This window comes from Myxococcus sp. CA023, assembly GCF_010998615.1.
GTDB lineage: Bacteria > Myxococcota > Myxococcia > Myxococcales > Myxococcaceae > Myxococcus.
The window spans coordinates 1-43,198 of record NZ_JAAEAH010000078.1; the positions used below are offsets into that span (position 1 = coordinate 1).

A 43,198-nucleotide genomic window follows, 5' to 3' on the forward strand; every position below is an offset into this window, starting at 1 on the left:
ATCCACCAGCATCCATTACCCGCGCTGCACCCGCCCTCACCGGGATGTGCACTGCTTCACGGCATGGCAACCCGGTGGCGGGATATCGCCACGCCAGGCCACATCTCCTCCGGGACAGGGCATGCGTGCGATACGCTGCGGGGTCCACCGTCTTCAGGGAGGCGCAGGCGCTTCGTGGCCGAGCAGGCGGGCCAGTGCGCCTACTGCATCCCCGGCATGGTGGTGACGGCAGCGGCGCTCCAGACACGCTGAGGCGGCACCAAGGGGGCAAGCCCATGGCCCGCGCGCACGTCGACAACACTCGACGGAGGCCGCGCGCCATGTGAATCTGGGTTCGAAGTGGAAGGGTGCGGCGATGAACGCCGCAGGAACTCGGATGGTCGGGCCGCCATCCCAGCCGGCAACGCAGCCGGCGGGACCAGCGTATGTCGACGACCACGCCACAGGGGCAGCCGCCCCTTCCGCCCGAGGCCTGGGCCCCACTGCTTCGACTCTCCAGGCTCGCAGGCCGGCCGCTGGAGCGCTTCCTCCATGTCGAAGCGGCCAGTGGCATCCTGCTCCTCGTGGCGGCGGCCATCGCGCTTCTGTGGGCGAACTCGCCCTGGGCGGAGAGCTACGCGCACTTCTGGCACACGCCACTCGGCATCCGCGTCGGTGACTTCACCTTCGAGCGCAGCCTCGAATGGGTCGTCAACGACGGCTTGATGGCCATCTTCTTCTTCGTCGTGGGCATGGAGATTCGCCGCGAGGTCTATCAAGGCGAGCTGTCAGAGTTGCGGCGCGCCGCGCTCCCCGCAGCGGCGGCGCTGGGGGGCATGCTCGTTCCGGCGGGCTTGTACCTCCTCCTGGCGGATACCCCGGACACCCGCTCGGGGTGGGGCGTGCCCATGGCCACGGACATCGCGTTCGCGGTGGGAATCCTCACGCTCCTCGGAAGCCGGGTGCCCCCCGCCCTGCGCGTGCTCCTGCTCGCGCTCGCGGTCATCGACGACCTGGGCGCCATCATCGTCATCGCGGTGTTCTACTCATCGGGCGTGGCCGTCACCGGGCTGCTCGTCGCGGCGCTGGGAATCGTGGGTGTCTTCGCGATGCAACGGTTTGCCGTGCGCTCGAAGTGGGCCTACGTCGTTCCAGCGTTCGTCGCCTGGGCGGGCGTCTACTCCGCGGGGATTCATCCGACGATCGCGGGCGTCATCATCGGGCTCATCACGCCGGTGCGCACCTGGCTCGGTCCGGAAGGATTCGTCACCGGCGCTCGGACCGAACTCGAACACATCGCCCAGGCGCAGCCGGGCGAGCTGTCCTCCCATCACCTCTCGGAGACCTTGCGCCGGGTCGATGCCGCGCGCCGTGAGGCCATGTCGCCTTCGGAGAGCCTGATTGCCACGCTGCATCCGTGGGTGGCATTCGGCATCATGCCGGTGTTCGCGCTCGCGAACGCGGGGGTGTCGATTTCCAGTGAGCCGCTTGATGCGGCGTCGTGGACCGTGGCCCTCGCGACAGCCACCGGGCTCCTGGTGGGCAAGCCCCTGGGCGTGATTGGCGCCTGCTGGCTCGCACTGCGCCTGCGGCTCGCGACGTTGCCGAAGGGCCTGGGCATGAGGGAGCTGCTGGTGCTGGGAAGCACCGCGGGCATCGGCTTCACCATGGCCCTGTTCATCGCACAGCTGGCCTTCACGGAGACGAAGCTGCTCGCCGCAGGGAAGCTGGGGGTGCTGGCCGCGAGCGGGGCCGCCGCCGTCATCGCACTCGTCCTGGGACGGTGGTTGCTCACCACTTCGGCGCGGCCCGGCGCCGCGAGGTCCGTGGACGAGGCGGAGCGTTCGACGGCGCTGTAACGCCGCCCAGCCCCAGGTGTCCGCCACGCGCCACGACGCCACGTCCATGACGCCAACGACGTCACGGGGACGCAGGTGGGCTTCCGGTTCCCCACCGATGTCGCTGGAGTCATCATCGAGGTGAGCTGGCCCGAGTTCGCTCACTTGGGCGCCTCCTGGCGACGCATCCAGGGCTCGGGCACTATCCCGGTCACGAGCCTCGATGGCTCGTCGAACACTGCGGGAGCAAGTGATGCGAACATCGATGAAATGCATGGGGCTGTTGTTGCTCGTCCTGGGAGGCGCGTGCGCGAGCACCCGGCCCGCCTTGACCGAGCCCGTGCCTCCCCACCAGACGTTCACCATCGAGTCCGCGAAGCTGAAGGAGCCCCGCCACATCACCGTCTACTTGCCGCCGGGCTACACCACGTCGGCGGAGAGCCGCTTCCCAGTGCTCTACATGCCCGATGGCGGCCTCAAGGAGGACTTCCCGCACCTGGCCACCACCGTCGACACGGCCATCCGCGCGGGCGAACTGCGGCCCCTCATCATCGTGGGAATCGAAAACACCGTGCGGCGGCGGGACATGACGGGCCCGACCACGGTGGCGTCGGACCTGGAGGTCGCCCCCGTCACGGGAGGCTCGGCGACGTTCCGAGCCTTCATCCACGAAGAGTTGATGCCAGAGGTGGAGCGCCGCTACCGGGTGACGCAGGAGCGGGCCATCATCGGCGAGTCACTCGCGGGCTACTTCATCGTGGAGACGTTCTTCCTCCAGCCGGACCTGTTCGACACCTACCTCGCGCTGAGCCCCAGCCTGTGGTGGAACGCGGAGTCGTTGGTGAAGGGGGCGGGTGAATGGTTCGCGGCGCGGCCGGACCTGCGCGCGGAACTTTATGTGTCCTCCGCCAATGAAACGGACGACATCGTCCCCGCCGTGGCGAGGCTCCAGGACGTCCTCCGAACCAGCGCGCCCGCGGGCCTGAAGTGGGAAGTCGAACCCCGGCCCGACTTGCGCCACGACAACATCTACCGGGAGAGCTCGCCTGGCGTGCTGCGCAAGTGGCTGCCTCCCGTGGTGGCCGCCGAACGCGCGCCCTGACACAGCGCCCACGCGCCGCGCGGAAGCCCTGGGCATCCACGCGGCTGGTGGCGGACAGCGCATAGGTGCCGGCGGTGCTCTGCATCGCATCGTGCAGGGGTTTCTTGATGAAGTCCTTGAAGCGGGCATGCGTGAGGAGCATCACGAACGCGTCCTCGCCCACCACCACGCAGGTGGCGTGCTCGTCGGTGAAGTCCTTGTTGAACTCGAAGCCCAGCTTCGTGAAGAAGTCCACCGACCGCTTCAGGTCGGCCACGGGCAGGTTGAGGAAAAGCTTACGGGGACGGCTGACCGGTCCTTTTTCAGAAAGATTCTCCGCCCCCGCCTACCGAGGGAGCTCCCCGGGAAGGCCGAACCGCGGGAACAACGCCTCCGTATCGAGGAAATGGGTCATCGCCGCGATGCGTCCACCGGACAGCTCCAGGACGATGAGCGACCACGGCTTGAAGGGCCCGCCGTCACTGCTCGCGTGGTACTGGCCATAGGCCGGTGAGCCACAGGCCTCGGTCCTCACCAGCCGGGAGTCCCTGCAGACCGCCCCTCGCCCGAGAAACCAGCCAAGAATGGACTCGTGCCCCTGGAGCCACAGCGTGTAGGGGGGCATGGAGAGGGTGACTTCCTCGTGGAGAATCGCGGTGAAGGCGTCCATGTCGTAGCGCTCGAACGCATCCACGTAACGATTCAACAACGCCACCTGCGCGTCGGACTGAGGCACCCGGAACTCGGAGTCTTCCAGCCGCAGGTCCGACACAGTCGCCCGGGCACGCTGGAGCGCGCTATTGACCGAGGCGACCGACGTCTCCAGCGTCTCGGCGATCTCCGTGGCTGGCCAGCCCAGGACCTCGGCCAGCAGCAGCACCGCGCGCTGCTTGGGGGGCAGGTGTTGAAGCGCCGCGAGGAACGCGAGCCGGATGCTCTGACGCAGCGACGCCTGCTCGGAGGGGTCCACGTCCGACGGCACCGCCAGCGCGTCCGGAATGGGCTCAATCCAGCTCTTCGCCGGCAGCGGCGTCAGCGGCCCGTCGATGGAGTACGCGGGCCCCAGCTCCATCGGCCGCGCGCGGCGCCCGCTCGCCGACAAGGCGTCCAGGCACACGCGGGTGGCGATGGAGTACAGCCAGGTCCGTGGAGACGCACGGCCCTCGAACCGGTCCATCGCGCGCCAGGCGCGCACCATCGTCTCCTGGACGGCGTCATCCGCCTCCGAGACAGAACCCAGCATGCGATAGCAATGGCCCATGAGCGCCGAGCGGTGCGCCTCGAAGCCGAATACCTGCTTCCCAGAATCCGGAAGGTCCTTCATCAACGGGCGGTCTATCAGGCCCAGGACCTGGGTCCTACCCCCACCCCACCAGGACATCCTCGGCCATGTGGTGTCTCATTCGCGTTCCAACTCTCTCAGGACGGCCTCCGCGGCGCGGCGGCCCGACACCAGCGCGCCGTCGATGGAGGCATTGTCACGGTGGTCTCCACACACGAAGAGTCCCGGTGACAGCCGCACCGGCCGGCGAGGCGGCTCCAACACCTCCGGAGGCTGCGCGGGCAGCGCGAGCGGAATCGCATAGGTGCGCAGGTGCCGCCATGCGGACACGGCCGGGCCGAACCAGTTCGTCAGCTCCGCGAGCACCTCGGCTTGCAGCGTGGCCAGGTCCGGCGTGACGCCGACAACGGACACGGACACGAGCGCCTGCCCCCGCGGCGCATACGCCGGTGACACCTCGCTCATCACCGCCACGTTGTTCACCCGGCCCCGGCCCTCGCCATTGAGCAGCAGCCAGGGTCCTTCCACGGGCGGCTCCGGCGCGGCGAAGTAGAGGCACGTCACCCGGTTCATCACCGGTGGCACCATGCCCGGCAACAGCCCCACCGCGCTCGCGGGGTCCGTGGCCACCACCACCGCCTTGGCGCCAATCATCTCTCCATCCGCCAGGCGCACGCGGTGTCCCCACACGTCCGCCACCGGCGCGCGCATCCGCAGCAGTCCCGACGGAAGGCGTGCCGACAGTTGCTCTGGAATGGCGCCCATCCCCGACTCCGGAACCGCCGCGTATCCGGATGAGAACATGCGGAAGACGAACTCCAGGAAGCGGCTGGACGTGGTCAGCTCCCGCTCTAGGAAGATGCCGGCGAAGAAGGGACGCAGGAACGACTCACGCAAAGCCTCCGTGAAGCCCAGCTCGTCCAGGTAGCGCCGCGACGTGCGTGACGGCCGCTGCCACACGTCCTCCACTTCACCGGAGAGCGCCAGCTGCCTCAGTTCCAGGATGCGCAGCTTGTCCCCAAACGTCCCCACGGGAGCAAACAGGTGCCCGAGCGCCTCCATGGGGCGGCGCAGCGGGTCCGCAACCGTGTGCAACTTGCCACCCCGCCACACCTTCGCGCCAGGGACGAACCTGCGCAACGTCAGCGCCTCCAGGTCCAACGTGCGCCGGCCCTCCGGATATGCGGACAGGTACACCTGGAAGCCTCTGTCTAGCAGGAAGCCCTCATGGACGTCCGTGCGAACCCTGCCCCCCGGTGCGTCACTTCCCTCTAGCAACAACACCTTCACCCGTGACGCGACGAGCGCCCGCGCGCACGCCAACCCTGCGAGCCCCGCCCCGACGACGATGACCTCCGGATTCGGCACGCACGCTCCTCCACACTTCCTGCTCAAGAAAAGCGCCCACGCTCGCTTGATAAGCGTGGGAGGCGCAAGGGAGACTCGGAAGCGGTTGCGGGCAACAGACACTTGATGCAGAAACACCGGCTATTGCCCGTCCCACCTGTGCAACCAAGCGCCGGAATGCTCCCGGCCCACAACACCCCTCGGAGCGAGAGAAAGCAGGCAGCCCCATGTTGATCGTGATGCGACCCGACGCGACGGCCCAGGACATCGAGCGTGTGAACGACGAGATCCGCCGCCGTGGTTGGCAACCGCACGCGATTCCAGGGGGCACTCGCACGGCCGTTGGCATCACCGGAAACCCGGGCGCGGTGGAACCGGAGCCCTTCCGCGTGCTCCCTGGCGTCGCTGACGCCGTGGCCATCTCCCAGCCGTTCAAGCTCGTCAGCCGCGAGGTGAAGCCGGACGACACGCAGCTGCGCATCGGCGACCTGACGATTGGCGGCTCCGCCTTCCACGTCATCGCCGGCCCGTGCTCGGTGGAGTCGCGCGAGCAGATTCTCTCCACCGCCCACGCGGTGAAGAAGGCGGGTGCCACCATGCTGCGTGGCGGTGCGTTCAAGCCGCGCACCAGCCCCTATGAGTTCCAGGGCCTCAAGGGTGACGGCCTGGCGCTGCTGGCCGAGGCGCGCCAGGAGACGGGCCTGCTCGTCACCACCGAGGTGAAGGACACCGCGACGCTCCAGGCCGTCGCCGACGCCACGGACATCCTCCAGATTGGCGCGCGCAACATGCAGAACTTCAGCCTGCTGGAGGCCGTGGGGGACCTGCGCAAGCCGGTGATGCTCAAGCGCGGCATGAGCGCCACCATCAAGGAACTGCTGATGGCGGCCGAGTACATCGTCGCCCGCGGCAACACGCAGGTCATCCTCTGCGAGCGCGGCATCCGCACCTTCGAGACGATGACGCGCAACACGCTGGACCTCAACGCGGTGCCCATGCTGAAGGCGCTCTCGCACCTGCCCGTCTTCGTGGACCCGTCGCACGGCATCGGCGTGCGCAAGGCGGTGCCGGCGATGATGCGCGCGGCGACGGCGGTGGGGGCGGACGGCATCATCGTCGAGGTGCACCCTGACCCGCCGCGCGCGAAGTCGGACGGTGCCCAGTCGCTGGACTTCTCCGAGTTCGAGAAGTCCATGAACGAGGTCCGCGCCATCGCCCAGGCGATGGGCCGCGAAGTGGTCAGGCTGGGATAGGCCATGACACTCAAGGAAGCGCTGGGCAAGGTGGTGGGCCGGCGCGACCTCACCCGCGAGGAGATGACCCGCGTCATGGGTCTGATGCTCGCCGGGGAGGCTTCGCCTGCCCAGGTTGGCGCGCTGGCGACAGCGCTGAAGATGAAGGGTGAGACGGAGGATGAAATCCTCGGCGCGGCGGAGGCCATGCGGGCCTGCGCGGCGAAGCTGTCCCCGCGTGCCGACGTGGTGCTCGACACCTGCGGCACCGGTGGCGACGGCGCGCACACCTTCAACATCTCCACCGCGGTGGCCTTCGTGGCCGCCGGGGCCGGAGTGACGGTGGCCAAGCACGGCAACCGCGCGGTCTCCAGCCGCTGTGGCAGCGCGGACGTGCTGGCGGCGCTGGGCGTCTCCATGGAGCGTCCGCACGAGCGCGTGGCGCGGGACATCGACGAACATGGCGTGGGCTTCCTCTTCGCGCCCTCGCACCACGGGGCCCTGCGGCACGTGGCGCAGGCGCGGCGGGACATGGGGTTCCACAGCGTGTTCAACCTGCTGGGGCCGCTGACGAACCCGGCGGGCGCGCGCTACCAGCTCCTGGGGACGTTCGACGGCAAGCGCGTGGAGCAGACGGCGCGCGTGCTGGGCCGGCTCGGCAGCCGCCGCGCGTGGGTGGTGCACGGCCATGACGGGCTGGATGAAATCTCCCCGTGCAGCGCCACGCAGGTCGCGGAGCTGCGCGAGGACGGCACGGTCCACACCTTCACGGTGTCGCCCCAGGACGCGGGGCTGGACGTGGTGCCTCGCGAGGCCATCGCGGGTGGCGACGCGGAGGAGAACGCCCAGCGGCTGCGCGCGCTGCTGGACGGTGAGCGCTCGGGGCTGCGCACGGCGGTGCTGCTCAACGCGGCGGCGGCGCTCGTCGTCGTGGGACTGGCGGCGGACCTGCGTGACGGCGTGCGGAAGGCGGAGCAGGCCATCGACTCGGGCGCGGCCCGCAACAAGCTGTCGGCCCTCATCGAGGGGGCCACGTCATGAGCACGACAGGAACGTTGGACCGCATCATGGCGCGCAAACGCCAGGAACTTGCAGCGCGTCCGCCCATGGCACCTCGCACCCGGCCCACGCCCCGCGACTTCGCCCAGGGGCTGGTGACCCACCGCTCCGGGCGGCGACTGAGCGTCATCGCGGAAGTGAAGCGCAAGAGCCCTTCGGGCGGGGACTTTCCCCACACCGACATGGTGGCGGTGGCCCGGGCCTATGAAGCCGCGGGCGCCAGCGCCATCAGCGTGCTGACGGATGGGCCGGACTTCGGCGGCGGTTTGGAGGACCTCGTGGCCGTGCGGGCGGCGGTGTCGCTGCCCGTGCTGCGCAAGGACTTCCTCGTGGCGGCGCGCGAGGTGGAGGAGAGCGCGATGTGGGGCGCGGACGCGGTGCTGCTCATCGCCGACGCGCTGGAGGATGGCGAACTGCGGGAGATGGTCGCCACGGCGAAAGCGGTGGGCGTGGCCGCGCTCGTGGAAGCCCACACGGAGGCGCACGCCGAGCGAGCGCTGGCAGCGGGCGCGAAGCTGGTGGGCATCAACAACCGCAACCTCGCCACGCTGAAGACGGACACGGGCACGGCCCTGCGGGTGATGCCGAAGCTGCGCTCCCGGGCCCGGGTGCTGGTGGCGGAGAGTGGCCTCAAGTCCCTGGCGGACCTGGTGGCGGCGCAGGAAGCGGGAGCGGACGCCGTCCTGGTGGGCGAGTCCCTGCTTCGAGAGCCCGACCCCGGACACGCGCTGCGGAGGCTGCTCGGGGTGAAGGACGCGGCGCCATGAGTGTCCGCGTGAAGGTGTGCGGCGTTACGCGCCTGTCCGACGCGGTGGCCGCGTGGGAGGCGGGCGTGGATGCGCTGGGCCTCAACTTCTACCCGAAGTCCCCCCGCTACCTGGACCTCCCCACGGCGGCGGCCCTGGCCCGTACGCGGCCGCCCCTGGGCACGGTGCTGGGCGTGTTCGTCAACGCGGCGCCGGACACCATCCGGGAGACGGTGCGCGCTTGTGGCCTCACGGCCGTGCAGCTCCATGGGGACGAGCCCCCGGAGGCCTGTTCGGGGTACGGGGTGCCTGTCATCAAGGCCCTGCGAGTCACCGGTCCGGAAGACGTGGCCCGGGCCCGGACGTATGTGGGCGTAGGGGACGTCGCGGGGCTGCTGCTGGACGGCGCAGCCCCGGGGTATGGCGGCGGCGGCGTGGGCTTCGACTGGTCGCTCGTCGCGGGGCTGGCGGGAAGTGGCGTGCCCGTGCTGGTGGCGGGAGGCCTGCGGCCCTCCAACGTGGCCGAGGCGGTGCGCGCGACGCGGCCGTACGGCGTGGATGTGGCCAGCGGCGTGGAATCCGCCCCTGGCATCAAGGACGTGGAAGCGGTGCGCGCCTTCGTGCGCGCCGCGAAGTCCATCAACCTCTGGGAGTGACAGACATGACGACGGAGACTGCCGCCGGCCGCTTCGGGCGCTACGGCGGACGCTACGTTCCGGAGACACTGGTTCCCGCGCTGCAGGAACTGGAAGAGGCCTATGCCGCGGCGAGCGCGGACCCGGCCTTCGGCGAGGAGATCGCCCGCGTGCTGCGCGAGTACGTGGGCCGCCCCACCACACTGACGCCCGCCCGGCGCCTCACGGAAGCCTGGGGCGGCGCGAATGTGTGGCTCAAGCGCGAGGACCTGGCGCACACCGGCGCGCACAAAATCAACAACACCGTGGGTCAGGTGCTGCTCGCCAAGCGGATGGGCAAGAAGCGCATCATCGCGGAGACGGGCGCGGGCCAGCACGGCGTCGCCACCGCCACCGCGTGCGCGCTCTTCGGCCTGCCCTGCGAGGTGTACATGGGCGCGCTGGACGTGGAGCGGCAGGCGCTCAACGTCTTCCGCATGCGCGCGCTGGGCGCGGTGGTACGGCCGGTGGAGTCCGGCTCGCGCACGCTGAAGGACGCGATGAACGAGGCCATGCGCACCTGGGTGTCGCAGGTGTCGGACACGCACTACGTCATCGGCAGCGCGGCGGGGCCGCATCCGTATCCGACGGTGGTGCGCGACTTCCAGGCCGTCATCGGCCGCGAGCTGCGGACGCAGGCCCAGGCTGCCTTTGGCGGCCTGCCGGATGCCATCATCGCGTGCGTGGGGGGCGGCTCGAATGCCATTGGCGTGCTGCACCCGTTCATTGGTGACGCCAGTGTGCGACTGGTGGGCGTGGAGGCGGGAGGCCACGGCCTGCATACGAAGCAGCACGGCGCTTCGCTGACGCTGGGGACGGAGGGCGTGCTGCACGGCTCGCGCTCGCTGGTGCTCCAGGACGAGGACGGCCAGATTCAGGAGGCGCACAGCATCTCCGCGGGGCTGGACTATCCCGGCGTGGGCCCGGAGCTGGCGCACCTGGCGAAGACGGGCCGCATGGAGGTCCGCATCGCCACGGATGACGAGGCGCTGTCGGCCTTCTACGAGGTGGCGCGCCTGGAGGGCATCCTCCCCGCGCTGGAGACGTCCCACGCCTTCGCGCGCGGCCGGGAGCTGGCGCGCGAGCTGGGGGCGGGCAAGCACCTGGTCATCAATTGCTCGGGCCGCGGAGACAAGGACGTAGCCACGATTTCCGCGCGGGGCGTGCCTCCGCCGGTGGGGGTGAAGGCATGAGCGGCGAGATTGCACAGACTTTCGCCCGGGCGAAGGCACGGGGCGAAGGCGTACTGGTGACCTATGCCATGGCGGGCGACCCGGACCTGCCCCGCTCGGTGGACGTGTTCGCCGCGCTGGTCGAGGGCGGCGCGGACGTGCTGGAGATTGGCGTGGCGTTCAGCGACCCCATCGCCGACGGCCCCGTCATCCAGGGCGCGGCGGAGCGAGCGCTCAAGGCCGGCTCCACGCTCAAGCGCGTGCTGGACGAGGTGGTTCCGGCGGTACGCAAGCGATGTCCCCAGACGCCGCTGGTCATCATGACGTACGTCAACGTCATCATGGCCATGGGCGAGGCGCGTTACGCGAAGCTCGCACGCGAGCGCGGCGTGTCTGGAACCATCCTCCCCGACCTGCCGCCCGAGGAGAGCGCGAGCCTGCGCGCCACGTTCGACGCGGAGGGCCTCGACCTGATTCCCCTGTGCGCACCCACCACGCCCCCGGCGCGGGCGCAGGCCATCGCGAAGGAAGGCCGTGGCTTTGTCTATTGTGTGTCCGTGTCGGGCGTGACGGGCGTGCGCACGGAGCTGCCGCCAGACCTTTCACAGCGATTGGACTTGGTGCGCAAGGCCGCGCCCGTCCCCGTGGTGGCAGGCTTTGGCATCTCCACGGCGGAACAGGCACGCGTGCTGTCTGCCCATGCGGATGGCGTCGTGGTGGGCAGCGCGCTGGTGCGTGCCGCGCACGCAGAAGGCCCCGAGGCGGCGAAGGCCATTTGCGCCGACATCAAGCGCGGGCTGCGGCGCTGAGGCACGGCTGCAAATGCTCTCTTCACGCTGAAAATTCAGGGATAATCCCACACCCCGTATAAGCACTCCGGCTCTCCGCATGTGCCCGCATCAGGCGGGCATTTGCGCGAGGACATTCCTCCGGAGGCAATATGCAGCAACGGCGAAGGCCGTCTTGGAGCAGGACGTTCCTGCTGACAGCAGGTTTGTTGGCAGGAACGGGATGTGGGGGCAACGCGGCTCCCACCGAGCCCGAGCAGCTCAGGAATCAGTCGCAAGGCCGGGGCTTTGGCCCCGACCTCGTGATTCGAGAGCTACGAGGCCCCAGCAGTATTCGGTTCGGTGAGCCCTTCACGACCATCGTGAAGGTCTGCAACGAAGGCACAGCGCCCGCGCAGAGCCCCATAGGTCCCATCCAGATGGACTTGTACCTGTCCACGGATGGCACGCTCTCCTGGCCCGACCCGAACTTGCCACCCCCGACGGACCAGGTGCTCCTCGCCACGCTGGAGGTCAGCGCGCTGGCGGCCGGCCACTGCGAGACGCGAGCCTTCACCGGCTCCGCTACGCCGCCGGGTCCCCAAACGGATGGCATCTACTACCTGGGAGCCATCACCGACGTGCACCAGACCCTCGTCGAACTGGACGAGGCCAACAACACCGCGGTGACCGCGCTGGGCATCGGGAACCGGCCGGACCTCGTCGTCACGGAGCTTCGTGGCCCCACGAGCGTCACGAACAGCGGGACGGTCGCGTCGACGCTCAAGGTGTGCAACCAAGGCACCAACGTGTCGGACGACACCATCGTGGAGCTGTACCTCTCCACGAACGGCACGCTGTCACTTCCAACGACGGGCGGACCTCCACCCACGAATCAGGCCTCACAGGGAACGGTGGAGGTGCCCGAACTGCCCCCGGGTCACTGTGCCATCCGCCACGCCTCTTTCCCGGTGATATCGCCGCCCGACGCGATACCCGGTCAGCCGCTCTACCTGGGCGCCATCGCCGATACGCCCGAGTTCTCCACGGAACTGAACGAGGACAACAACGTCTTCGTGGGTGACCTCGTCGCCATGGGAGCGGGACCGGACCTCGTCGTCACCTCGGTGCACGCCCCCACCAGCATCCGGAGCGGTGACCTGCTTGGCGCCTCCGTGAGGGTCTGCAACCACGGCACGCTGCCCGCGAATCCCAGCTCGCTCGAGCTGTACCTCTCCGTGGATGGCAACGTCACCATGCCTGGCAGCGGCAGCCCACCGCCGCCTGGACAGGCAATGGTAGGCCAAACGGATGTGCCCCTCCTGAACCCTGGCATTTGCATCACTCGTAATGTCCAGGGCGCCGCGACGTTCCCAGCCGGCGCGCCCCAGGATGGCACCCTCTTCCTGGCCGCCATCATCGATTCTACGCAAGACATCCCTGAACTGCGTGAGAACAATAACGCCTTCACCCAGGGGCTCATCGGTGCAGGGGCGCGCCCGGACCTCGTGGTGACCGCGGTTCGTGCTCCGGCCAGCGTGTCCCCTTCGGCATCTTGGGCCCCTGTCAGCATCACCGTATGCAACGAGGGGACCGTCTCTGCCTCGGCGGTCGCGGTGGATATCTACCTGTCCATGGTGCCGACGCTGGACTCGCCTGCCATGGAGGGACCGCTGCACGGGACCCAGCTCAAGGTCGGCGGATTCGGCATCTCCGCCGTCGAAGCAGGGCGTTGCGTCACACGCGAGGAGCCCATCACCCTGGCCCGTCCCCCTGGTGCGCCACCCCAACTCCAAGCATTCTACGTGGGCGCCATTGTCGACCCCGGGTCGAACATCGTGGAGCTTCGCGAGGACAACAATGTCTTTGTCGGTGAGCAAATGGGTCTCGGCAACAGGCCGGACCTGGCCATCACCTCCGTGAAGGGCCCCGCCAGCAGCATGCCTGGCGACGTGCCTGTCACCGCCCGCATCTGCAACCAGGGCACCGTGGCCTCACAGAACACCCAGGTGGAGTTCTACCTGGCTGCGCATGCCTTCCTGAATGCCCCGATTCAGGGGGGCTCACCTTACAACGCCGACCCGCATACGGCGTTCTCCATTGGGATGCAGCAGGTGCCATCGCTGGATGTGGGCGAGTGCAGGACGATCTCCACCCTTGCTACCGCGATGAGCTTCCCCGCGGAGTACATCGACAAGGCGTTCAATCTTGGAGCCATCATCGACCCACACGCGCAGGACGAGGAACTCCGCGAAGACAACAACACCTTCGTCGGAGACTTCATGGGCCTGGGCAACCGTCCTGACCTGGTGGTCACTGCCATCGATGGTCCCGCCAGCGTGCGCAACAGCACCCTCTTCACGACTACCCTGACCGTCTGCAACCAGGGCACCTATTCTTCCGGGCCCACGATGGCGCAGGTGTATCTGTCCACCGAACCCCACCTGGTGCTTCCAGATTGGAGCGGGCAAGGAACTCCGTTCCCATGGAGTCAAACGCCCGTGGGCGACGTGAGCATCCCCACCCTGCACGTCGGGCACTGCTTCACAGGGCAAGTGACTGGCGCGGCCTACATCCCGCCCGGCTCGCACCGCGAGGCCATCTACCTGGGCGCCATCATCGATGCGAACGACTCCATCGAGGAGCTTCGCGAGGAGAACAACGCCTTCGTGCGCGGCCGCATCGGCGTAGGAAACAAGGCGGACCTCGTCGTCACCGCCATCAACGCTCCGACAAGCGCGCGAATCCACAGTGCCTTCACCGCAACCGTGACGGTCTGCAACCAGGGCACCGAATACGCGAGCTCCTCCGACCTGGAACTGCACTTTTCGACCCTGCCCACGTTGGAAATGCCACGGTGGTCCGGTTCGGGCTCCCCCCTGCCCGTCACCCAGACCCCCATCGGCAACATCCCAGTGCCACACCTGGACGCGGGCCACTGCATTTCCCAATCCATCCAGGCCTCTACACAGTTGCCACCCGACGCACTGTTTGCCCAGCCCTTGTACCTGGGCGCCATCATCGACGGATGGGGCAACAGCGAGGAACTGCGCGAGGACAACAACACCTTCGTGAGCGGAATCATCGGCGTCGGTGATGGCCCTGACCTTGTCATCACGGCGGTGCAGGCGCCCCCGAATGTAGGGCCGTTCGCGACGTTCCACCCGACCGTCACGGTTTGCAATCAGGGGACAGAGCACTCGGACAGCACCCTCGTGGAGTTCCACCTCTCCACGGAAGAGACGCTCGTCATGCCGCGCTGGAGTGGCCCCGGCAATCCACTGCCACCGACACAGCACTCCATTGGCGAGCTGAGTGTCCCCTTCCTGAATCCAGGGAGGTGCTTCACGGGAAGCGCTGTCGCAACACTGACGCCGCCGCCCGCGACAGCCCCTGACCAGAAACTCTACCTGGGTGCCCTGGTCGATGGGATGCAATCCCAGGAGGAGCTGCGTGAAGACAACAACATCTTCATGAGCGGTCGCATGGGCGTGGGCTATGCGTCCGACCTGGTCATCACGTCACTCACGGGCCCCGCGAGCGTCGAAGCCACCGCCGCGTTCACCGCCACGGTCACCGTCTGCAATCAAGGCACGTCTGAATCCTATCCCACGGAACTGGAGGTCCACCTCTCCACCGAAGCAAGCATGGCCATGCCCGAACGGTACGGCCCGGGAATCCCGATACCCGCCAGCCAGGCGTACGCCGGCGAGTTCGGAGTCCCCGCCTTGGGTATCGACGATTGCATCACGCTGCAGGTGCCCTCCTGGTCGAACCTTCCTGTCCTGGCCCAGCCCGAACAGCCCTTGTATCTCGGCGCGGCCATCAATCCGGACCTGCTCGCTGGTGAGCTGCGCGAGGACAACAACACCTTCGTCGGTGACATCATGGGTGTTGGCGCCGGTCCCGACCTGATTGTCACCGCGGTGCAAGCGCCCGTCAGCGTGGAACGCACTGGCAACTTCACTGCCTCGGTGACGGTCTGCAATCAGGGCACCCGGGCATCGGGCAGCGTGCAGTTGGACCTGTACTTCTCCACCCGGGCCCAGGTCGAGATGCCTCAGTGGAATGCACCAGGTTTCCCCTACCCGCGCACGCAAGCGCTCATCGGCGCCTGGAACGTGCAGCCCCTGAATCCGGGACAATGCACCACAGAGCCCGTCCTCGCGTGGGTGGAACTGCCCGAGGAGGCCGAGCTCCATCACCCGCTGTATCTGGGCGCGGTCATTGACTCGAACCAGGCGCAGGCCGAGCTGCGCGAAGACAACAACATCTTCGTCAGCGGACTCATGGGAGTGGGCAACCAGCCAGACCTGGTCGTCACCTCCGTCTCCGGCCCCACCTCCGTAAGAACGGGAACAACCTTCACCGCCACCGTGCAGGTCTGCAACCATGGCACCGCGCCCACCCACGCCTCCATGGATGTGGCGCTGTACCTGTCGAGCAACAACACGCTCGAATTCCCCTATCAAAGCTGGCCGGGCGTCCCCCCCGACAGTCAGAGCCAGATTGGAGCGATGACCGTGCAATCTCTGTACGCCGGGCAGTGCGTCACGCGCAACACGCAGGTGACGGTCAACACGCCTCCGGATTCTGGCCCCACTGGGTTCTTCTACCTGGGCGCCCTCGTCGACCCATGGCAGAACCTCGAGGAACTGCGCGAGGACAACAACGTCCTCGCGGACCGGTTCATCGCGGTGATGCCGTAGTCGTCGTGGTCTGAGAACGGGCCCGGCCGAGCGCATCGACGTTCGGCCGGGCCTTGTTTCGAGGTCGCATGCATTCCAGAAAAAATGCCAGCCACCTGCCTGCAATTCTTACACACCCGCGTTGCCGCGTTCCGTCCTCGGCGTCAGTGACTCCTGCCGTCACGTGCCCATCCGGCTGGGAGTTCCAGACAAGAACAAGCCCCCCGGGCCATCCTCCCGCCGCTCCCAAGACATTCCCTGACACGCCATTCGACATCCGGGCGCCCTTGGGGGCACATGTATCAACCCCCAAGAATAACAATAAACAAGAGAACAACTGGCACATCGACTGCAGCCGTCCCTTGTCCCTCCAGCAATGACGGACGAGGAGACCCCCATGATGGGTAGGAAGTGGCTCGGGCTCCTGTTCATCGGCGCCGTCTGGGCCTCGAACGCCTGGGCCAGCGACTTCCGAGCCGAGAAGCTCGTGAACGGGCTCAAGCAATACACGGTCGACACCTATCCGGAGACGCTGCGCTTCACGTTCACCGTCACCAACATCGACCCGACGCTCCCCTCCGAGTTGCTCTCCGCGACCGCGCCCCTGCTGAAGTCCTGCACGCTCTCGCCCACGTCACCCCTCGTGGTTCCAGCGGGAGGCCACGTCACGTATCAGTGCGAAATCGAGCTGGAGAGCCACGACGCGTGTCTCACATTGGGGATACACGATGCGAACCCCGTGACGCCCAACCACGAGGTCTCCTTCACCAGCACCTTCAGCATCGGCTGGGACGCAGGTGCCAGCCAGGCGGGGGCCAACGTGCTCTGCCTCCCTCAGCCCAACCTGCTCTGCGACGACACCGTCTACCTCTCCACGGCCTCTCGCTCTCCGGAAGGACGGCCCGCGGCCCCCTCGCGGCTCTACATCTTCGACCCCGCCACCGGCGCGGTGACGCTGCAGGGTGAAGCCGCGCTTCCCTACAACGCGCTGGCGTTCAACCACTTCGACAACACCCTGTACGCCATCGCCTCCGACGGCGTCAGCGCTGCCAGCTTCATCCGCGTCGACGCCACCGGCTCTTCGAGCATCATCGCCCCTCTGGACACCGCTGCACCTCGCTCGGCCATCTGGACTGCGGGAGCCGTTCTCAAGGATGGCTCTTACGTCGGCTTCGAGCACAGCACCCATCGCCTCATCCGCATCAACCCCAGCACCGGAGGAACCCTCTCCGAGCAAGTGGTGACCGTCCCGGGAGACTTCCAGATGGCGGACTTCGCGATGAATCCCCGGGACGGCCAGCTCTACGCCTTCAACAACGCCACCCAGCGGCTGACCCGCATCGACCCGCTCACGGGCGTGGCCACGGACCATGCCGAGCTCGCGCAGATTGACGGCAGGTCCGCGGAGAACCCCGTCATGAGCGCCGCCGTCTTCACACGCGACGGCGAGTTCTTCCTCTACGGAACCAGCGGCCCCGACACCCGCAGGGTCAGCGGCTTCCATGCCGTGGACGTGACGACGGGAAACCTGACCCGCCTCCTCACGCGGCCGGTGCCCCAGCTCGCGAACGGCGCGATGTGTGGCGTCTACTCCTGGGGCTCGCCTCGTCCGCAGCCGACGACCCGGGACCGCGGATTCTTCGGCGCCAGCGAGAGCGCCCTCTTGGAGTGCCTGGCATACGGCCCCATCTCCCTCGGCGCTCTCGGCGAAGTCTCCACCCTCCCAGGCGCCCTGGGCATCCTCTGGGCCAACCCCGCCATCGCCTCGAACAACGCGCGCCGCACGGCACTGGAGTCCTTGAAGGTCCGGACAGCGCGCGAAGCGCTGACGGCGGTCTGCAACGAGCGCGTCTTCAACACGCGCGCGCCGACCCTGTCCGCGCTGGAGAATCCGGCCTCGCTCGACCCCGGCCGGGTGGAAGAGCTGCGTCAACGGCTGGAGCGGCACAACCACTCTGGCAAGCGGACCGCCATCCCGCTGCGAAAACGAATCTTCGCGGTGGACCCGCTACGAGCCATGGAGCGCGCCGAGGAACCTCGGTTCTGAGGAGGGAGCGTGGTCATGAAGATTCCATCCCTATCCAGGTGGGTTCCGGGCCTGCTCGTGGCACTGGGGACAGGTGCCTGCGATAGCAGCGAAGACGATTTGATGCGGGCGTTGGGGGACCCCGTGCTGGACGCCTTCGAAATCCGCCTGCGAGGCCAGGATGCGGCACAGTACGAGAAGGTCCTGCTGGGCATGGGACAGGTCGAGGTCACGTCCTTCGGCGAGCCCGTCCGCTTCGAGCCCTCGCCCAACGCACGCGCCATGGATTTGTCGGACACGGACCACGCCCACCTCCTGGGGCGCTTCTTCCTGCCCAGGTACGTGAAGCAGGTGGACATCACCGTGCGCTTGGACGACGTGGGAGCGTTCAAGGAAGACAGCCTGGCAGGTCTCATCAACGCCCAAGCCGGAACCATCCAGTTCTCGACGACGCGCAGCGCCCTGGAGCAGCGCTCACGCGTCGTCATCCACCTGTACCTGAAGGACAGCCTCTTCGACGGCATGGGCGGAAAGACGCTCCTGCCGGCGACTTACATCGCCCACTGAAAGTCCTGGCGCCCTGAGGGGCCTCTGGCTTCCACCAGCGCGCGAGCCCGAGCCCTGCCAGAATGCGCGCCATGAAGACCCCCGGGAAACAGGTGGTACTCGTCCGGCACGGAGAGACGGAGTGGAGCCGCGACGGCCGGCACACAGGGCGGACGGACATTCCGCTCCTGGGCTCCGGAAGGGAGATGGGCCGCCTTCTCGGCGCGCCGCTGAAGGCCTGGCGCTTCGACGCCGTCTACACCAGCCCGCTGAGCCGCGCGGCGGACACCTGCGCCCTGGCCGGCTATGGGGACTACGCCCAACTGCGCGAGGACCTCATGGAGTGGGACTACGGCGACTACGAGGGGCGCACCGGCGCGGAGATTCGCGCGGAGCAGCCCGACTGGACCATCTGGAAGAACGGCGTCCCCAACGGAGAGACCGCAGCACAGGTGGCCAGTCGCGTGGACAGCGTCATCTCCGACGCACTCCGGACGGACGGGGACGTGCTCATCTTCGCCCACGGGCACCTGCTTCGCGTGCTCGCGGCGCGGTGGCTGGGCCTGCCCCCGTGGGAAGGCCGCCTCTTCCTGCTGAGCACCGCGTCCATCAGCGTGCTCGGCCATGACGGCGACAGGCGCCGCCCGGCCATCGTGTCCTGGAACGACACCACGCACCTGCGCGCGTAGCTACAGCCGTCCCTCCAGGAAGTTGCGCACCAGCGCGGGGCCCTCGGGTGTGAGCACGCTCTCCGGATGGAACTGCACGCCCACCACGGGCCGCTCGCGATGGCGCAGCGCCATGATGAGGCCATCCTGGCTCCACGCGGTGGCTTCCAGCTCGGCGGGCAGTGACGGCGCCTCCACGATGAGCGAGTGGTAGCGCGCCGCCGCGAAGCCCTCGCTGAGCCCGGCGAAGAGCCCCGTGCCGCCATGCCGGATGCGCGCCGCCTTGCCATGCACCGGCTCTGGCGCGCGCACCACCTTGCCGCCGAAGGCCGCGCCAATGGACTGGTGCCCCAGGCACACGCCCAGCACCGGCACACGCGACTGGGCAATGGCCGCCACGCTGACGCCCGCCTCATGCGGCGTGCAGGGCCCCGGCGAAATCACCAGGTGGGACGCGCCCGAGGCCGCCACACCTTCGGCATCCAGGTCGTCGTTGCGCACCACCTTCACCTCGGCCCCCAGCGTGTACAGGAGTTGCACGAGGTTGAAGGTGAAGGAGTCGTAGTTGTCGATGACCAGAATCACCGGCCACCTCCCTCGCGCGCCAGCCGCAGCGCGGCGGCCATGGCGCCCGCCTTGGCTTCCGTCTCGTCCGCTTCCTTCGACGGCACCGAGTCCGCGACCACTCCCGCGCCCGAGGTCCACATCGTCCGGTCTCCGTCCACGAAGAAGGTGCGCAGCGCAATCGCCACGTCCAGCGTGCCGCAGAAGGACAGGTAGCCCACCGCGCCCGAGTAGGGCCCGCGCCGCTGGACCTCCAATTCGTCGATGATTTGCATCGCGCGAATCTTGGGCGCGCCCGACACCGTTCCCGCGGGGAAGGTGCTGGCCAGCGCGTCCAGCGCGTCGTACTTCGCGTCGAGCTTGCCGCGCACCTGCGACACGATGTGCATCACGTGGCTGTAGCGCTCGATGAGCATCATGTCCTCGACGCGCACCGAGCCAGGCGCCGCCACGCGGCCCACGTCGTTGCGCCCCAGGTCCACCAGCATGATGTGCTCGGCGCGCTCCTTCTCGTCCGCGAGCAACTCCTTCTCCAGAGCCAGGTCCTCGGCCTCGGACGCGCCACGGCGCCGGGTGCCGGCGATGGGCCGCACCACCACGTCCCCGTCGCGCACCTGCACCAGCAACTCCGGCGACGCGCCCACCAGCGCGCGGGCCTCGCCCAGCTCCACGAGGAAGAGGTACGGCGATGGATTCACCCGCCGCAGCGCGCGGTAGAGCGACAGCGGCGGCGGCGCGCCCCGGGATTCGAAGCGGCGCGCGAGCACGACCTGGAAGATGTCTCCTGCGCGGATGTACTCCTGCGCCTGAGCCACCGCCGACTCATACCCCGCGCGGTCCCAGCACGCGGTAGGCGCCACGTCCCCACGCATGCGCGGCGCAGGCGCATAGGCCTCCGGAGGCAGCGGCTTCAGCAACCGGTCCGCCATGGCCTGCGCGCGCGCCTCCGCGTCCTTCAGCGCGGCGGCCACGCTGCCGTGCAGTGAGGGCCGGGCAATGGCGGTGGCCTTGAGCGTCCCGGTGCGGGTGTCGTGCGTGACGAAGTCCTCGCACACCAGCCATTCCGAGTCCGGGAAGGAGATGTCGCTGGGGTGCCGGTCCGGCACCGTGGGCTCCAGCCACGAGAAGCAGTTGTAGCCCATGTACCCCACGAGCCCGCCGAGGAAGGGGGCCTCTCCAGGGAGCCGGGCCACGGCCAGTTCGCGCCAGAGCTGGCGCAGCACGTCCAGGGGCTTGCCGTCCCGGCGCTCCTCCCTCGAGCCGCGCCACAAGGTGGCACCGTTCCGGTCCAGCCGCACGCGGCCCGCGGGCTCCGCGCCGATGTGGCTGTAGCGGCCGAACCGCTCGCCGCCGTAGCACGACTCGAGGATGAAGCCGCGCGAACCACCGCCCAGCTTCAGATAGGCCGACAGCGGCGTGTCGAGGTCCGCCGGCAACTCCACCGACACCGGCACCGCCTCACCCTGCTCCGCGCGCTGCCGATAGGCTGACTTCCGCTCCTGTGCATCCATCGTCTTTGACTCACTTCCCACCGCGCATCACGGCAGGGGGAATGGGGTGGCCCGTCTCGGCTCCGATGAAGCGCTTCACTGGCGGCGTTGTGGATTCGCGGACAGCAGCAGGACGGGCGCCATCCCTGGGTTATCCCCCGTCCGGGGGAGTCCTCCAAGCGGTCCGATATTCCCCTCCCCACGTCGCGCAAGCCCCCAGGCCAGCGGGGGCCCGGAGAGCAGCCCGGGGAGCTCCCGCCGGTGAGGCGGCGTCCTACCCCGGGTGGTCCGGCTCCAAGCCCCTCGCTCTCTGAATGGGACTTTGAGTGCCGCGCCTTCCGCTCCATTGATGACGGTGACGCCGCAGGGGCTCTCCTGCGTTCCCGGCGGATTCCACGTCGACCCCTGGCGCCCAGTGGACCGGGCGCTCATCACCCACGCGCATGGGAACCACGCACGCAGTGGCAGCCACCGCTATCTGGGCGCCCGGGCGGGCGAGGGACTGCTCCACCAGAGATTGGGCGCGGACGCCACCATCGACACGCTCGACTACGGCGAACGGCTGCGCATCAACGGAGTCACCGTCAGCTTCCATCCCGCGGGCCACGTGCTGGGCAGCGAGCAGCTGCGCGTGGAGCACGGCGGTGAGAGATGGGTCGTGTCCGGTGACTACAAGCGCGCGCCGGCCCCCACGTGCGCGCCCTTCGAGGTCGTCCCCTGCCACACCTTCATCACCGAGGCGACGTTCGGCTTGCCCATCTTCCGATGGGACGCGACAGAGCAGGTGGCCGAGGACATCCTGCGTGGGTGGGACGCAAACCGCGCGCTGGGCCGCGCGGCGGTGCTGTTCTGCTACGCGCTGGGCAAGGCGCAGCGGCTGCTCGCGGAGCTGGCGAAGCTGACCGACCGCACCGTGTTCGTCCACGGCGCCTTGCACTCCCTGGTGGACGTATACCGGGACGCGGGCGTCCGCATGCTGCCCACGCAACGGGTGTCCGAGGTGGAGAAGGGCACCTCGTTCGCGAGAGCGCTGGTGCTGGCGCCGCCGAGCACGAGCTGCACCACGTGGATGCGCCGCTTCGGTGCGCACGAAACCGGCTTCGCGTCCGGCTGGATGCGCGTTCGAGGCAACCGTCGCCGCTGGCCCACTACCTGCGCGAGCAGGGCGTGGACGCCGTCCCCCTGGCCACGCCCTTCGAAGGCGAAGCGGTGGACTGACGCGTGCGGCGACTGGCGGACCTCTACGAAACGCTGGACCAGACCACGTCCACCTGACTACGGCCTGGAGCTGCTCACGCCCACGCCCACGCCCTTCCCCTTCGAGGAGGCGCTGCACCCCGTGCTCTTCACCCGCGACCGTCTGGAGGCGGACGTCCTGGTGAGCGACAACGTCGGCGAGCTGTCAAAGCGCCAGTTCCGCGACATCGCCCGCATCGCCGGGATGGTGCTGCCGGGCCTGCCCGGCGCGCGCAAGTCCTCGCGGCAGGTCCAGGCCAGCGCGTCGCTGCTGCACGACGTCTTCATCTCCCGCCAGGGCCTCACCCCCGCCCTGACGGACCGGCTGGCCCTGTGACGGGAGTCCCACGCGTCCGTGGAGTGCGTCCTGGTGCGGGGCAACCATGATCGGCACGTGGAGACGCTGCCCGGGCGCTGGCGCCTGGACGTCCGCGAGTCCCACGCCGACGAAGGCCCCTTCCGCTTCGCCCATCCCCCGCGGTCCATGTCAGGCCGCTACGTGTGGGCAGGTCACCTCCACCCCATGGTGCGACTGGGCGGCAAGAGCGACACACTGCGTCTCCCCTGTTTCCATGTGGGACGCGACATGGGCGTGCTCCCGGCCTTCAGCGCCTTCACCGGTGGCCTCAACGTCTCCCGCCGCACCGGCGATCGCATCTTCACCCTCGCCGGCCCCGCAATCGTCGAGGTGTAGGGTGAGTCAGGCCAAGCGTCGGAAGATACTGGGTATCATCGAAACGGATAATACCTTCGAGCGCGCCAACCACCGGGGCCGCGAGGCGTGGCTCGGCAAGTGCTTGCACTGTAACGCGCACTTATGGGTCGGCCTGGATGGCGAGCCGATCAGCCGCGCCACCATCGAGCACATCCTGCCAAAGACGGCCGGGGGTACCGAGGCGCTGACCAACCTGGGTCTGGCCTGCGCCCGGTGCAATCAGGGCAAGGGCACCCGGCACGACGCCCGTTATCACCGGGACGCACGCGCCCGGGAGCTGGTGGAAAGGCTTCTGGCCCGGCGCCTCGCGCGCTGGCGGAAGCCGGAGACCGACGAAGAGCCGTGAAACACCCGGTGTGATCCACTCCAGCGGGTGCTTTGTTCAATCGTCCCTACCTCCCTCCAGAAGAGAGATTCATCACCGCGCGACCGCTACTTTCCGCCCTCGCACGAGGAAGTGGTATCCCCGTGCCGCCAATTCAGAATGGTTGACACTGCCGTGTCGATGCCCGATGGTCCCGCGCCGCATTAGGGCAGGGAGAGGAGGAGGGCCCCGCCCACGGCATTACTAATAGAGGTTTCGTTGGACGTGTCCGCTTCGCCTTCAGTGCGCCAGGAGCTACCGCCCACCCGCCCCAGTGGGGCCGGGAACGCCCCTCCGCTCCCTGTGCCCGGTAACGCCCACGCCTCGCCTTTCGTTCCCTTCACGAGTGCTGTTGTCGAAGCCCCCTTGCCCATGGTCCAGGTATGAGCGGCCCTCTCTTCCCACGTTGGACGAACACGGTGTCGCGGCTGTCCGCCGCGGCGCTCCTTGCCGTGCCCGCCATCGGTATCGGCGGTCTCATGGCCTACGTGCGCTCGCCGTACGTCACTGGCCAGCAGCGGCCCGTTGAACAGCCGATCGAGTTCGATCACCGCCACCACGCGGGTGATGAGCAGATTGACTGTCGGTACTGTCACTGGTCGGTCGAGGAGTCGCCCTCCGCGGGCATCCCCTCCACCACGGTGTGCATGTCCTGCCACGCACAGGTCTGGAACAAGAGCCCGTACCTCAACGAGGTCCGCAAGGCGTACTTCTCCGACCAGCCCATCCCCTGGGTCCGCGTGCACAACCTGCCGGACTTCGTCTACTTCAACCACTCCATCCACGTGGCCAAGGGCGTTGGCTGCGCCACCTGCCACGGCCGCGTCGACCAGATGGCCGCCGTGGAGCAGGCCGCGCCGCTCACCATGGCCTGGTGCCTGGATTGCCACCGCAATCCGGAGCCCCATCTGCGTCCGGCGGAGTTCATCACGTCCATGACGTGGACCCCGCCCGAAGACAAGGCCAAGGCCGCTGAGCTTGGCCGCCAGTTGGCAGAAGCGTACGACGTCCACTCGCGCGAGAGCTGCTCCACATGCCACCGATGAACACGAAGCGCGACGGCGCCCCGTCGCAGGATACCCCCTCCTCCTTCGCGCTCCCGGTCGTCACGGACCGGCCTGCCGCCAAGTCCGACGTTGTCGGCGAGGCGCTCGAGCACGCGGCCGCCAACGCCTCCCCCTCCGAGCCCGGCTATGGCCAGACGTACTGGCGCAGCCTGGAGGAGAAGCTCGGCACGCCCGACTACCTGGAAGAGACGCGGCCGGAGTTCCCCGTCGGCGCGGACCTGGCGCCCACGGGCTTCGCCCGTCGCGAGTTCATGCACCTGCTGGGTGCCTCGCTGGCGCTGGCCGGCGCCACGGCGTGCAGCACCCGTCCGGTGGATGAGCGCATCCTGCCGTACACCAAGACGCCTCCCGAGCTCGTCCCGGGCAACCCGCTCCACTACGCGTCCGGCATGACGCTGGCCGGTCACACCTCCGGTCTGCTCATCACCGCCCGCGAGGGTCGCCCCGTGAAGATCGAGGGCAACCCGGACCACCCGGTCAACCAGGGCGCCGCTGGCCCCTGGGAGCAGGCGTTCCTCCTGTCCCTGTATGACCCGAGCCGCGCCCGCGTGCTCCGTCAGGGCAAGAGCCCCCGCGCCCTCCGCGTCCTGCGCGAGGAGCTGGTCAACGCCGCCAACAAGGCCGCCGCCAGTGACGGTGGCAGCCGCGTGCGCTTCCTGTCCGAGCCCGGCAACTCGCCGCTGACCGGCGACCTGCGCAACCGCATCCTGAAGAAGCTGCCGAACGCGCGCTTCCACAGCTACACCGCGCAGACGCACGACACGCAGGACGAGGCGACCCGCGCGCTCTTCGGCGGACAGGCCGTTTCGGCCGTCTACGACTTCGCCCAGGCGGACATCGTCCTGTCGCTGGACGCGGACTTCCTGGAGAGCCGCCCGGAGAACCTGGGCTACGCGCGCCAGTTCGCCAACCGCCGTGACCCGAACAACGGTCCGCTCAACCGGCTCTACGTGGCCGAGGCCCGCTTCTCCATCACCGGCGGCATGGCCGACCACCGCCTGCGCGTGAAGTCGCAGGACGTGCTCGCGGTCGCCGCCGCCGTGGCCCAGGCCGTGGGTGGCCCCGCCGCCTCGCTGGCTGGCGCCGCCGCCAACAAGGCGTCGCTGAAGGCGGACCACAACGCATGGGTGCAGGCCGTCGTCGCGGACCTGCGCGCCGCGCGTCCGGGCCACACCCTGGTGGTCGCGGGTGAGCGTCAGCCGGCGGCGGTCCACGCGCTGGTCCACGCCATCAACGCCGCGCTGGGCAACACCGGCACCACGGTGAAGTACGTGCAGTCGTCCATCGCGGAGCAGGAGGGCCTGAGCCAGGTCCGCGCGCTGGTGGAGGACATCACGGCGGGCCGCGTGGACACGCTGGTCATCACCAGCTGGAACCCGGTGTTCTCGGTTCCGGCGGACACGGGTCTGAAGGAGCTGCTGGACCCGGCGACCAACCCCAACCGCGGCAAACTCACCGTTCTCTACACGGGCCTCTACGAGGACGAGACCAGCCAGTACGCCGACTGGTTCGTCCCCGCGGCGCACCCGCTGGAGACGTGGAGCGACGGCCGTTCGTTCGACGGCACCGTGGCCATTGCCCAGCCGCTCATCCAGCCGCTCTACAACGGCGTGCCGGAGTCCGAGCTGCTGGCGATGTTCCTCGACGAGCCCTACCGCCCCGCGTACCAGATGCTGCGCGACTACTGGCAGGGTCAGTCCGAGGGCCAGGGTGACTTCGAGGCCCACTGGGAGAGCTGGGTGTCGGACGGTGCCATCCCCGGCACGCAGGCCGCTCCGGCGCAGGGCGCTCCGGACTTCGGCGCCGCCTCCGCGTTGGTGACGGGCTACACGGCCCCCGCCACGGGCGAGCTCGAGATCAACTTCGTCTACGACTACAAGATCTTCGACGGCCGCTTCGGCAACAACTCCTGGCTGCAGGAGCTCCCGGACCCCATCACCAAGATGACCTGGGACAACGCCGCGCTGCTGAGCCCGGAGACCGCCAAGAGGCTGAGCCTCGAGCCCGGTGACCTGGCGGAGCTGACCTACGGCGGCCGCAAGATGACCGTGCCGGTCTGGATTACCCCCGGCCACGCGGACGACACCGTGACGATGTCGCTGGGCTACGGCCGTGACGGCCTGCACGAACAGGTGGCCAAGGCGGTGGGCTTCAACGCCAACGCGGTGCGCACCGTGAAGGCCCCCTGGTTCGACGGCGGCGCCACGCTCACCAAGGTGCGCGGCAGCTACAAGTTCAGCCTGACCCAGACGCACTGGCGGATGGAGAACCGCCCGCTGGCGCTGGACATGCCGCTGTCCGAGCTGAAGAACCCGTCCATCGCGACGCAGCACACGCTCCACCGCGTCAAGAGCGAGCTGAAGTTCGGCGTCCAGGACAACCTGCCGGCCTTCGACTACAACAAGGGCCCCAGCAACCCCCAGGGCTACAAGTGGGGCATGGCCATCGACCTGTCCCGCTGCACCGGTTGCAGCGCGTGCGTGATTGCCTGCCAGGCGGAGAACAACATCCCCGTCGTGGGCAAGCAGCAGGTCTCCGTCAGCCGTGAGATGCAGTGGCTGCGCATCGACCGCTACTTCGAGGGCAGCGAGAGCGACCCCCGGATGGTCATGCAGCCGGTGATGTGCGTGCACTGCGAGAAGGCCCCCTGCGAGTACGTCTGCCCGGTGAACGCCACCGTGCACTCGGACGAGGGCCTCAACGACATGGTGTACAACCGCTGCGTCGGCACCCGGTACTGCTCGAACAACTGCCCGTACAAGGTGCGCCGGTTCAACTACCTGCACTACACGGCGGACAAGACGGCCACCGAGAAGATGCTGATGAACCCGGACGTCACCGTCCGCAACCGCGGCGTGATGGAGAAGTGCACGTACTGCGTCCAGCGCATCGAGCGAGTGCGCATCGACGCCCGCGTCGAGAAGCGCGTCATCAATGAGAAGGAGCTGCAGACGGCCTGCCAGCAGACCTGCCCCACGCAGGCCATCACCTTCGGCTCCCTCAACGACCCGCAGCAGCGCGTCACGCAGCTCCATGAGGACGAGCGCGCGTACAAGCTGCTCCACGAGCTGGGCACCCGCCCGCGCACCGCGCATCTCATTCGCGTCCGCAATCCCAACCCCGCCCTCGAGCCCGCCGCGCCCGCCGCTGCGAACCAAGGGAGCCACTAAGCCATGGCTGAAACTGCTTCCAACACGTATCAAGACCCGCTCGAGCCGCGGCACCTCGTCGCGCCGCACCATGACGACGCGTCCCTGAACGAGACGCTGCTGGACCATGTCTGGCGCAAGCCGGGCAAGGGCTGGTTCATGCTCTTCGGCCTGTCGCTCAGCGCCCTGGGCCTGCTCGTCATCGGTGTCACCTACACGCTGGCCCGCGGTATCGGCGTGTGGGGTAACAACCAGCCTGTCGGCTGGGCGTTCGACATCATCAACTTCGTCTGGTGGGTCGGTATCGGCCACGCCGGTACGCTCATCTCCGCCATCCTCCTGCTCTTCCAGCAGAAGTGGCGCACGAGCATCAACCGGTTCGCGGAAGCCATGACGCTGTTCGCCGTCATGTGCGCCGGTCTGTTCCCACTGCTGCACACCGGCCGTCCCTGGTTCGCCTTCTGGCTGTTCCCCTACCCCAGCACCCTGGGCGCGTGGCCGCAGTTCCGCTCGCCGCTGGTGTGGGACGTGTTCGCCATCTCGACCTACCTCACGGTGTCCGCGCTCTTCTGGTTCGTGGGCCTCATCCCGGACCTGGCGGCGCTGCGTGATTCGTCCAAGACGAAGCTCCAGCGGACCATCTACGGCCTGTTCGCGCTCGGTTGGCGCGGCTCCGGTCGGCACTGGCACAACTACAAGATTGCGTACCTGCTGCTGGCCGGCCTCTCCACGCCGCTCGTGGTGTCCGTGCACACCATCGTTTCGTTCGACTTCGCCGTCTCCCTGCTGCCCGGCTGGCACGCCACCATCTTCCCGCCCTACTTCGTGGCCGGCGCCGTGTTCAGCGGCTTCGCGATGGTGATCACGCTCATCATCCCGGCGCGCAAGTACCTGGGTCTGCGGGACGTCATCACGGACCGCCACCTGGAGAACATGAACAAGGTCATCCTGGCGACGGGCCTGCTCGTCTCCTACGGGTACCTGATGGAGCACTTCGTCGCCTGGTACTCGCAGAACCAGTACGAGCTCTGGACCTTCTACGTGAACCGCGCCACGGGCCCCTACGCCGGCGTGTACTGGCTGATGATCGCCTGCAACGTCATCACCCCGAACATCTTCTGGTTCAAGAAGTGCCGCACCAACATCGCCATCATGTGGGTGGCGTCCATCGCGGTGAACATCGGCATGTGGTGCGAGCGGTTCATCATCATCGTCACCTCGCTGAGCCAGGACTTCCTGCCGTCCTCCTGGGGCATCTACACCCCGACGTGGGTGGACTGGTCCATCTACATCGGCACGCTGGGCCTGTTCGGCACCCTGTTCCTCCTGTTCCTCAAGTTCGTGCCCGCGGTCGCCATCAGCGAGGTGAAGGAGCTCCAGCTCGAGCTCAAGCACGCCGCTCATCAGCACGGCTCGGATGATGCGCTTGCCGGCGCCGGCACCCTCACCCACGGAGCTCACTAAGCGCCATGGAAGCCACCGTTCTCGATTCTTGGGTCCTGGCCGAGTTCTCGACGCCGGACGCCCTCGTGACCGCCACCCGCCAGATGCGGGAGAAGGGCTTCGAGGGAATGGACACCTACTCTCCGTACCCGCTGCACGGCGGGTCGGAGGCCCTGGGTCTGCCGCCCTCGCGCGTCCCCTTCATCGCCCTGTGCGGCGGTCTGACGGGCGTGGCCACGGCGCTGGCCATGCAGACGTGGATGAACACCATCGACTACCCGCTCAACATCGGTGGTCGCCCGCTGCTGTCGCTGCCGGCGTGGGTGCCCATCACGTTCGAGCTGGGGGTGCTGTTCGCCGCCTTCGGCATCTTCTTCGGTCTGCTGGGGCTCAGCCGCCTGCCCCAGCCGTACCACCCCGTCTTCGAGTCCGAGGAGTTCCGCACCGCCTCCACGCACGGCTACTGGCTGAGCGTGCCCCAGGCGACGGGCACGGACGCGGCGCCGGTCATGGATCAGCTCAAGGCCCTGGGCGCGACCCAGGTGACCCTCGTCACGGGAGAGAAGGAATGAGGTGGCTCATCCCCGCCGCCGGACTCGCCACGCTCACGGGCTGCAACGTCAGCTCGGAGTTCCTCCAGCGCATGGAGCACCAGGCGAAGTACGAGTACTACGAGGCGTCCGACTTCTGGGCGGACGGTCGCGCCATGCGCACGCCTCCCGTGGGCACGGTTCCGCGTGAGCGCTTCGAAAAGCTCCCCGAGCTCAAGGACCCCACCCAGCGCCAGGTGGCCCTCACCGGCCGCAGCGCCGGCCAGCCGGTGGCCCACCTGCCCATCACGGTGGACCAGAACCTGCTGACCCTGGGTCAGAAGAAGTACAACATCGTCTGCTCGCAGTGTCACGGCGTGCTCGGCGATGGAAACAGCATCGTCGCGGAGAACATGGCCCTGCGCCTGCCTCCCTCGCTGCTGGACCTGGAGAGCAAGTCGGACGGCCACTTCTACGTGGCCATCAACGAGGGCTACGGCGTGATGCCGTCCTTCTCCGGTGAGCTCGACCTGCGCGAGCGCTGGGCCGTGGTCGCCTACGTCCGCGCACTCCAGACGGCCCGCAATACCCGCACGGACGGCCAGCAGCCCGTTCCGCAGGAGAACCGATGAGTCCCCCCGTCACCAACTCGCACACCAGCTTCGGGCCGTACACCGGCACGCCGAAGCTCATGGTGCCCGCGTTCGCCGTGGGCATTCTCTGCCTCCTGGCCACGCTGGGTGGCTTCTTCGCCACCGACGCCAAGGGTGAGACGGCGCACGCCTATCTGATTGGCTTCACCTACTGGGTGGGCATCAGCGTCGCCTTCCTCATCATGCAGGCCATCTTCCACACGGCGAAGGCCAAGTGGCTCATCGTGCTGCGCCGGACGATGGAGACGGCCTCCGCGGTGATTCCGGTGTTCTTCGTGCTGGCCCTGCCGCTGCTGGCCATGGCCGCCTACCTCTACCCCTGGTGGGAAGGCTCCGAGCTGACCAAGGGCTACTCCAGCCTGGAGCTGGAGCACCTGAGCCACAAGCAGCACGGGTACCTGAACAACCACTTCTCCTTCCCTCCGGGCGTGGGCCTTCGCCACATCATCTACTTCGGCGTGTGGTCCTTTGCGGCCTGGCGGCTGCGGTCGTGGAGCCTGAAGCAGGACACCGAGGGTGGACTCGACTTCACGGTGAAGCAGCGCAAGTTCTCTCCGGGTGTGCTGCCTTTCCTTGCCCTCACCATCACGTTCGCTTCTTTCGACTGGCTGATGAGCCTCACGCCGCTCTGGCAGTCGACCATCTTCGGCGTCTATTACTTCGCCGGAAGCTTCCTGGCGGCCTTCTGCATCCTGACCATCGTCACGGTGAACGCCCAGGGCAAGGACCTCTACGGCAGCGTCGTGAAGCTGGACCACTTCCACAACCTCGGCAAGCTGATGCTCGCCTTCACCGCGTTCTGGGCCTACATCGCCTTCTCCCAGTTCATGCTGGTGTGGATCGCGAACATCCCGGAAGAGGCGCCCTGGTACGGCCTGCGCATGTTCGGCCCGTGGCGGTCGATGTCCATCGCCCTGTTCTTCCTCCACTTCCTGCTGCCCTTCGGCATCCTGCTGTCGCGCAAGCTGAAGCTGCAGCCTCGGAAGCTGGCCGTGGTGGCCGTGTACCTGCTCATCATCCACGCGGTGGACCTGTACTGGCTGGTGTGGCCGGCACTGACCGGTGACGCGGGCCCGACCTTCCACTGGTCGCTGCTCACGGCCTTCTTCGGAGTGGGCGGTATCGCGGTGGGCTTCGCCCTCTTCCTGGCGCGTGGCCACTACACGCTCACGGTGAAGGACCCCTACATCGCCGAGTCCTTGAGGTACGTGCAGCCATGAAGAAGACCCAGGTTGAGCTCGAGTCGCGCGTCATCGTCGGCGCGCACGGCGTGGCGGCGGAAGAAGACCACCTGGTCATGGGCAAGGTGGTGGGCATCGGCGTGGGTGCGCTCGTCATCTTCGCGGTGGGCATCGTCTGGGCCTACACCATCCAGGTCCGGACCATGGCCGAGATCCAGCCGGAGGGTCCGCCGCCGCGTCCTGCGGCGATGGGCCAGTACGAGGTGGGCATCGTCAACCAGCGCCTGTTCGAGCAGGACTGGCACGCCGTGGACAAGATCAGCGGCCAGGACCAGGCGCTGCGCGCCGGCTGGGGTGACCAGCCGGGGGTGAAGCAGCACCCCGGCATCGACGCCGCGATGAAGACGGTCATCGAGCAGAAGCGCAACCCGCCCCCTGCTCCGACCCCCACGCCCGCCCCGGAGACCACTCCCGGGCAGACGCCTCCGGCACCGCAGCAGTAGCCTTCACCGCTCCCCTGTCGTAAGAGCCGTCCTGCAATGATGTCCACCCGCTCCTACATCCTTCCGCGCGCCTGCCGCGCGGGCTTCCTCGCCGCGGCGGCGCTGGTGCTGGCCGTCGCGGTGCCGGCCTCCGCCATGCCAGGTGCCGGGAAGACGCCCCGGGCCATCCTGGAGGCACAGCAGGACCTGCCGCCCCCCATCCAGGGTGTGGACGTGCAGGAGCATCTGGGGGAGCTGGTGCCCATGGACACCCGCTTCCTCGACGCCTCCGGGCGCGAGGTGCGCCTGGGCGACGTGGTGCCGAAGGCGCGGCCCACCCTGCTGACGCTCGTCTATTACAACTGTCCCATGCTCTGTAACCTGGTGCTCAACGCCCAGGTGCAGTCCATGAAGGAGCTCGGGCTCGAGCTGGGCAAGGACTACGAAGCCGTCACCGTCAGCATCGACCCTGACGACACGCCCGCCCAGAGCCTGGAGCGGCGGCGGCGGCACCTGCAGTCCATGGGCAAGCCGGAGACGGCCCCCTGGCACTTCCTGACCGGCACGGACGCGGAAATCCGCCGGCTCGCCGACGCCCTGGGCTTCAAGTACACCTACGACGAGAGCACGAAGCAGTACGCCCACGCAGCCGTGGTGCACGTGCTCACGCCGGAAGGCAGCATCTCCCGGTATCTCTACGGGACGACGTTTCCCCCCTCGGACATGAAGCTGGCGTTGCTGGAGGCGGCCAATGGCCGCGTGGGTACCAGCTTCGATCAGATCATCCTGTCCTGCTTCAAGTATGACACCGCCAGTCGGCGGTATGGCTTCTACATCTTCGGGTTCATCCGCCTGGGCGGCATAGCCGTGTTCTGCGCCCTGGCGACGATGCTGATCTACTTCTGGAGGCGCGAGCTGAAGAAAGGCGCGGCGGCATGAGCGAGCTTCTCAACAATATCCTGTTCCTCCCGGAGGCCGCGTCCACGTTCGCGGAGCGCATCGACTCGCTGCATCACTTCGTCGTGGGTACGACGATGGTGATGTCGACGGCGGTCGGTATGGCGGCCCTGTTCTTCTTCTTCCGTTACCGCCGCCGCCTGCCGGCGCAGGCGACGGAGTACATTGTCCCCACCCTGAAGACGGAGTTCCTCTTCGTCTCCGTTCCCCTCGTGTTCTTCCTGGCCTGGTTCGGTATCGGGTTCCGGGACTTCACGTGGGTCACCACGCCGCCCAAGGACTCGATGGATGTCTACGTCATGGGCAAGCAGTGGATGTGGAAGTTCTCCTACCCGGAGGGCCCCAACGGGGTGAACGTGCTGCACGTACCGGCGAACCGTCCGGTGCGTCTGCTCATCACCTCGCGTGACGTGCTGCACTCCTTCTACGTGCCGTCCTTCCGCATCAAGATGGATGCGCTCCCGGGCCGCTACACGCAGATCTGGTTCGAGGCGACCAAGCCGGGCACGTACCAGGTGCTGTGCACCGAGTACTGCGGCCTGTCGCACTCGAAGATGCTGGCCGAGGTCGTCGTGCTTCCGCAGGAGGAGTACGACAACTGGATCCAAGAGCAGCGCCGCGGCCGTCTGCAGGACCGTCAGGACGCGCTGGCGGACAACTCCCTGGTGCCGCCGGTGGCGCGCATGGTGGAGCAGGGCCAGGTGCTCGCGGGCACGCAGGGCTGCTTCAAGTGCCACTCGGTGGACGGCTCGCAGCACATCGGCCCGACCTTCCTGGGCATGTACGACCGCGTGGAGCAGCTCGATGACGGGCAGACCATCCGCGTGGACGAGGCCTATATCACCCAGTCGATGATGGACCCGGGCGCCCACCTGGTGGCGGGCTACCAGAACGTGATGCCGACCTACCAGGGCAAGCTGCAGGGCCCGGAGACGGCTGCCATCGTCGAGTACATCAAGTCGCTTCGCACTCCGAACGTCCGTGAGGGCGCCTCCGAGGGACCCGCCTATGACGCCATCCAGTAGCATCGCAGCCCCGGGCGCCACCCCCGCGCCCGAGGAGCATCACGACCACCACCCGAGCTACCTGGTCGACGGCACCACCATCAAATCGTGGCTGCTGACGGTCGACCACAAGCGCATCGGGCTCATGTTCCTGTTCTGGGTCCTGCTGTTCTTCCTCGTGGGCGGCATCTTCGCGCTGCTCATCCGGGTGGAGCTGCTGACGCCGGGCCCGACCATCATGGACGCGATGACGTACAACCGTACGTTCACGCTCCATGGCCTGGTCATGATCTTCCTGTTCATGATTCCGGCCATCCCCGCCGTCTTCGGCAACTTCATGTTGCCGCTGATGCTGGGTGCCAAGGACGTGGCCTTCCCCCGGCTGAACCTGCTGTCGCTCTACATCTACCTGGCCGGCGCGGTGTTGGCGCTGTGGGGCATGCTCAACGGCGGCCTGGACACGGGCTGGACGTTCTACACCCCGTACAGCGCGCACACGACGACCACGGTGGCGCCGGTGCTGTTCGGCGCGTTCATCATCGGGTTCAGCTCCATCGTCACGGGCATCAACTTCATCGTGACGGTGCACACCATGCGTGCGCCGGGCATCACCTGGTTCAAGATGCCGCTGTTCGTGTGGGCCATCTACGCCACCAGTTGCATCCAGGTGCTGGCCACGCCGGTCATCGGCCTGCTGCTGGTCTTGGTGACGGTGGAGAACCTGTTCGGGTTCGGCATGTTCGACCCGGCGCGCGGCGGTGACCCGGTGCTCTTCCAGCACCTGTTCTGGTTCTACAGCCACCCGGCCGTGTACATCATGGTGCTGCCGTCCTTCGGCGTGATGAGCGAGGTCGTCGCGACCTACAGCCGCAAGAACATCTTCGGCTACCGCGCGGTGGCGTACTCCAGCCTGGGCATCGCCTTCGTGGGCTTCTTCGCGTGGGGCCACCACATGTTCGTGTCCGGCCAGTCCACCTTCGCGGGCGGCCTGTTCGGCGTGCTGACCATGATTGTGGGCGTGTTCACCGCCATCAAGGTCTTCAACTGGGTGGGCACCGTCTACAAGGGCGCGGTCGAGTTCAAGACGCCCTTCGCCTACTTCTGCGGCTTCCTGTTCTTCACCGTGTTCGGTGGCATGACGGGCATCGCGCTGGGCACGGTGTCGCTGGACGTCGCCTGGCACGACACCTACTTCGTGGTGGCGCACTTCCACTTCATCATGGTGGGCGCGACCATCATGGCCTTCCTGGCCGCCCTCCACTACTGGTTCCCGAAGATGTTCGGGCGCACGTACCACGAGGGTTGGGGTCTGGTGGCCGCGGCGCTCATCATCCTGGGCTTCAACGCCACGTTCATTCCCCAGTTCCTGCTGGGCAACAACGGCATGCCGCGGCGCTACTACGAGTACCCGGAGCGCTTCCAGGAGCTGAACGTGGCCTCCACGGCCGGCGCGTCGCTGCTGGCGTTCGGGTTCATCATCATCGCCATGTACCTGACGTACGCCCTGATCTACGGCAAGGCGTCCGGCAAGAACCCGTGGCGCAGCAAGGGCTACGAGTGGCTGTCCGAGTCTCCGCCGCCGACCCACAACTTCGTGGGGCCGCAGCCGGAGTTCCCGGAGGAGCCCCACTTCTACGTGGACCCCAAGAAGGCCGAGGTGCCCGATGCAGTCTAGTTCTCACGCCGCCGGGGGCACCGCCCAGCCCGTCCCCCACCTCGCCGGCCACTTCGCCTCGCTCGAGGTGCAGAACCACGCCGCGCGACTGGGCATGTGGCTGTTCCTGGCGACGGAAATCCTGCTCTTCGCCGGCCTCTTCATCTGCTACGGCGTCTACCGCTTCCTCTTCCCGGAGGCGTGGGCCGCCGCCAGCCGCAGCCTGGACCTGCAGCTGGGCACCATCAATACGGTGGTGCTCATCACCTCCTCGCTCACCGCGGCGCTCGCGGTGCACTACGCGAAGGAGGGGAAGAACAAGATGGTCGCGGTGCAGATTGCCCTCACCCTGGTGATGGCCGTCGGCTTCCTCGTCATCAAGTACTTCGAGTACCACCACAAGTTCGAGATTGGCACGCTGCCGGGCCGCTTCTACTCGTACGAGGGCATCCAGCTTCCGGGCGTGCCCCTGTACTTCACGGTCTACTTCTGCGCGACGGCCCTGCACGGCATCCACGTCGTCATCGGCATGATTGTGCTGGCCTTCTCCATGGTCCGCGCGCTGAAGAAGGCTGACTTCGGGCCGAACAACTACACGATGGTCGAGCTGGGCAGCATGTACTGGCACCTCGTCGACCTGGTGTGGATCTTCCTCTTCCCGATGCTGTACCTCGTTTGAAGGGTTCCTCCACCATGGGCATTGCCAACGAATCCCGGCAAGAAGAACAGAACATGCGCGAGGAGCACCACGGAGCGGGCCGTTACTGGCTCATCTGGGGCCTCCTGCTGGTGCTGACGTTTGTCACGGTCGAAACTGGCCAAATCCACATCCCCACCTGGGGCCTGGTGCTGGCGCTCGTCATCGCCTCCACCAAGGGCGCGCTGGTGCTGCTCTACTTCATGCACCTGATTGACCACCGCGGCGCCAACCGGCTGGTGTTCGCCGTCTCCATCATCTTCGTGGTGTTGTTGCTCGCCATTCCGCTGGTGGACCTGGGCACCCGCTTCCGCGGCGCCACGCCTCCGGGTTCGACGTACAGCGACATGCAGGCGATCGACATCGGCGCGGACGCGGAGGAAGGCCGCTACGGCGGCGGCATCCGCAAGCAAGGGAAGACGGGCGAGGAGTCCGGCGCGCCCAAGCAGTAAGGCGGTCGGGGCGGCCACCGCCCCACTCCACCCACACGCGGCGCCGAGGGACATCCCCGGCGCCGCGTTGCTTTTGCGGGCTACAGCATCACTTCGAAGTTCAGCGCCAGCGCGGTGTCCGTGGACACCTTGCCCGGAGGCGGCGCGCTGTCGTGCTTCACCAGGAAGCTGGTGCCCAGCGACAGCTGCTTGGTGAGCCCCACGGACAGCTGCGTCTGACTGTTGAAGAGCATGCGCGAGTCGCCGATGACGCTCACCAGCACCTCCACGTCCTCCTTGAAGGTGACGTTCTGCGCCAGGCCGTAGCGGAACACGGCGCCGAAGCGAGGGCCGCCCAGGTCGACGTCCGGCAGGTTCATCCGCGTGGGGTAGTACTGGAAGCGCGTCTCGTTGGCGTAGCGGAAGGCGGCGTCCGTGCGGAGGTAGGACTCGCGGCCCTTCTCCTTCTTCTCGTCCCACCACAGCACGCCCAGACCGCCTTCGCCGAAGGTGCGCGACTCCACGCTCTTCACGTGGTCCGTCTCCGCGCCCCCCAGCAGGTAGCCGCTGATGACGTCGGTGAAGCGCCGGTCGCCGCGCAGCTCCAGGCCCGCGTTGAACGCCACTACCTGGGACACGGCCTCCTCGCCCGTCACCTCGGGCGGACGGCTGCGGCCATAGGAGCCGTAGGACTTGATGGCGTAAATCCAATTGTCCGTCGTGCGCTGGGCGCTGGCCAGGCCGCTCACCGTCAGGGTGGAGGCGTTACCCGTCAGCGAGATGAGGCCCAGGCCGACGGTGACGTCCCACTCGCCCTGCTTCTTGTCGGTGGCGGGAGCGGCCGCGGGCGCGGGGGCCGGGGGCGGAACGGTGACGGCGGCGGCGCGCTCGGCGGCCTCGGCGGCGCGGGCGCTGGCCTCGGCGGCGCGCTCAGCGGCGATGGCGGCTCGCTCGGCGGCGGCGGCGGCGCGCTCCTCCACGCTGAGGGGCGCGGCGGGCGCGGTCTCGGCGGCGGGAGCCGGCGGCGTGGAGGAAGCGGGCGCAGGCGTCTGGGCCTGCAGGGACGTGGCAATCAAGAAGGCAGCGGAAAGCATCGGGTCTCCAGGTCAACGACGCCGGCGAAAAGCCTGAATCCGGGTGCGGAAGTCCTGTGTTCCCCCCCGATGCCGACGCAGCTCCCTTCCTGCTTCAAAGGCCCGCCGTGCTTCAATGGCTTAATGCTCGAATTCGGACACACCCCGCCGCCGCCGCGCCGGGTGGGTCCGTTCCCACCGCCTCGCAGGCGGCTCTTGAAAGAAAAGGCCCATGCCCCTGCGCCCCGTTCCGCTCCTGCTGCTCTGCGCCCTGCTCGTCCCCGCCGCCGCCCCCGCCCAGCGCGTCACCGTCCCGGTGGACTTGGGGGTGGGGCCCGCGGCCTTCGCCTTCTTCGGCCCCGTGTTCGACGACCAGCCCATCCACACCGGGCTGAAGCTCTCCGTGGAGGCGGTGCTGGACAAGGAGTGGCTGAAAAAGAACCAGCGCAGCGTGCCCCAGCGCTACCGCAAGTACGCCAAGAGCCTGGATGAGGTCCGCATCTCCCCGTCCATCCTCATCCCGGACGCGCTCATCATCTCCCCCAAGCTGCGCAATACCGGCATGTACGGCGCCACCTGGAAGCCGCTGTCGCTGGGGGTGCCGCTGACATCCAGCCCGGCGCGGCTGTCGCTCGGCGCGGGGCTGCTGCTGACGTACGTCTACATGCACTCGGACACGCTGCCCAACACGCACTTCCTGCGGCCCGGCGCGGAGGTGGGCATCGACCTGGAGCTCCAGCTCTCCAAGCGCTTCCTGCTAGGTGTGGGCTGGGAGTCCGCGTTCTACGTCCCGCAGGAGTTGGGAGGCCTGGGCCTGCCCGAGCGCCTGCGCGATGGCATCTTCCACGTGGGACAGGCCTACCTTCAGCTCCACTTCCGGTTCCCCTACACCGTGCGCTTGTAAGACGGAAGGCAGGTTGGCCTCACGGGCCCTCCAGGGCTGCTGCGAAGCGTCGCGCGCGCGACTACCCTGCCCCGCCATGCATCTGGTCGTCGCCAACGAAGTACAGAAGGCCGAGAGAGACCGCCACACCTATACCGCCTGGGGGTCGCCGCTCACCGTCGAGCAGTTCCTCGAGCGGGAGCAGCGGCTGCGCGCCCATCCCTGGAGCCGGGACACCATGCGCACCTGGCTGCTGTGCGACGACGCCGGCCGCGTGCTCACCTCGTGCGAGACGTTCCTCACGCCCAGCTACCTACGCGGCCCCGACTGTCAGACGACGCGCGGCGACAGCTTCGTCATCGCCAGCGTCTACACCGAGCCGGCCCTGCGCGGACACGGCCATGCCACGCGGCTGATGGACCAGGTGGCCGCGGAGCTGGAGCGCACGGAGCCGGACGCCCAGGCCGCCGTGCTCTACTCCGACGTGGGCGCCCGCATCTACCGGCGCTCCGGCTACCAGGAGGTCCCCGCCTGGGACTGGCACCTGCCGGTGGGCAATGGGCCTGTGATTCGCAAGGTGGACGCGCTGTTGGAAGACGCGGACGTGCCCTCGGCGCTCGAGCGGATGCGGCGGCCGGAGGTGCCCTTCTACCTGTGGCCGGACGCTACGCAGGTGGACTGGCACCTGGAGCGCGAGCGCATCTACGCGGAACTGCTGCGCCGCCCCCGGCCCCGGGCCTGCGGCGCGGTGGTGGGCGCGTCCACGGCGCTGTGGGCGATGATGGCCCGACAGGGAGAGCTCGTGGTGCTGATGCTGGACGCGCGCTCCGAGGACGACGCCGCCGCGCTGCTGGAGGCCGCGGGGGCCCAGGCCCACAAGGCCGGGCTGTCCAAGGTGGTGCTGTGGGAGGAGCCGGGCACCATGCCGTGGGTGGCCCGGCTTCCCGAAGCCAGCCGCGAGGCCCGGGATGGCTCGCTGCCCATGGTGCGGCCCCTGCGCGAGGGCCTGCCCACCGCCGCGGACATCCCCTTCGCTCGCGCGCTGTGGGCGTGAGCGTGCGGCTAGGATGCGCGCATGGCCCGCAGAACCCGCATCATCGAGGGCACGTGGAACTGCACCTCGTGTGACACGAAGTCGATTCGCGCCCGGCACAAGCGCTGCCCCCAGTGCAACAACCCGCGCGAGCTGACGGGCAAGGAGTCGGAGTTCGACTTCGGCGGCGTGGACGCGGCCAGCGGGAAGTCGCTGCGCGAGGGCGTCACCGACGCGGCGGCGTTGGAGCTGGCCAAGGCGGGAGAGGACTGGTTCTGCGCCTTCTGCGGCGCGGCCACGCGGGGGGACACGACGCGCTGCAAGCACTGCGGCGCCGAGCGCACCGACGACGCGAAGGCGGCTCCTCGCCAGGCGTTCGACGAGCCCCTACAGCCACCCCCGCCGCAGTCACGTCCCGCGAAGCGCAAGGCGCCGATGCTCCTGGCGCTGGGCTCGCTGTTCCTCTGCTGCCTCGGCTCCAGTGTCTTCGGCCTGTGGGCAGGCAAGGCGCATGAGTTTCCCGGCGAGGTGACGGGCACGGCCTGGAAGCGCACCGTGATGCAGGAGCGCTTCACCCGGGTGACGAAGCGGGGCTGGCGCAACGAGCTGCGTTCCGTCACGCCCCGCATGCCCGTCAACGGCACCGGCGAGGTGGCGGGCGTGGCCGACATCCGCGACTGCGTGTCCGTCCAGCGGGGCACCCGCCGCGTCCCTGACGGCACGGAGCGGGTGTGCCGGACGAAGTCGCGCAAGGTGGCCTGCGGCACCGAGGAGAAGTGCCGCCGCAAGGACATGGGCAACGGCTTCATGGAAGAGGTGTGCGAGGACGTGACGAAGTACTGCCGCGAGTCCTATGAGGACTGCCAGAACGAGACGCGCTACCGCCGGGAGCCCGTGTATGCGGACCAGTGCACCTACGACACCCATGAGTGGAAGCCGCTGACGCGCAGGGAGGCGTCCGGCACCGACGATGCGCCGCGCTGGCCCGAGCTGGCCGTGGGCGCCGCGGACCGGCTGCGCCGCGAGGAGACATACACGGTGCGGCTGCGCTACGAGGATGACGGCGCCCATGAGCATGTGCTGGAGCCGGAGGACGAACGGACGTTCCTCGTCTGGAAGAAGGGCCAGGGCGCGCGCCTCACCGTGACGAACCTGGGCACGGTGGAGAAGGTCGTGCCCCTATGAGCGCCCCCCACTCCAAGCCCGTGGAGTGCACGCGCTGCGGCGCCTGCTGCGTGGCGCCGGACATCGCCGCGCTGGACAAGCCGCTGGGCCTGCGCTGCCCACACCTGCAAGAGGACAACCTCTGCGGAGTCTACGAGGAGCGGCCCGCCATCTGCCGCGACTACCAGGCGGATGAAATCTGCACCCTCATCGAAGCACCCACGCTGGAGGAGCGCGTGGAGAAGTACCTGGGCCTCTTCGGGCTCCAGTCGGAGGCCCGCGCCTTGCGCGAGCAGGGCTGTGCGTCCATGCGCATGGCCCGCCGCCTGGCCACCCTGCGCCGCCCTGACGGCGCCAAGGACTAGGCGCCTGGCGGCAAGAGCGCTTGTCGTCCCCGCGCACGGGCGTTATCCCCTGGCCGTGCGTTTCCAGCCCACCCAGCCCTTCGTGCCCGCGCCCGGCATCGCCAACGAGCATGCGCAAACCATCTACGCCTCGCTCGTGCGCCCCACCCGCACGCCCGCGCTGCGACGCGAGCGCATGGAGTTGCCAGACGGCGACTTCGTCGACCTGGACACCTTCGACGGCGCGGCGGGCGCGCCGCATGTCGTGGCGCTGCACGGCCTGGAGGGCTCGTCCCGCGCGGGCTACGTCACCGCCGTCCTGCGCGGTGCGCGGACGCGCGGCTGGGGCGCCACCGCGCTCAACTTCCGCTCATGCAGCGGCGAGCCCAACCGGCTGGCGCGCTCGTACCACTCGGGCGACATCGACGACGCGCTCCGGGTGCTGAACGAGACGCGCGCCCGCGTCACCGGCCCGCTGTTCGCGGTGGGCTTCTCCCTGGGCGCCAACGTGCTGTGCCGGCTGCTGGAGACGCTGGGCGACGACGCGCCCGTGGAGGCCGCTGCGTCCGTCAGCGCGCCGTATGACTTGAGCGCCTGCTGTCGCAAGCTCGACGCGGGAGGCCCCTTCCACCGGCTGTACCGCGAACGCTTCCTGCGGACGCTGAAGAAGAAGGCCCGCGAAAAGCTGCGCCACTTTCCGGAGTCCTTCGACGGCCGGGCCATGGAGGCGGCGCGCACCATCCGCGCCTTCGACGACGCGGTCACCTCCGCGCTGCACGGCTTCCGCGACGCCGCCCACTACTACGCGGAGTCCTCCGCCGGCCCCCGGCTGCACGCCATCCGCCGGCCCACGTTGCTGCTGAGCGCCGCGGACGACCCGATGCTGGAGGCGCCCGTCATCCCGCCCGCCGCCGCCACAAATCCCCACCTGAGCGTCGTGGTGACGGAGCATGGTGGACACGTCGGCTTCGTCGGTGGCCAGGTGCACCGGCCCCACTTCTGGGCGGAGGCGCAGGTGCTGGCCTTCTTCGACGCGGTGCTGTCCCAGCCACGCGAGGACTGAGGCAGCGGCCTCGACTCAGCCAAAGGACAACAGGATGCCGAGCTTCGCGGTGGGCTCGATGTTGATCAGGCTCCAGCCGTGGAAGTTCGCGGGCTCCAGCGCGTCGCGGAACTGCTCGTCCACGCCGACGATGCCCGGGCTGTAGAGCCGCATGATGCTGAGGCCGCCTCGCACGAAGAAGGTCAGCCGCTTCGGGGCCTGCCATTCGAAGCCCAGCAGGGCGCTCGCGTAGGAGTAGCCCACGCGCTCCAACGAATGGATGGGCATCTGCGTGCGGTCCACGATGCGCCGCTCCAGGCCTTCACCATTCGCGGGCCGCGCATGGCCGGCCTCCAGCGTCAGCGCGGGCGTCAGGCGGCCCTTCCAGGGCAGCAGCGTGAGCCCCACGCGCGCTCCGGGACGGACACCATTGTGCGTGCCGCCCACGTGGAGCCGGAGCATTCGCGTGGGCCGGAAGGCGAGTGACAGGCCCGCGCCCTCGGGTGCGCTGGCGTCCAGCATCATTCCGAAGGGAGCCAGCCGCTCCGGGTCCTGGGTCCGTCGCTGGGGCCCCGAAGCTGGCGCTGCCTGTGCCGTCAGCAGCACCCCTACCGCCGCCAGCGCGGATACCACCCCCATGCCCTGCCTCCCGTGACGCGTGCCCCGTCCCCCCGTCCTCCCACCCCGCAGCCATGACGGGCCTCTCGGGTGAAGCGACTGCTCACTCGCCACCCTGCATCCGCGTCCATGGAGCACCCTGACTGCCCGCCTGGCCAGCGCTGGGCGGGAGCCTTGCTCCACCCGCCGCAACTGGACCGCGAGCGCGGGAGAAGACGCGACGGGCGCCGGGAGGCCCCCACCTCACCGGAACCCGCGCCCCTTTTCGCCATGCCGTCGAGTCCCCGCGGAGCTCCGCCCCCACGGAGCACCCCGGCCC

At 68.3% G+C, this 43,198-nt stretch carries 38 protein-coding genes and 1 pseudogene; 33 read left to right on the forward strand and 6 right to left on the reverse strand.

Translation table 11 applies throughout. From position 1 onward, the window contains the following. From F8M74_RS38170 to F8M74_RS29125, 3 genes and pseudogenes are all read left to right on the forward strand, one after another. A pseudogene (locus tag F8M74_RS38170) lies at positions 1–252 on the forward strand (hypothetical protein); the annotation flags it as partial. A gap of 173 nt (positions 253–425) precedes the next feature. Next, on the forward strand, positions 426–1,838 hold the full coding sequence (gene nhaA, locus F8M74_RS29120) for a Na+/H+ antiporter NhaA (protein ID WP_141257218.1): 1,413 nt from the start codon (positions 426–428) through the stop codon (positions 1,836–1,838). Between the two features lie 202 nt (positions 1,839–2,040). Further along, positions 2,041–2,919 carry an alpha/beta hydrolase gene (locus tag F8M74_RS29125; protein ID WP_141257217.1) on the forward strand — a complete coding sequence of 293 codons (879 nt, stop codon included), beginning with the start codon at positions 2,041–2,043 and terminating at the stop codon, positions 2,917–2,919. A 325-nt stretch (positions 2,920–3,244) separates the two neighbouring features. Here F8M74_RS29125 and F8M74_RS29135 read toward each other — a convergent pair whose 3' ends face one another. Both F8M74_RS29135 and F8M74_RS29140 read right to left on the reverse strand, forming a co-directional pair. Beyond that, positions 3,245–4,222 (reverse strand): sigma-70 family RNA polymerase sigma factor, encoded by a 978-nt coding sequence (locus tag F8M74_RS29135; protein ID WP_171410440.1) that lies wholly within the window; start codon positions 4,220–4,222, stop codon positions 3,245–3,247. Between the two features lie 75 nt (positions 4,223–4,297). Beyond that, positions 4,298–5,548, reverse strand: coding sequence for an NAD(P)/FAD-dependent oxidoreductase (locus F8M74_RS29140; RefSeq protein WP_141257215.1), 1,251 nt, complete (start codon positions 5,546–5,548; stop codon positions 4,298–4,300). A gap of 206 nt (positions 5,549–5,754) precedes the next feature. Between F8M74_RS29140 and aroF the strand changes: the two genes are divergently transcribed. The 10 genes from aroF to F8M74_RS29190 all read left to right on the forward strand — a co-directional run bounded on the left by aroF (position 5,755) and on the right by F8M74_RS29190 (position 19,126). Continuing rightward, positions 5,755–6,780, forward strand: a complete 1,026-nt coding sequence (gene aroF, locus F8M74_RS29145) for a 3-deoxy-7-phosphoheptulonate synthase (RefSeq protein WP_090492163.1) — start codon at positions 5,755–5,757, stop codon at positions 6,778–6,780. A 3-nt stretch (positions 6,781–6,783) separates the two neighbouring features. Then, on the forward strand, positions 6,784–7,800 hold the full coding sequence (trpD, locus tag F8M74_RS29150; protein ID WP_141257214.1) for an anthranilate phosphoribosyltransferase: 1,017 nt from the start codon (positions 6,784–6,786) through the stop codon (positions 7,798–7,800). Then, complete coding sequence (locus F8M74_RS29155) at positions 7,797–8,585, forward strand: indole-3-glycerol phosphate synthase TrpC (RefSeq protein ID WP_141257213.1); 789 nt, start codon at positions 7,797–7,799, stop codon at positions 8,583–8,585. The genes trpD and F8M74_RS29155 overlap by 4 nt, the downstream gene beginning before the upstream one ends. Beyond that, positions 8,582–9,220 (forward strand): phosphoribosylanthranilate isomerase, encoded by a 639-nt coding sequence (locus F8M74_RS29160; RefSeq protein ID WP_141257212.1) that lies wholly within the window; start codon positions 8,582–8,584, stop codon positions 9,218–9,220. Before F8M74_RS29155 ends, F8M74_RS29160 begins: the two co-directional genes overlap by 4 nt. 5 nt (positions 9,221–9,225) lie before the next feature. Then, on the forward strand, positions 9,226–10,431 hold the full coding sequence (gene trpB / locus F8M74_RS29165) for a tryptophan synthase subunit beta (RefSeq protein WP_141257211.1): 1,206 nt from the start codon (positions 9,226–9,228) through the stop codon (positions 10,429–10,431). Then, on the forward strand, positions 10,428–11,219 hold the full coding sequence (gene trpA / locus F8M74_RS29170; protein ID WP_141257210.1) for a tryptophan synthase subunit alpha: 792 nt from the start codon (positions 10,428–10,430) through the stop codon (positions 11,217–11,219). Before trpB ends, trpA begins: the two co-directional genes overlap by 4 nt. 131 nt (positions 11,220–11,350) lie before the next feature. Next, the gene (locus tag F8M74_RS29175) at positions 11,351–15,886 is read left to right on the forward strand and encodes a CARDB domain-containing protein (protein ID WP_216620562.1); all 4,536 of its coding nucleotides are present in this window, start codon (positions 11,351–11,353) and stop codon (positions 15,884–15,886) included. Positions 15,887–16,262: 376 nt separating this feature from the next. Beyond that, positions 16,263–17,912: a hypothetical protein gene (locus F8M74_RS29180; protein ID WP_228560501.1), complete on the forward strand. Its 1,650-nt coding sequence runs from the start codon at positions 16,263–16,265 to the stop codon at positions 17,910–17,912. Between the two features lie 15 nt (positions 17,913–17,927). After that, on the forward strand, positions 17,928–18,458 hold the full coding sequence (locus F8M74_RS29185) for a hypothetical protein (RefSeq protein WP_216620561.1): 531 nt from the start codon (positions 17,928–17,930) through the stop codon (positions 18,456–18,458). A 62-nt stretch (positions 18,459–18,520) separates the two neighbouring features. Next, positions 18,521–19,126 (forward strand): histidine phosphatase family protein, encoded by a 606-nt coding sequence (locus F8M74_RS29190; protein ID WP_141257206.1) that lies wholly within the window; start codon positions 18,521–18,523, stop codon positions 19,124–19,126. Here F8M74_RS29190 and F8M74_RS29195 read toward each other — a convergent pair whose 3' ends face one another. Together F8M74_RS29195 and F8M74_RS29200 are read right to left on the reverse strand one after the other, a co-directional pair. Then, a complete protein-coding gene (locus tag F8M74_RS29195; RefSeq protein ID WP_141257205.1) occupies positions 19,127–19,690 on the reverse strand; it encodes an aminodeoxychorismate/anthranilate synthase component II in 564 nt (187 codons plus the stop codon). Continuing rightward, positions 19,687–21,180: an anthranilate synthase component I family protein gene (locus tag F8M74_RS29200; RefSeq protein WP_141257204.1), complete on the reverse strand. Its 1,494-nt coding sequence runs from the start codon at positions 21,178–21,180 to the stop codon at positions 19,687–19,689. The genes F8M74_RS29195 and F8M74_RS29200 overlap by 4 nt, the downstream gene beginning before the upstream one ends. A 301-nt stretch (positions 21,181–21,481) precedes the next feature. Between F8M74_RS29200 and F8M74_RS29205 the strand changes: the two genes are divergently transcribed. From F8M74_RS29205 to F8M74_RS29275, 15 genes are all read left to right on the forward strand, one after another. After that, positions 21,482–22,732: a ligase-associated DNA damage response exonuclease gene (locus F8M74_RS29205; RefSeq protein ID WP_228560500.1), complete on the forward strand. Its 1,251-nt coding sequence runs from the start codon at positions 21,482–21,484 to the stop codon at positions 22,730–22,732. Between the two features lie 18 nt (positions 22,733–22,750). Beyond that, positions 22,751–23,089 (forward strand): hypothetical protein, encoded by a 339-nt coding sequence (locus F8M74_RS29210; protein WP_194857008.1) that lies wholly within the window; start codon positions 22,751–22,753, stop codon positions 23,087–23,089. A 1-nt stretch (position 23,090) separates the two neighbouring features. Then, the gene (locus tag F8M74_RS29215) at positions 23,091–23,456 is read left to right on the forward strand and encodes an HNH endonuclease (RefSeq protein WP_141257203.1); all 366 of its coding nucleotides are present in this window, start codon (positions 23,091–23,093) and stop codon (positions 23,454–23,456) included. Between the two features lie 401 nt (positions 23,457–23,857). Next, positions 23,858–24,520, forward strand: coding sequence for a cytochrome c3 family protein (locus tag F8M74_RS29220; protein WP_141257202.1), 663 nt, complete (start codon positions 23,858–23,860; stop codon positions 24,518–24,520). Next, positions 24,517–27,711, forward strand: a complete 3,195-nt coding sequence (locus F8M74_RS29225) for a TAT-variant-translocated molybdopterin oxidoreductase (RefSeq protein WP_141257201.1) — start codon at positions 24,517–24,519, stop codon at positions 27,709–27,711. Before F8M74_RS29220 ends, F8M74_RS29225 begins: the two co-directional genes overlap by 4 nt. A 3-nt stretch (positions 27,712–27,714) precedes the next feature. Further along, the gene (gene nrfD, locus F8M74_RS29230; RefSeq protein ID WP_141257200.1) at positions 27,715–29,154 is read left to right on the forward strand and encodes an NrfD/PsrC family molybdoenzyme membrane anchor subunit; all 1,440 of its coding nucleotides are present in this window, start codon (positions 27,715–27,717) and stop codon (positions 29,152–29,154) included. A 5-nt stretch (positions 29,155–29,159) separates the two neighbouring features. After that, positions 29,160–29,705, forward strand: a complete 546-nt coding sequence (locus F8M74_RS29235) for a DUF3341 domain-containing protein (protein ID WP_011556030.1) — start codon at positions 29,160–29,162, stop codon at positions 29,703–29,705. After that, entirely contained in the window at positions 29,702–30,295 is a 594-nt protein-coding gene (locus tag F8M74_RS29240; RefSeq protein WP_011556031.1) for a cytochrome c, read from the forward strand. The genes F8M74_RS29235 and F8M74_RS29240 overlap by 4 nt, the downstream gene beginning before the upstream one ends. Then, entirely contained in the window at positions 30,292–31,536 is a 1,245-nt protein-coding gene (locus tag F8M74_RS29245; RefSeq protein WP_141257199.1) for a hypothetical protein, read from the forward strand. The genes F8M74_RS29240 and F8M74_RS29245 overlap by 4 nt, the downstream gene beginning before the upstream one ends. Next, a complete protein-coding gene (locus F8M74_RS29250; RefSeq protein WP_141607803.1) occupies positions 31,533–32,000 on the forward strand; it encodes a hypothetical protein in 468 nt (155 codons plus the stop codon). The genes F8M74_RS29245 and F8M74_RS29250 overlap by 4 nt, the downstream gene beginning before the upstream one ends. A 36-nt stretch (positions 32,001–32,036) precedes the next feature. Continuing rightward, positions 32,037–32,918 (forward strand): SCO family protein, encoded by an 882-nt coding sequence (locus F8M74_RS29255; protein ID WP_141258748.1) that lies wholly within the window; start codon positions 32,037–32,039, stop codon positions 32,916–32,918. Further along, positions 32,915–33,961 carry a cytochrome c oxidase subunit II gene (coxB, locus tag F8M74_RS29260; protein ID WP_141258749.1) on the forward strand — a complete coding sequence of 349 codons (1,047 nt, stop codon included), beginning with the start codon at positions 32,915–32,917 and terminating at the stop codon, positions 33,959–33,961. The genes F8M74_RS29255 and coxB overlap by 4 nt, the downstream gene beginning before the upstream one ends. Next, positions 33,945–35,615 carry a cytochrome c oxidase subunit I gene (ctaD, locus tag F8M74_RS29265; RefSeq protein WP_141258750.1) on the forward strand — a complete coding sequence of 557 codons (1,671 nt, stop codon included), beginning with the start codon at positions 33,945–33,947 and terminating at the stop codon, positions 35,613–35,615. The genes coxB and ctaD overlap by 17 nt, the downstream gene beginning before the upstream one ends. Then, positions 35,605–36,273 carry a cytochrome c oxidase subunit 3 family protein gene (locus tag F8M74_RS29270; RefSeq protein ID WP_141258751.1) on the forward strand — a complete coding sequence of 223 codons (669 nt, stop codon included), beginning with the start codon at positions 35,605–35,607 and terminating at the stop codon, positions 36,271–36,273. Before ctaD ends, F8M74_RS29270 begins: the two co-directional genes overlap by 11 nt. Positions 36,274–36,287: 14 nt before the next feature. Continuing rightward, entirely contained in the window at positions 36,288–36,743 is a 456-nt protein-coding gene (locus F8M74_RS29275; RefSeq protein ID WP_141258752.1) for a cytochrome C oxidase subunit IV family protein, read from the forward strand. Positions 36,744–36,823: 80 nt separating this feature from the next. Here the strand turns inward: F8M74_RS29275 and F8M74_RS29280 are convergent, their stop codons facing one another. Beyond that, a complete protein-coding gene (locus F8M74_RS29280; RefSeq protein WP_141258753.1) occupies positions 36,824–37,816 on the reverse strand; it encodes a DUF481 domain-containing protein in 993 nt (330 codons plus the stop codon). Between the two features lie 211 nt (positions 37,817–38,027). Between F8M74_RS29280 and F8M74_RS29285 the strand changes: the two genes are divergently transcribed. From F8M74_RS29285 to F8M74_RS29305, 5 genes are all read left to right on the forward strand, one after another. Continuing rightward, positions 38,028–38,699, forward strand: coding sequence for a hypothetical protein (locus F8M74_RS29285; protein WP_141258754.1), 672 nt, complete (start codon positions 38,028–38,030; stop codon positions 38,697–38,699). A gap of 76 nt (positions 38,700–38,775) precedes the next feature. Further along, the gene (locus F8M74_RS29290; protein ID WP_228560498.1) at positions 38,776–39,732 is read left to right on the forward strand and encodes a GNAT family N-acetyltransferase; all 957 of its coding nucleotides are present in this window, start codon (positions 38,776–38,778) and stop codon (positions 39,730–39,732) included. Between the two features lie 21 nt (positions 39,733–39,753). Then, positions 39,754–40,896, forward strand: coding sequence for a hypothetical protein (locus F8M74_RS29295; RefSeq protein WP_141258756.1), 1,143 nt, complete (start codon positions 39,754–39,756; stop codon positions 40,894–40,896). Further along, positions 40,893–41,240 (forward strand): YkgJ family cysteine cluster protein, encoded by a 348-nt coding sequence (locus F8M74_RS29300; protein WP_141258757.1) that lies wholly within the window; start codon positions 40,893–40,895, stop codon positions 41,238–41,240. The genes F8M74_RS29295 and F8M74_RS29300 overlap by 4 nt, the downstream gene beginning before the upstream one ends. A 55-nt stretch (positions 41,241–41,295) precedes the next feature. Beyond that, the gene (locus F8M74_RS29305) at positions 41,296–42,282 is read left to right on the forward strand and encodes a hydrolase (RefSeq protein WP_141258758.1); all 987 of its coding nucleotides are present in this window, start codon (positions 41,296–41,298) and stop codon (positions 42,280–42,282) included. A gap of 15 nt (positions 42,283–42,297) precedes the next feature. Here the strand turns inward: F8M74_RS29305 and F8M74_RS29310 are convergent, their stop codons facing one another. Beyond that, a complete protein-coding gene (locus F8M74_RS29310) occupies positions 42,298–42,900 on the reverse strand; it encodes a hypothetical protein (RefSeq protein WP_141258759.1) in 603 nt (200 codons plus the stop codon). Between the last annotated feature and the right edge of the window lie 298 nt (positions 42,901–43,198).

What these genes read in the sequence shown, in the direction of transcription:
- nhaA (WP_141257218.1), top strand. Translation starts at nt 426, where the DNA reads ATGTCGACGACCACGCCACAGGGGCAGCCGCCCCTTCCGCCCGAGGCC.
- F8M74_RS29125 (WP_141257217.1), top strand. Translation starts at nt 2,041, where the DNA reads ATGGCTCGTCGAACACTGCGGGAGCAAGTGATGCGAACATCGATGAAA.
- F8M74_RS29135 (WP_171410440.1), bottom strand. Translation starts at nt 4,222, where the DNA reads ATGAAGGACCTTCCGGATTCTGGGAAGCAGGTATTCGGCTTCGAGGCG.
- aroF (WP_090492163.1), top strand. Translation starts at nt 5,755, where the DNA reads ATGTTGATCGTGATGCGACCCGACGCGACGGCCCAGGACATCGAGCGT.
- trpD (WP_141257214.1), top strand. Translation starts at nt 6,784, where the DNA reads ATGACACTCAAGGAAGCGCTGGGCAAGGTGGTGGGCCGGCGCGACCTC.
- F8M74_RS29155 (WP_141257213.1), top strand. Translation starts at nt 7,797, where the DNA reads ATGAGCACGACAGGAACGTTGGACCGCATCATGGCGCGCAAACGCCAG.
- F8M74_RS29160 (WP_141257212.1), top strand. Translation starts at nt 8,582, where the DNA reads ATGAGTGTCCGCGTGAAGGTGTGCGGCGTTACGCGCCTGTCCGACGCG.
- trpB (WP_141257211.1), top strand. Translation starts at nt 9,226, where the DNA reads ATGACGACGGAGACTGCCGCCGGCCGCTTCGGGCGCTACGGCGGACGC.
- trpA (WP_141257210.1), top strand. Translation starts at nt 10,428, where the DNA reads ATGAGCGGCGAGATTGCACAGACTTTCGCCCGGGCGAAGGCACGGGGC.
- F8M74_RS29175 (WP_216620562.1), top strand. Translation starts at nt 11,351, where the DNA reads ATGCAGCAACGGCGAAGGCCGTCTTGGAGCAGGACGTTCCTGCTGACA.
- F8M74_RS29180 (WP_228560501.1), top strand. Translation starts at nt 16,263, where the DNA reads ATGATGGGTAGGAAGTGGCTCGGGCTCCTGTTCATCGGCGCCGTCTGG.
- F8M74_RS29185 (WP_216620561.1), top strand. Translation starts at nt 17,928, where the DNA reads ATGAAGATTCCATCCCTATCCAGGTGGGTTCCGGGCCTGCTCGTGGCA.
- F8M74_RS29190 (WP_141257206.1), top strand. Translation starts at nt 18,521, where the DNA reads ATGCGCGCCATGAAGACCCCCGGGAAACAGGTGGTACTCGTCCGGCAC.
- F8M74_RS29200 (WP_141257204.1), bottom strand. Translation starts at nt 21,180, where the DNA reads ATGGATGCACAGGAGCGGAAGTCAGCCTATCGGCAGCGCGCGGAGCAG.
- F8M74_RS29220 (WP_141257202.1), top strand. Translation starts at nt 23,858, where the DNA reads ATGAGCGGCCCTCTCTTCCCACGTTGGACGAACACGGTGTCGCGGCTG.
- F8M74_RS29225 (WP_141257201.1), top strand. Translation starts at nt 24,517, where the DNA reads ATGAACACGAAGCGCGACGGCGCCCCGTCGCAGGATACCCCCTCCTCC.
- nrfD (WP_141257200.1), top strand. Translation starts at nt 27,715, where the DNA reads ATGGCTGAAACTGCTTCCAACACGTATCAAGACCCGCTCGAGCCGCGG.
- F8M74_RS29235 (WP_011556030.1), top strand. Translation starts at nt 29,160, where the DNA reads ATGGAAGCCACCGTTCTCGATTCTTGGGTCCTGGCCGAGTTCTCGACG.
- F8M74_RS29240 (WP_011556031.1), top strand. Translation starts at nt 29,702, where the DNA reads ATGAGGTGGCTCATCCCCGCCGCCGGACTCGCCACGCTCACGGGCTGC.
- F8M74_RS29245 (WP_141257199.1), top strand. Translation starts at nt 30,292, where the DNA reads ATGAGTCCCCCCGTCACCAACTCGCACACCAGCTTCGGGCCGTACACC.
- F8M74_RS29250 (WP_141607803.1), top strand. Translation starts at nt 31,533, where the DNA reads ATGAAGAAGACCCAGGTTGAGCTCGAGTCGCGCGTCATCGTCGGCGCG.
- F8M74_RS29255 (WP_141258748.1), top strand. Translation starts at nt 32,037, where the DNA reads ATGATGTCCACCCGCTCCTACATCCTTCCGCGCGCCTGCCGCGCGGGC.
- coxB (WP_141258749.1), top strand. Translation starts at nt 32,915, where the DNA reads ATGAGCGAGCTTCTCAACAATATCCTGTTCCTCCCGGAGGCCGCGTCC.
- ctaD (WP_141258750.1), top strand. Translation starts at nt 33,945, where the DNA reads ATGACGCCATCCAGTAGCATCGCAGCCCCGGGCGCCACCCCCGCGCCC.
- F8M74_RS29270 (WP_141258751.1), top strand. Translation starts at nt 35,605, where the DNA reads ATGCAGTCTAGTTCTCACGCCGCCGGGGGCACCGCCCAGCCCGTCCCC.
- F8M74_RS29275 (WP_141258752.1), top strand. Translation starts at nt 36,288, where the DNA reads ATGGGCATTGCCAACGAATCCCGGCAAGAAGAACAGAACATGCGCGAG.
- F8M74_RS29280 (WP_141258753.1), bottom strand. Translation starts at nt 37,816, where the DNA reads ATGCTTTCCGCTGCCTTCTTGATTGCCACGTCCCTGCAGGCCCAGACG.
- F8M74_RS29285 (WP_141258754.1), top strand. Translation starts at nt 38,028, where the DNA reads ATGCCCCTGCGCCCCGTTCCGCTCCTGCTGCTCTGCGCCCTGCTCGTC.
- F8M74_RS29290 (WP_228560498.1), top strand. Translation starts at nt 38,776, where the DNA reads ATGCATCTGGTCGTCGCCAACGAAGTACAGAAGGCCGAGAGAGACCGC.
- F8M74_RS29295 (WP_141258756.1), top strand. Translation starts at nt 39,754, where the DNA reads ATGGCCCGCAGAACCCGCATCATCGAGGGCACGTGGAACTGCACCTCG.
- F8M74_RS29300 (WP_141258757.1), top strand. Translation starts at nt 40,893, where the DNA reads ATGAGCGCCCCCCACTCCAAGCCCGTGGAGTGCACGCGCTGCGGCGCC.
- F8M74_RS29310 (WP_141258759.1), bottom strand. Translation starts at nt 42,900, where the DNA reads ATGGGGGTGGTATCCGCGCTGGCGGCGGTAGGGGTGCTGCTGACGGCA.